This window comes from Aeromonas simiae (assembly GCF_000820125.1).
Taxonomy (GTDB): Bacteria; Pseudomonadota; Gammaproteobacteria; order Enterobacterales; family Aeromonadaceae; genus Aeromonas; species Aeromonas simiae.
In genome coordinates, this window is sequence record NZ_CDBY01000069.1 from 1,075 (window position 1) to 57,801 (window position 56,727).

General features: G+C 64.2%; 54 protein-coding genes (1 of these 54 only partly in view). 24 read left to right on the top strand and 30 right to left on the bottom strand.

Annotated features, from left to right (window positions below; translation table 11 throughout):
• The 11 genes from BN1134_RS14745 to gloA form a co-directional block, all read left to right on the top strand.
• Positions 1–494, top strand: a 494-nt coding sequence (locus BN1134_RS14745; RefSeq protein ID WP_042048147.1) for a tetratricopeptide repeat protein, incomplete at its 5' end; no start/stop codon positions are given.
• Positions 488–1,930, top strand: a complete 1,443-nt coding sequence (locus BN1134_RS14750; protein ID WP_042048148.1) for a BatD family protein — start codon at positions 488–490, stop codon at positions 1,928–1,930. The genes BN1134_RS14745 and BN1134_RS14750, both read left to right, overlap by 7 nt.
• A 29-nt stretch (positions 1,931–1,959) precedes the next feature.
• Positions 1,960–2,580, top strand: a complete 621-nt coding sequence (locus BN1134_RS14755) for a LysE family translocator (protein WP_042048149.1) — start codon at positions 1,960–1,962, stop codon at positions 2,578–2,580.
• Positions 2,581–2,711: 131 nt separating this feature from the next.
• Positions 2,712–3,293: an electron transport complex subunit RsxA gene (rsxA, locus tag BN1134_RS14760; protein WP_042048150.1), complete on the top strand. Its 582-nt coding sequence runs from the start codon at positions 2,712–2,714 to the stop codon at positions 3,291–3,293.
• Between the two features lie 4 nt (positions 3,294–3,297).
• Positions 3,298–3,861: an electron transport complex subunit RsxB gene (gene rsxB / locus BN1134_RS14765; protein WP_042048151.1), complete on the top strand. Its 564-nt coding sequence runs from the start codon at positions 3,298–3,300 to the stop codon at positions 3,859–3,861.
• Positions 3,862–3,863: 2 nt separating this feature from the next.
• Positions 3,864–6,212, top strand: coding sequence for an electron transport complex subunit RsxC (gene rsxC, locus BN1134_RS14770; RefSeq protein ID WP_084214822.1), 2,349 nt, complete (start codon positions 3,864–3,866; stop codon positions 6,210–6,212).
• Complete coding sequence (gene rsxD, locus BN1134_RS14775) at positions 6,212–7,273, top strand: electron transport complex subunit RsxD (RefSeq protein ID WP_042048152.1); 1,062 nt, start codon at positions 6,212–6,214, stop codon at positions 7,271–7,273. Before rsxC ends, rsxD begins: the two co-directional genes overlap by 1 nt.
• The gene (gene rsxG, locus BN1134_RS14780; RefSeq protein ID WP_042048153.1) at positions 7,270–7,902 is read left to right on the top strand and encodes an electron transport complex subunit RsxG; all 633 of its coding nucleotides are present in this window, start codon (positions 7,270–7,272) and stop codon (positions 7,900–7,902) included. Before rsxD ends, rsxG begins: the two co-directional genes overlap by 4 nt.
• A gap of 2 nt (positions 7,903–7,904) precedes the next feature.
• On the top strand, positions 7,905–8,609 hold the full coding sequence (locus tag BN1134_RS14785) for an electron transport complex subunit E (RefSeq protein ID WP_042048154.1): 705 nt from the start codon (positions 7,905–7,907) through the stop codon (positions 8,607–8,609).
• A 10-nt stretch (positions 8,610–8,619) separates the two neighbouring features.
• Positions 8,620–9,261, top strand: a complete 642-nt coding sequence (nth, locus tag BN1134_RS14790) for an endonuclease III (protein ID WP_042048155.1) — start codon at positions 8,620–8,622, stop codon at positions 9,259–9,261.
• 2 nt (positions 9,262–9,263) lie between these two features.
• On the top strand, positions 9,264–9,677 hold the full coding sequence (gene gloA, locus BN1134_RS14795) for a lactoylglutathione lyase (protein WP_042048157.1): 414 nt from the start codon (positions 9,264–9,266) through the stop codon (positions 9,675–9,677).
• Between the two features lie 149 nt (positions 9,678–9,826).
• Here the strand turns inward: gloA and phoU are convergent, their stop codons facing one another.
• Genes phoU through BN1134_RS14815 form a run of 4 tightly spaced genes read right to left on the bottom strand, consistent with a single transcriptional unit; the run spans position 9,827 to position 15,327 of the window.
• A complete protein-coding gene (gene phoU, locus BN1134_RS14800; RefSeq protein ID WP_042048158.1) occupies positions 9,827–10,537 on the bottom strand; it encodes a phosphate signaling complex protein PhoU in 711 nt (236 codons plus the stop codon).
• Positions 10,538–10,569: 32 nt separating this feature from the next.
• Entirely contained in the window at positions 10,570–11,388 is an 819-nt protein-coding gene (gene pstB / locus BN1134_RS14805; RefSeq protein ID WP_042048159.1) for a phosphate ABC transporter ATP-binding protein PstB, read from the bottom strand.
• Between the two features lie 31 nt (positions 11,389–11,419).
• Positions 11,420–13,072, bottom strand: coding sequence for a phosphate ABC transporter permease PstA (pstA, locus tag BN1134_RS14810; protein ID WP_042048160.1), 1,653 nt, complete (start codon positions 13,070–13,072; stop codon positions 11,420–11,422).
• 17 nt (positions 13,073–13,089) lie between these two features.
• Positions 13,090–15,327, bottom strand: coding sequence for an ABC transporter permease subunit (locus BN1134_RS14815; RefSeq protein ID WP_042048162.1), 2,238 nt, complete (start codon positions 15,325–15,327; stop codon positions 13,090–13,092).
• A 297-nt stretch (positions 15,328–15,624) separates the two neighbouring features.
• On the opposite strand from BN1134_RS14815, the gene BN1134_RS14820 reads away from it, so the two are divergent.
• The gene (locus tag BN1134_RS14820) at positions 15,625–16,065 is read left to right on the top strand and encodes a GyrI-like domain-containing protein (RefSeq protein ID WP_042048163.1); all 441 of its coding nucleotides are present in this window, start codon (positions 15,625–15,627) and stop codon (positions 16,063–16,065) included.
• 7 nt (positions 16,066–16,072) lie between these two features.
• On the opposite strand, the gene BN1134_RS14825 is transcribed toward BN1134_RS14820, so the two are convergent.
• Entirely contained in the window at positions 16,073–16,561 is a 489-nt protein-coding gene (locus BN1134_RS14825) for a prolyl-tRNA synthetase associated domain-containing protein (RefSeq protein ID WP_232300657.1), read from the bottom strand.
• An 87-nt stretch (positions 16,562–16,648) separates the two neighbouring features.
• On the bottom strand, positions 16,649–18,175 hold the full coding sequence (locus BN1134_RS14830; RefSeq protein ID WP_042048165.1) for a fumarate hydratase: 1,527 nt from the start codon (positions 18,173–18,175) through the stop codon (positions 16,649–16,651).
• Positions 18,176–18,395: 220 nt separating this feature from the next.
• On the opposite strand from BN1134_RS14830, the gene pabB reads away from it, so the two are divergent.
• The 5 genes from pabB (at position 18,396) to BN1134_RS14855 (ending at position 24,973) form a co-directional block, all read left to right on the top strand.
• Entirely contained in the window at positions 18,396–19,760 is a 1,365-nt protein-coding gene (pabB, locus tag BN1134_RS14835) for an aminodeoxychorismate synthase component 1 (protein WP_042048166.1), read from the top strand.
• Positions 19,757–20,356, top strand: a complete 600-nt coding sequence (locus BN1134_RS14840; RefSeq protein WP_042048167.1) for a CoA pyrophosphatase — start codon at positions 19,757–19,759, stop codon at positions 20,354–20,356. The genes pabB and BN1134_RS14840 overlap by 4 nt, the downstream gene beginning before the upstream one ends.
• Positions 20,357–20,532: 176 nt before the next feature.
• Complete coding sequence (locus BN1134_RS14845; protein WP_042048168.1) at positions 20,533–21,831, top strand: serine/threonine transporter; 1,299 nt, start codon at positions 20,533–20,535, stop codon at positions 21,829–21,831.
• A 135-nt stretch (positions 21,832–21,966) separates the two neighbouring features.
• On the top strand, positions 21,967–23,349 hold the full coding sequence (locus tag BN1134_RS14850) for an L-serine ammonia-lyase (RefSeq protein WP_042048169.1): 1,383 nt from the start codon (positions 21,967–21,969) through the stop codon (positions 23,347–23,349).
• Between the two features lie 253 nt (positions 23,350–23,602).
• Positions 23,603–24,973, top strand: coding sequence for an L-serine ammonia-lyase (locus BN1134_RS14855; RefSeq protein ID WP_042048170.1), 1,371 nt, complete (start codon positions 23,603–23,605; stop codon positions 24,971–24,973).
• An 82-nt stretch (positions 24,974–25,055) separates the two neighbouring features.
• Here the strand turns inward: BN1134_RS14855 and BN1134_RS14860 are convergent, their stop codons facing one another.
• The 9 genes from BN1134_RS14860 to sdhC all read right to left on the bottom strand — a co-directional run bounded on the left by BN1134_RS14860 (position 25,056) and on the right by sdhC (position 35,183).
• Positions 25,056–25,274 carry a hypothetical protein gene (locus BN1134_RS14860; RefSeq protein ID WP_042048172.1) on the bottom strand — a complete coding sequence of 73 codons (219 nt, stop codon included), beginning with the start codon at positions 25,272–25,274 and terminating at the stop codon, positions 25,056–25,058.
• A 407-nt stretch (positions 25,275–25,681) separates the two neighbouring features.
• On the bottom strand, positions 25,682–26,554 hold the full coding sequence (gene sucD / locus BN1134_RS14865; protein WP_042048173.1) for a succinate--CoA ligase subunit alpha: 873 nt from the start codon (positions 26,552–26,554) through the stop codon (positions 25,682–25,684).
• Positions 26,555–27,721 carry an ADP-forming succinate--CoA ligase subunit beta gene (gene sucC / locus BN1134_RS14870; protein ID WP_042048174.1) on the bottom strand — a complete coding sequence of 389 codons (1,167 nt, stop codon included), beginning with the start codon at positions 27,719–27,721 and terminating at the stop codon, positions 26,555–26,557.
• A 93-nt stretch (positions 27,722–27,814) separates the two neighbouring features.
• On the bottom strand, positions 27,815–29,002 hold the full coding sequence (odhB, locus tag BN1134_RS14875) for a 2-oxoglutarate dehydrogenase complex dihydrolipoyllysine-residue succinyltransferase (RefSeq protein WP_042048175.1): 1,188 nt from the start codon (positions 29,000–29,002) through the stop codon (positions 27,815–27,817).
• Positions 29,003–29,039: 37 nt separating this feature from the next.
• Positions 29,040–31,850, bottom strand: a complete 2,811-nt coding sequence (gene sucA, locus BN1134_RS14880; protein ID WP_042048176.1) for a 2-oxoglutarate dehydrogenase E1 component — start codon at positions 31,848–31,850, stop codon at positions 29,040–29,042.
• 108 nt (positions 31,851–31,958) lie between these two features.
• Complete coding sequence (locus BN1134_RS14885; protein WP_042048177.1) at positions 31,959–32,675, bottom strand: succinate dehydrogenase iron-sulfur subunit; 717 nt, start codon at positions 32,673–32,675, stop codon at positions 31,959–31,961.
• Positions 32,676–32,692: 17 nt separating this feature from the next.
• Complete coding sequence (gene sdhA / locus BN1134_RS14890; RefSeq protein ID WP_042048178.1) at positions 32,693–34,459, bottom strand: succinate dehydrogenase flavoprotein subunit; 1,767 nt, start codon at positions 34,457–34,459, stop codon at positions 32,693–32,695.
• Positions 34,456–34,800 carry a succinate dehydrogenase, hydrophobic membrane anchor protein gene (gene sdhD, locus BN1134_RS14895; RefSeq protein ID WP_042048179.1) on the bottom strand — a complete coding sequence of 115 codons (345 nt, stop codon included), beginning with the start codon at positions 34,798–34,800 and terminating at the stop codon, positions 34,456–34,458. The genes sdhA and sdhD overlap by 4 nt, the downstream gene beginning before the upstream one ends.
• On the bottom strand, positions 34,794–35,183 hold the full coding sequence (gene sdhC, locus BN1134_RS14900) for a succinate dehydrogenase cytochrome b556 subunit (RefSeq protein WP_042048180.1): 390 nt from the start codon (positions 35,181–35,183) through the stop codon (positions 34,794–34,796). Before sdhC ends, sdhD begins: the two co-directional genes overlap by 7 nt.
• A gap of 435 nt (positions 35,184–35,618) precedes the next feature.
• Between sdhC and BN1134_RS14905 the strand changes: the two genes are divergently transcribed.
• Both BN1134_RS14905 and acuI read left to right on the top strand, forming a co-directional pair.
• Positions 35,619–36,905, top strand: a complete 1,287-nt coding sequence (locus tag BN1134_RS14905; RefSeq protein ID WP_042048181.1) for a citrate synthase — start codon at positions 35,619–35,621, stop codon at positions 36,903–36,905.
• A gap of 114 nt (positions 36,906–37,019) precedes the next feature.
• Positions 37,020–37,997: an acrylyl-CoA reductase (NADPH) gene (gene acuI / locus BN1134_RS14910; RefSeq protein WP_042048182.1), complete on the top strand. Its 978-nt coding sequence runs from the start codon at positions 37,020–37,022 to the stop codon at positions 37,995–37,997.
• 60 nt (positions 37,998–38,057) lie between these two features.
• Here the strand turns inward: acuI and BN1134_RS14915 are convergent, their stop codons facing one another.
• The 4 genes from BN1134_RS14915 to BN1134_RS14930 form a co-directional block, all read right to left on the bottom strand.
• Complete coding sequence (locus tag BN1134_RS14915) at positions 38,058–38,375, bottom strand: heavy metal-binding domain-containing protein (RefSeq protein WP_042048183.1); 318 nt, start codon at positions 38,373–38,375, stop codon at positions 38,058–38,060.
• Between the two features lie 95 nt (positions 38,376–38,470).
• Complete coding sequence (locus BN1134_RS14920; protein WP_042048185.1) at positions 38,471–39,763, bottom strand: NAD(P)/FAD-dependent oxidoreductase; 1,293 nt, start codon at positions 39,761–39,763, stop codon at positions 38,471–38,473.
• A gap of 79 nt (positions 39,764–39,842) precedes the next feature.
• Positions 39,843–40,382: an alpha/beta hydrolase YcfP gene (gene ycfP, locus BN1134_RS14925; protein WP_042048186.1), complete on the bottom strand. Its 540-nt coding sequence runs from the start codon at positions 40,380–40,382 to the stop codon at positions 39,843–39,845.
• A 185-nt stretch (positions 40,383–40,567) separates the two neighbouring features.
• Complete coding sequence (locus BN1134_RS14930; RefSeq protein ID WP_042048187.1) at positions 40,568–41,503, bottom strand: DUF808 domain-containing protein; 936 nt, start codon at positions 41,501–41,503, stop codon at positions 40,568–40,570.
• 129 nt (positions 41,504–41,632) lie between these two features.
• On the opposite strand from BN1134_RS14930, the gene BN1134_RS14935 reads away from it, so the two are divergent.
• Entirely contained in the window at positions 41,633–42,223 is a 591-nt protein-coding gene (locus BN1134_RS14935) for a DUF924 family protein (RefSeq protein WP_042048188.1), read from the top strand.
• Positions 42,224–42,280: 57 nt separating this feature from the next.
• Here the strand turns inward: BN1134_RS14935 and BN1134_RS14940 are convergent, their stop codons facing one another.
• On the bottom strand, positions 42,281–42,835 hold the full coding sequence (locus tag BN1134_RS14940) for a flavodoxin family protein (protein ID WP_042048189.1): 555 nt from the start codon (positions 42,833–42,835) through the stop codon (positions 42,281–42,283).
• A 130-nt stretch (positions 42,836–42,965) separates the two neighbouring features.
• Between BN1134_RS14940 and BN1134_RS14945 the strand changes: the two genes are divergently transcribed.
• A complete protein-coding gene (locus tag BN1134_RS14945; RefSeq protein ID WP_042048190.1) occupies positions 42,966–43,400 on the top strand; it encodes a winged helix-turn-helix transcriptional regulator in 435 nt (144 codons plus the stop codon).
• A 37-nt stretch (positions 43,401–43,437) separates the two neighbouring features.
• Here BN1134_RS14945 and secF read toward each other — a convergent pair whose 3' ends face one another.
• From secF to hinT, 9 genes are all read right to left on the bottom strand, one after another.
• Complete coding sequence (gene secF, locus BN1134_RS14950; protein WP_042048191.1) at positions 43,438–44,346, bottom strand: protein translocase subunit SecF; 909 nt, start codon at positions 44,344–44,346, stop codon at positions 43,438–43,440.
• Between the two features lie 3 nt (positions 44,347–44,349).
• Positions 44,350–46,164 carry a protein translocase subunit SecD gene (gene secD, locus BN1134_RS14955; protein WP_408862731.1) on the bottom strand — a complete coding sequence of 605 codons (1,815 nt, stop codon included), beginning with the start codon at positions 46,162–46,164 and terminating at the stop codon, positions 44,350–44,352.
• A 75-nt stretch (positions 46,165–46,239) separates the two neighbouring features.
• Positions 46,240–46,662: a hypothetical protein gene (locus BN1134_RS18955; RefSeq protein ID WP_156991810.1), complete on the bottom strand. Its 423-nt coding sequence runs from the start codon at positions 46,660–46,662 to the stop codon at positions 46,240–46,242.
• 91 nt (positions 46,663–46,753) lie between these two features.
• Entirely contained in the window at positions 46,754–47,596 is an 843-nt protein-coding gene (locus BN1134_RS14965; RefSeq protein ID WP_042048194.1) for a DUF6279 family lipoprotein, read from the bottom strand.
• A 4-nt stretch (positions 47,597–47,600) separates the two neighbouring features.
• Entirely contained in the window at positions 47,601–48,368 is a 768-nt protein-coding gene (locus tag BN1134_RS14970; protein WP_042048195.1) for a choline/ethanolamine kinase family protein, read from the bottom strand.
• A gap of 31 nt (positions 48,369–48,399) precedes the next feature.
• Positions 48,400–48,996, bottom strand: coding sequence for a penicillin-binding protein activator LpoB (gene lpoB / locus BN1134_RS14975; RefSeq protein WP_042048196.1), 597 nt, complete (start codon positions 48,994–48,996; stop codon positions 48,400–48,402).
• Entirely contained in the window at positions 48,996–49,409 is a 414-nt protein-coding gene (locus tag BN1134_RS14980) for a YcfL family putative periplasmic lipoprotein (RefSeq protein WP_232300658.1), read from the bottom strand. The genes lpoB and BN1134_RS14980 overlap by 1 nt, the downstream gene beginning before the upstream one ends.
• Positions 49,406–50,800 (bottom strand): COG3014 family protein, encoded by a 1,395-nt coding sequence (locus BN1134_RS14985; RefSeq protein WP_042048210.1) that lies wholly within the window; start codon positions 50,798–50,800, stop codon positions 49,406–49,408. The genes BN1134_RS14980 and BN1134_RS14985 overlap by 4 nt, the downstream gene beginning before the upstream one ends.
• Positions 50,794–51,144, bottom strand: coding sequence for a purine nucleoside phosphoramidase (gene hinT, locus BN1134_RS14990; RefSeq protein WP_042048198.1), 351 nt, complete (start codon positions 51,142–51,144; stop codon positions 50,794–50,796). Before hinT ends, BN1134_RS14985 begins: the two co-directional genes overlap by 7 nt.
• Positions 51,145–51,342: 198 nt before the next feature.
• On the opposite strand from hinT, the gene BN1134_RS14995 reads away from it, so the two are divergent.
• Both BN1134_RS14995 and BN1134_RS20315 read left to right on the top strand, forming a co-directional pair.
• A complete protein-coding gene (locus tag BN1134_RS14995; protein WP_042048200.1) occupies positions 51,343–53,355 on the top strand; it encodes a methyl-accepting chemotaxis protein in 2,013 nt (670 codons plus the stop codon).
• Positions 53,356–53,521: 166 nt separating this feature from the next.
• Positions 53,522–54,820: a methyl-accepting chemotaxis protein gene (locus tag BN1134_RS20315; RefSeq protein ID WP_042048201.1), complete on the top strand. Its 1,299-nt coding sequence runs from the start codon at positions 53,522–53,524 to the stop codon at positions 54,818–54,820.
• Between the two features lie 52 nt (positions 54,821–54,872).
• Here BN1134_RS20315 and BN1134_RS15005 read toward each other — a convergent pair whose 3' ends face one another.
• Positions 54,873–56,306 (bottom strand): glycoside hydrolase family 1 protein, encoded by a 1,434-nt coding sequence (locus BN1134_RS15005; RefSeq protein WP_042048202.1) that lies wholly within the window; start codon positions 56,304–56,306, stop codon positions 54,873–54,875.
• Positions 56,307–56,432: 126 nt separating this feature from the next.
• Here BN1134_RS15005 and BN1134_RS15010 point away from each other — a divergent pair, with 126 nt between their 5' ends.
• Positions 56,433–56,727 carry the 5' end (the start) of a LysR family transcriptional regulator gene (locus BN1134_RS15010; RefSeq protein WP_042048203.1) on the top strand. It continues 572 nt past the right edge of the window, so only the first 295 of its 867 coding nucleotides appear in the window; the start codon lies at positions 56,433–56,435; its stop codon lies beyond the right edge, outside the window.

Consider the following 56,727-nt stretch of genomic DNA (forward strand, 5'->3'; position numbering starts at 1 on the left):
TGCTGGCGGTGCTGCTGCCGCTGGGAGTGCCCCACGCCGATGATGCCCATGGCCTGCTTTTTTATCAGGAGGGGCACTACCGGGCCGCCGCCGAGGCCTTCGATGACCCCCTCTGGCGCGGCAACGCCTGGTACCGCGCCGGGGAGTATCAGCGCGCCGTCACCGCTTACGCCATGAGCCAGAGCGTCACCGCCCACTACAACCGGGGCAACGCGCTGGCCCGCCTCGGTCGGCTCGACGAGGCGATCGCCGCCTATCTGGTGGTGCTGGCCCTCGACCCCGCCCACGCCGATGCCCGCTTCAACCTCGCCCTGCTGCAACGCCGTCAGCAGCAACAGGCGCGCAGCGCCGCCACGGCGCCATCCGATCAGCCCGAGCCCGCCACGGCCAAGGGGGCGCCCCCCCTGTCTGCGCCGCCGGTCATCCTGCTCAAGGAGCGGCTGCGCAAGCTGGCCGAGCGGGCCGCGCCGCCCCCCAGGGGGGAGCCATGGTGAAGCGCCTCCTGCTGCTGTGCCTCCTGATGATCCTGACGCCCGCCGAGGCGCGCCTGCTCAGCCAGGTGATCCCAAGCCAACAAGGCTGGCTGCTGGTGCTGGAGCAAGAGGGCCGCGCCGCCCCCGATGCCCTTCAAGTGACGCCGCTGCTGCGCCACTTCGTGGTCGGGCGCGTTAGCCGCAGCGACATCATCACGGCGCAGCGCCGCTTCACCCGCTGGCAGATCCCGCTCAGCCTGCCGCCGGGCCGGGCAGAGCCCTGGCCGCTCATTCCCCCCCTGCGGGTCGGTAACGAGCAAAGCCCCTCCCTGTCGCTGCCCCCCCTGCAAGGGGTGACGAGCGCGCCAGCGCCGGCCCCCCGCATTAGCCAGCAGGCCGTGCTGGAGGAAGGGGAGCGCTTCTGGGTCGGGCAGCCCTTTGTCTACCGGCTCACCATCACCCTGCCCGAGACGGTGGAGCGCCCCGGCCTCGACGAACTGCATGCCGCCGGCTTTCGGGTGCGCCGCCTCGGCGAGGATCGCTGGACCCCGCCCCCCACGCCGGGCCAAGCGGGCCAGATTGAGCGGCGCTGGCTGGTGCAGGCCCTGCAAAGCGGCCGCTTCTGGCTCGAGGCGCCGCGCCTGAGCGCCACCCTGCCCGCCGGAGAAGGCCAGCCGGCGCAGCAGTTGAGCGGGCGCGCCGCGCCGCTGCCGGTCACCATCATGGCCACCCCGCCGCTGCCGGTGGCGGCCCGGCTCACCCTGAGCCAGCAGATAGCGCCCCCGGCCGCGCTGCACCCCGGCGAGCCGCTCATTCGCACCCTGCGCATCGACTGGCAACAGGGGGACATGAGTGCACTGCGCCTCCCCGCGCCGCAGTTGCCCGATCTTCTGGTGCTGCCCGATGGCGAGCAGACCCACGAGCGCTACCTGGCCAGCGGTCAGCTGGTCGGCCAGCGCACCCTGCGCCAGGCCATCACCGCCCGCGAGCCGGGCGAGTACCGACTGCCGGCCATCGCCCTGCGCTGGTTCAATACCGCCACCGGGCAAATCGAGACGGCGAGGCTGCCTGCCATGCCCTTCACCGTGCTCGCCGTCCCCGCTCAGCCCGCCTCCCGCCACTACGGCCTGCTCGAGCTGGTCTCCCTGCTGCTGCTCATCAAGGGATTGCGCCCCTGGCTCATCCCCTGCTGGGATGCCGCCCGCCTCTATCGCGCGCTGAGCGACTCCCCCGAGCAGAGCCGCGCCGCCTGGCGCACTTGGCTCAGGCGCCGCGCCCAGCCTCCCTATCCGTCGCTGCCGGAGGCACTGGCCGGCGCCGTCGATGAACTTGAGCGCGCCTGCTTCGGCCCGCCCGTCCCCTGGCAGCCCGCTCGGCTGCGCCGGGCGCTGCGCCGCCACTGGCGTTGGCTGCTCACCCCCACCAAGGCAGCTGACACGGCGCGGGAGCCGGGATAGAGTGGGCCATCCCCCCAGGAGTCTTCCCCATGTTCGGCATCCATGATCTGGCCCTTTTCATCGCCTCGTCCCTGCTGCTCAACCTGATGCCGGGGCCCGACTCCTTACTGGTGATGCTGCGCACCGCAGGTCAGGGCTGGCGGGCCGGGGTGGCCGCCACCTGGGGGATCGGCAGCGGCATCATGGTGCACGTGCTGTGCGCCGCCCTCGGGCTCTCGGCCCTGCTCGCCGCCTCAGCCCAGCTGTTTGCGCTGGTCAAGCTGGCCGGCGCCCTCTATCTGGTCTATCTCGGCCTCACCCTATTGCGCCGCCACGCCGCCGTTCGCGATAGCGCCCCCCTGCCCGCCATGCCCCTGTGGGCCATCTATCGCCAGGGCATGCTGACCAATGTGCTCAACCCCAAGGTGGCGCTCTTTTTTCTCGCCTTCATGCCTCAGTTCATCGATCCGGCCGGTCAGCAGCAGGGGCTGGCCTTCATCCTGCTTGGCGGCATTTTTAATCTGGGGGGCATGATCTGGTGCCACCTGCTGGTGCTGATCACCGCGACCGCCCGCCACCGGCTGCACCTGCCGGCCCGCGTCAAGCGCGCGCTCGAGCGGCTGATCGGCGCCCTGTTTCTCGCCTTCGGCATCCGGCTGGCCATCGGTTAGCCGCCGCCAGCGGGCAATTCTTTCGCCAATCGGGCCCGACTGCTTAATAACCCTGCACCCGCAGAGTTGTTTAGCTCTGCCTAACATCAGATAATACCGGCCGCATTCACTCCGGATCTCCCATTACTCTGATGACTGAATATCTGCTCCTGTTGATCAGCACAGTGCTGGTCAACAACTACGTTCTGGTGAAATTCCTGGGGCTGTGTCCCTTCATGGGGGTGTCGAGCAAGCTCGAGACCGCCATCGGCATGGGGCTGGCCACCACCTTCGTCATTACCCTGGCCAGCGCCTGCGCCTATCTGGTCGAGCACTACATTCTGCTGCCCCTCGGCATCGGCTACCTGCGCATTCTCGCCTTCATCCTGGTCATCGCCGTGGTGGTGCAGTTCACCGAGATGGTGGTGCACAAGACCAGCCCGAGCCTCTATCGCCTGCTCGGCATCTTCCTGCCACTCATCACCACCAACTGCGCCGTGCTCGCGGTGCCGCTGCTCAACGTCAACAGCAACCACGACTTCATCCAGAGCGTGCTCTATGGCTTTGGCGCCGCACTGGGCTTCTCCCTGGTGCTGGTGCTGTTTGCCGCCATGCGCGAGCGGCTGGTTGCCGCCGACGTGCCTGCGCCGTTTCGCGGCGTCTCGATTGCCATGATCACCGCCGGTCTGATGTCGCTCGCCTTCATGGGCTTCACCGGCCTCATCAAGATGTAACCTCATGATCCATATTTTGTTTGTCATACTGGTGCTGACCCTGCTGGCGCTCGCCTTCGGGATCATACTGGGCTTTGCCGCGGTCAAGTTCCGCGTCGAGGCCGACCCCATCGTCGACCAGCTCGACGCCCTGCTGCCCCAGACCCAGTGCGGTCAGTGCGGCTACCCCGGCTGCAAGCCCTACGCCGAGGCGGTCGCCGGCGGCGACGCCATCAACAAGTGCGTGCCCGGCGGCGAGCCGACCATGCGCAAGATCGCCGAGCTGATGGGGGTCGAGCCCCAGCCCCTCGGTGGCGATGAGAGCGCCGTGCCCGTCAAGAAGGTGGCCTTCATCCATGAGGATCAGTGCATCGGCTGCACCAAGTGCATCCAGGCCTGCCCGGTCGACGCCATCATCGGCGCCACCAAGGCGATGCACACCGTCCTCAAGGAGGAGTGCACCGGCTGCGATCTCTGTGTCGCCCCCTGCCCGACCGACTGCATCGAGATGATCCCGCTGCCGACCACGGTCGATAACTGGAAGTGGAACCTCGCAGCCGTACAGATCCCGGTTAAGGTGGTGGAGTAGTCATGCAAGCTATCATCGAACGCATCAAGGCCGGGGCCATGTGGGATTTTCATGGCGGCATCCATCCCCCAGAGAACAAAACGCAGTCCAGCCATCAGCCGATCCGCGAAGCGGGTCTGCCCCCTGAGCTGATCATCCCAGTGCGCCAGCACGCCGGCCCCGCCGGTGAGCTGCTGGTTCAGGTGGGGGATCGGGTCAAGAAGGGGCAACCCCTGACCAGCTGGCAGGGCGGACGAACGGTGCCGGTGCATGCCAGCACCTCGGGCACCATCACCGCCATCGGCGAGCAGACCGTGGCCCACCCCTCCGGCCTCTCGGATCTCTGCATCACCTTGGTTCCGGATGGGGAAGAGAGCTGGTGCCCGCGCGATCCGCGCCCGGATTACTGGCACCTCGAGCGCAGCGAGCTGCTGGCGCGCGTGCAGCAGGCGGGGATCGCCGGCCTTGGCGGCGCCGTTTTCCCGACCCACAGCAAGCTGGACGGACGCGGTCAGCGCACCGAGATCCTCATCATCAACGGCCTCGAGTGCGAGCCCTACATCACCACCGACGATCGCCTGATGCGCGACTACGCCGCCGAGGTGATCGAGGGGATCCGGGTGCTGCGCCACCTGCTCGGGCCCAAGCTCTGCCTCATCGGGATCGAGGACAACAAGCCCGAGGCGATCGCCGCCCTCACTGCCGCCATCGGCGAGCATGACCAAGACATCATGGTGCGGGTCACCCCCACCAAATACCCCTCGGGGGGCGCCAAGCAGACCATCGAGATCCTGACCGGGCGCCAAGTGCCCAAGGGGGGCCGGGCGGTCGACATCGGCATCATGGTGCTCAACGTGGCCACCGTGTTCGCCATCAAGCGCGCCATCGTCGAGGGGGAGCCCCTCATCGAGCGGTTGGTTACCCTGACTGGCGAGACCTTCCGCCAGCCCGGTAACGTCTGGGTTCGCCTCGGCACCCCGGTGCGCTGGCTGTTGCAGCGCTTCGAGTTGCAACCCGAAGCCGAGCAGCGGGTCATCATGGGTGGCCCCATGATGGGCTTTACCCTGCCCCATGCCCGGGTTCCCGTGGTCAAGGCGACCAACTGCCTGCTCTCCCCGAGCCGGGCCGAGCTGCCGCCCCCCGGCCCCGAGCAGGCCTGTATCCGTTGCAGCGCTTGCGCCGATGCCTGCCCGGCCACCCTGCTGCCCCAGGAGCTTTACTGGTACAGCCGGGCCCGCGAGTATGACAAGGTCGAGGCGCTTAACCTGTTTGACTGCATCGAATGCGGCGCCTGTGCCTGGGTCTGCCCAAGCGAGATCCCGCTGGTGCAGTACTACAAGATTGCCAAAGATGACATCCGCGAGAGCCGCGCCGAGGCCGAGAAGGCCGAACGGGCCAAGGCCCGCTTCGAGGCCAAGCAGGCCCGTTTCGAGCGCGAGAAGGTAGCCCGTGAGGCGCGCCACGCATCCGCTGCCGCCAACCGCCGCCAGGTGCTGACCGAGGCGGCGGGCGGCGACGATCCGGTGGCCGCCGCACTGGCCAGGGTCAAGGCCAAGCAAAGCGGGCTCACCACCCAGGGGGCCCTGCCCGACGGCGCGCCGGATAACGAGGCGGTGATCGCCGCCCGCGCGGCCCGCAAGCGCGAGGCCGAGGCCCGCCGCGCCGCCAAGCTGGCCGAGCAAGGCGCCAGCGCGCAGAGCGAGGTGCCGAGTGTGAACCACGACGCGGCATCGGCGCAGCCGACCCCGGCCCCCGCGTCAACCGAAAGCGAGAGCGGCGACGATCCCGAGGCACGCAAGAAAGCCGCCGTGGCCGCTGCCCTGGCTCGGGCCAAGGCCAAGAAAGCCGCCAGCGCGCAGAGCGAGGCGCCGAGCGCAAGCCGCGACGCGGCATCGGCGCAGCCGACCCCGGCCCCCGCTTCAACCGAGAGCGAGAGCGGCGACGATCCCGAAGCGCGCAAGAAAGCCGCCGTGGCCGCCGCCATCGCCCGGGCCAAGGCCAAGAAGGCCGCCAGCGCGCAGAGCGAGGCACCGAGCGCAAACCGCGACGCGGCACCGGTGCAGCCGACGCCGGCTTCAACCGAGAGCGAGAGCCACGACGATCCCGAGGCGCGCAAAAAAGCGGCCGTGGCCGCCGCCATCGCCCGGGCCAAGGCCAAGAAGGCCGCCAGCGCGCAGAGCGAGGCACCGAGCGCAAGCCGCGACGCGGCACCGGTGCAGCCGACGCCGGCTTCAACCGAGAGCGAGAGCCACGACGATCCCGAGGCGCACAAAAAAGCGGCCGTGGCCGCCGCCATCGCCCGTGCCAAGGCCAAGAAGGCCGCCATGACCCAATCCAATCCAACGACAGCTGACAACGAGGTGGGTGACTGATGTTCAAAATTGCGAGTGCCCCCTTTGCCCATAACCGCAAGCAGACCAGCACCATGATGGGGCTGGTGCTGCTGGCCTGCCTGCCGGGGCTGCTGGCCCAGAGCTGGTTCTTCGGCTGGGGTACCCTCATCCAGCTGCTGCTGGCCACCCTCACCGCCTGCGTGAGCGAGGCGCTGATCTTGCGCCTGCGTCGCCGCCCTGTGCTGCCGGCACTGTGGGATGGCAGCGCCGTGGTGACCGCCGTGCTCATCGGCCTTTCCCTGCCCCCTTTTGGCCCCTGGTGGCTGGTGGTGCTCGGTACCGCCTTTGCCATCATCGTCGCCAAACAGCTCTATGGCGGGCTCGGTCAGAACCTGTTCAACCCAGCCATGGTCGCCTACGTGCTGCTGCTGGTCTCGTTCCCGGTGCAGATGACCAGCTGGCTACCCCCTGAAGGGGTGCGCGCCATGGAGCTGGGCATGGGCGATGCGCTTGCCACCATCTTCAGCGGCCACAGCCTCGACGGCTACAGCATGGCGCAGCTGCGCATGGGGGTGGACGGCACCACCATGGCCACCCCGCTCGATACCCTCAAGACCGGCCTCACCCAGGGGCTGACCGTGCCCGAGATCATGCGCGCCCCCCTCTATGAGGGGTGGGGCGGCATCGGCTGGAACTGGGTCAACCTCGGCTATCTGCTGGGCGGCCTGTTCCTGTTGCAGCAGAAGGTGATCAGCTGGCGCATCCCGGCGGCCGTGCTCGCCGGCCTGCTCGGCGCTGCCGTGCTGGGCTGGCTGGTGACCCCGGACACCACCGCCTCCCCCATGCTGCACCTGTTTAGCGGCGCCACCATGCTGGGGGCCTTCTTCATCGCCACCGATCCGGTCAGCGCCAGCACCACGCCGCGCGGGCGCCTCATCTATGGCCTCCTCATCGGCGTTACCGTCTACCTCATCCGCCGCTTCGGCGGCTATCCGGATGCGTTTGCCTTCGCCGTGCTGCTCGCCAACCTGTGCGTGCCGCTCATCGACAGCCTGACCCGTCCCGCCGTCTATGGCCAACGCAAGGGGGCGCGCAAATGATCGGCAGCATGAGCAAAAACGGCGTCATCCTCGGCGCCTTTGCCCTGGTCTGTACCGCCGTGGTGGCACTGACCAATGAGCTCACGGTCGAGCGCATCGAGCAGCAGCACCAGCAAGAGAAGCTGGCGACCCTGTCGGCCCTGCTGCCGGCCGGCAGCTATGACAACGATCTGGTGGGCAGCTGCCGCCTGGTGACCAGCGCCGAATACCTCGGCAGCCCCAAGCCGATGCCCCTCTATGTGGCCCGGCAAGGGGACACCATCACCGGCTACGCGCTGGAAACCGTCGCCCCCGACGGCTACAGTGGCGCCATCCGTCTGGTGGTCGGCTTCACCCAGGAGGGCACCATCACTGCGGTGCGCACCCTGGAGCACAAGGAGACACCGGGCCTTGGCGACAAGATTGAGCTGAAAAAGTCCAACTGGATCGAGAGCTTCAAGGGGCGCTTCCTGCGCCCCGACAACGAGACCAGCTGGGCGGTGAAAAAAGATGGCGGCGAGTTTGATGCCTTCACCGGCGCCACCATCACCCCGCGTGCCGTGGTCAAGGCGGTCAAACGGGTACTGATGCTGCAAGCCAGCCACCCCGAGCTGCTCGAGAGCGCGCCAGCCTGCGCCAAGGGAGAGTAACGATGAACCAAGAGATCAAGAATCTGTGGCAGCAGGGACTGTGGAAAAACAACCCCTCCCTGGTGCAGGTGCTGGGCCTGTGCCCCACCCTGGCCGTCACCTCGACCCTGACCAATGCGCTGGGGCTGGGGCTGGCCACGCTGGCGGTGTTGACCTGCTCTAACCTCGCCATCTCCCTGGTGCGCCACCTGGTGCCCAAGGAGATCCGCATCCCGGTCTATGTGCTGATCATCGCCGCACTGGTGACCTGCGTGCAGCTGCTGATGAACGCCTACACCTACAGCCTCTATCAGGCGCTGGGCATCTTCATCGCCCTCATCGTCACCAACTGCGTCATCATCGGTCGCGCCGAGGCCTATGCGGTGAAAAACGCCCCCCTCTATGCGGCCATTGATGGCTTCATGATGGGGCTGGGCTTTACCCTGGTGCTCTGCACCCTGGGCGCCATGCGCGAGATCATCGGTATGGGCACCCTGTTTGACGGCGCCGATCAGCTGCTCGGCAGCTGGGCCAGCGTGCTGCGCATGCAGATCCTGCCGGCCGACTCGGCCCTGATGATCGCCATCCTGCCCCCCGGCGGCTTCATCGGGCTGGGGCTGCTCATCGCCGCCAAGAACGCCATCAACGACTGGCGCGGCAAGCAGGCCGTCACCGAGCGAGCCCACTGCGCCGTCCCAGCTCCTGGGGCGCGCGCCACCGAGCTGTAACGGAGAAGACGTGAACAACCAAAAACGCAGACAGATCCTGGAGCGGCTGCGGGAGGCCGATCCCCACCCGACCACCGAGCTGCACTTTAGCTCGCCGTTCGAGCTGCTCATCGCCGTGCTGCTGTCGGCCCAGGCCACCGACGTGAGCGTCAACAAGGCCACCGCCAAGCTCTACCCCGTCGCCAACACCCCGGCCGCCATGCTGGCGCTCGGCGTAGAGGGGGTGAAGGAGTACATCAAGACCATTGGCCTGTTCAACACCAAGGCCGAGAACGTCATCAAGACCTGCGCCATGTTGCTCGAGCGCCACGGTGGCGAGGTGCCGGAGAACCGCGAGGCGCTGGAAGCCCTGCCCGGCGTCGGCCGCAAGACCGCCAACGTGGTGCTCAACACCGCCTTCGGCTGGCCCACCATCGCCGTCGACACCCACATCTTCCGCGTCTCGAATCGAACCGGTTTCGCGGTGGGCAAGAACGTCGATCAGGTGGAAGAGAAACTGCTCAAGGTGGTGCCGGCCGAGTTCAAGCTCGACGTGCACCACTGGCTGATCCTGCACGGGCGCTACACCTGTCTGGCTCGCAAACCCCGCTGCGGCTCCTGTATCATCGAGGATCTGTGCGAATTTAAAGAAAAAATCTACCCGGAGGGATAACCATGAGAATCCTGCACACCATGCTGCGCGTCGGCGATCTGCAACGCTCCATCGACTTCTACACCCGCGTGCTGGGCATGAAGCTGCTGCGCCAGAGTGAGAACAGCGAGTACAAGTACACCCTGGCCTTCGTCGGCTACGGCGACGAGAAGGACGAGGCGGTCATCGAGCTGACCTACAACTGGGGGGTGAGCGAGTACGATCTGGGCTCTGCCTATGGTCACATCGCCCTGGAGGCGGACGACATCTACGCCACCTGCGAGGCCCTGCGGGCCGCCGGCGCCAAGATCACCCGCGAGCCGGGCCCGGTCATGGGCGGCACCACCGTCATCGCCTTCGTCGAAGATCCGGACGGCTACAAGATTGAGCTGATCGCCAAGAAAGATGCCGGCATGGGACTGGGCCAGAGCGCCTAATCTTCACACCACAAGGGCGCCATCATGGCGCCCTTGCTGTAACTGGCCGAGCCCCATTCGATGATCGGCCCTCTTTTTCTCTCCCCCACCCGCCTCCTGCGTCACGCCATAAAAAAACGGGGCCCTGAGGCCCCGTCTGCATCTATCGGTTACGGCTTGTTCACCAGGTTAGTGAACTCGTCGCCCTTGGTGTGGCGCACATCCTTGCCCTTAACGAAGTAGATGATGTACTCGCAGATGTGCTGGCAGCGATCGCCGACCCGCTCGATGGCGCGCGCCGCCCACAGGACGTTGAGCACCTGAGGGATGGTGCGCGGATCTTCCATCATGTAGGTCATCAGCTCGCGAATGACCGACTCGTAGTCGCGATCCACCTTGTCATCTTCTTGATAGACGGCGACGGCGGCGTCGAGATCCATGCGGGCGAAGGCGTCGAGCACGTCGTGCAGCATCTTGATGGTGCGCCGGCCCATGTTCTCCAGCGACACCAGCGGCGGCTGCGGCTTGTTGGCGTTGTCGGTGAGCATGCGGGCGATCCGCTCGGCCACGTCACCGATGCGCTCGAGCTCGGCGATGGTCTTGATGATGGCCATCACCAGACGCAAGTCAGACGCGGTCGGCTGGCGCTTGGCGATGATGCGGGTGCACTCCTCGTCGATGGCCACCTCCATGGCATTGACCTTGTGGTCGCTGCCGACGATGCGGCGCGCCGCATCGAGATCCTGATCGTGAATGGCCGCCAGCGCGTCGGTCAGCTGCTGCTCGACCAGCCCCCCCATCACCAGCACCTGGTTGCGCACGTTTTCCAGCTCGGTATTGAACTGCCCCGAGATATGTTTGCCGAGATTCATATTGTCCATGTCGAAATCCTTAAACCGGGTGCGGTTATGCCTTAGCCGTAACGGCCGGTGATATAGTCCTCGGTCTTCTTCTTGGCCGGGGTGGTGAAGATGGTGTTGGTGTCGGTGTATTCGATCAGTTCGCCCATGTACATGAAGGCGGTCTGATCCGACACCCGGGCCGCCTGCTGCATGTTGTGGGTGACGATCACCACGGTGAACTGCTTCTTGAGCTCGTTGATCAGCTCCTCGATGGTCAGGGTCGAGATGGGATCGAGCGCCGAGGTCGGCTCATCGAGCAGCAGCACTTCCGGCTCGATGGCGATGGCGCGGGCGATCACCAGACGCTGCTGCTGACCGCCAGAGAGGCCGAAGGCGTTCTCGTGCAGGCGATCCTTGGCCTCCTCCCACAGGGCGGCGCCGCGCAAGGAGCGCTCCACCGCCTCGTCCAGGGTGCGGCGATCGTTGATCCCTTGCAGGCGCAGGCCATAGACCACGTTCTCGTAGATCGACTTCGGGAACGGGTTGGGGCGCTGGAACACCATACCGACCCGGCGGCGCAGGGCGGCGACATCCACGCTCTTGTCATAGATGTTGTTGCCGTGCAGCAGGATCTCCCCCTCAATGCGGCAGCTCTCCACCAGATCGTTCATCCGGTTGATGCAGCGCAGCAGGGTCGACTTACCGCAGCCGGAGGGGCCGATGAAGGCGGTCACCTGCCCCTTGGGGATCTTCATCTCGATGTTGTAGAGCGCCTGCTTGTTGCCGTAGTAGAGATCCAGCCCCTTCACTTCCAGCGCGGTCTGCTCGGCCGGCAGGTTGGCCAGATCCAGCGCCTTGGGCTGCTGCATGGTGGTGTTGACGTTGATCATGGTTACCTCGAATCGGTGCTAGGGGGCCGGATCAGTTATCCAGCGCCTTGAATTTTTCACGCAGGTGGTTACGGATGGCGATGGCGGAGAGGTTGAGCCCCACGATCACGGTCACCAGCAGGAAGGAGGTGGCATAGACCAGCGGGCGCGCCGCCTCCACATTGGGGCTCTGGAAACCCACGTCATAAATATGGAAGCCCAGGTGCATGAACTTGCGCTCCACGTGCAGGTACGGGAAGTTGCCATCCATCGGCAGGGTCGGTGCCAACTTCACCACCCCCACCAGCATCAGGGGGGCCACCTCGCCGGCGGCCCGGGCGATGGCCAGGATGAGGCCGGTCATGATGGCCGGGCTCGCCATGGGCAGCACGATGCGCCACAGGGTCTCGGCCTGGGTGGCGCCGAGGGCCAGTGAGCCGTGACGGATGGCGCTCGGGATGCGGGCCAGCCCCTCCTCGGTCGAGACGATCACCACCGGCAGGGTGAGGATCGCCAAGGTCAGCGCCGACCAGATGACGCCGGGAGCGCCGAAGGTGGGGCTCGGCAGCGCCTCGGGGTAGAACAGCCGATCGATGCTGCCGCCCAGGGTGTAGACGAAAAAGCCGAGGCCAAACACGCCGTAGACGATGGAGGGCACGCCGGCGAGGTTGATCACCGCGATGCGGATGAACTTGGTCATCACGTTCTTACCGGCGTACTCATGCAGGTAGACCGCCGCCACCACCCCGAGCGGGGTGACGATGATGGCCATCAGGATCACCATGAAGACGGTGCCGAAGATGGCCGGGAACACCCCGCCCTCGGTGTTGGCCTCGCGCGGCTCGCCACCGATGAACTTGCCAATCTGGTGGAACCAGTGGCCGATCTTGGCCGGCAGGCTCATCTGGTTCGGCCAGGTGACGTCGAGCACCTTGGAAAGCGGCATGGTGACCGCCTCGCCGCGCATGTCGGTGACGGTCACGCTGTCGCGTCCGGCATCGGCGCGCAGGGCAAACAGCTCTTTTTCCAGCACCTGATAGTCCGCCTGCAACTGAGCCCGCTCGGCGCTCAGCTCACCCTTGAGCTCGTCGCTTAACCGCCCTTCCAGCTCGGCCTTGCGCTCCTTGAGGCGCAGCTTCTCGAGCCGGTAGTTGATGGCCCCTATCTTGCCCTTTTGCAGGCTGTCCGCCTGGGCGTTGAGGCCGACGGCGCGGTTGATGGCCGCCACGAACGGCTGATGCAGATCGCCGCTGACCGCCTGACCGTCGACGGTCAGCGCCGTGACGGTGCCGTAGAAGTTACCGTTGGTGGTGCGCTCGATCACCGCCAGCTCGGCCGGCTGACGGCGCGCCGCGATGTCGCTCTCCAATATCCAGCGAAAGTCGAGGTCGACAAACTCGCGGTTACCGGTCTTGATGAGGTAGCGAGTGAGCCACTCGCGGCTCTCCCCTTCGGGCAGCAGCCGGCCGGCGTCACGCAGCCGCTCGATCGGCACCTGCTCTTGATCGTAGAGTTCACCAATCACCAGATGGGGCTGCCCGTTCTGATCCTTGACCTGCCACTCATAGATGGGGTGCGGCCAGAAGTAGACCAGACCACGCCAGCCGATGAGCAGCAGCAGGCCCAACACCGCCACCAGACTCATGCTCACGGCGCCGCCGGTCATCCAGATCCAGGGAGCCCCCGTTTTAAACCACTTTCCCATTGCTTGATTCCTCGCCCTTACAGGGAGCTGTATTTTTCACGCAGACGCTGGCGGATGAACTCGGCAAGCGTGTTGAAGACAAAGGTGAAGACGAACAGCACGAAGGCCGCGAGGAACAGCACCCGGTAGTGGGAGCTGCCGACCTCGGACTCGGGCATCTCGACCGCGATGTTGGCGGCTAGGGTGCGCAGCCCCTGGAACATGGAAAAATCCATGATGGGGGTGTTGCCGGTGGCCATCAGCACGATCATGGTCTCGCCCACGGCGCGGCCAAGGCCGATCATCACCGCCGAAAAGATGCCGGGGCTGGCGGTGAGGATCACCACCCGGCTCAAGGTCTGCCACGGGGTGGCGCCGAGCGCGAGCGACCCCAGCGTCAGGTGCTTGGGCACCGAGAAGACGGCGTCTTCGGCGATGGAGAAGATGGTCGGGATGACCGCAAAGCCCATGGCGATCCCCACCACCAGCGAGTTGCGCTGGTCAAACTTGACGCCCGCCTCGTTGGTCAGCCAGATACGGGTATCACCGTGGAAAAAGAGGGTCTCGAGCAGCGGGCTCAAGCCAAACGCGCCCCACCCGATCAGGATCAGCACCGGCACCAGCAGGATTGCTTGCCACCCCTCCGGCACCCGCTGGCGCATGCGCTCGGGCAGAGTCTGCCAGGCCATGGCGGTCAGCAGCATGCCAAGGGGCAGCACGACGAGCAGCAGCACCACGCCGGGCAGGTTGTCTTCCACCAAGGGCGCCAGCCAGAGTCCGGCCAGGAAACCCAGGATCACGGTCGGCAGGGCCGCCATGATCTCGACCGTGGGTTTGACCACCTTGCGCAGGCCCGGCGACATGAAATAGGCGGTGTAGACGGCGCCCGCCACCCCGAGCGGCACCGCAAACAGCATGGCGTAGAAGGAGGCCTTGAGGGTCCCGAACGCCAGCGGAACCAGGCTCAGCTTGGGCTCAAAATCGTTGCTGGCGGAGGTGGACTGCCACACGAACTGGGGCTCGGGGTAGCCTTCGTACCACACCTCGTGCCACAGGGCCGACCAGGTCACCTCGGGGTGGGCATTGTCCACCGTAAAGGCCCTGATGCCGCTGCCCTGCTCCACCAGCAGCAGGTTGTTGCGCGGCGAGAGGGCCACCCCGTTGAGATCGCGGGTGTCGAGCTGCTCGCTCAGCAGGCGGGTCTCACCCGTGGTGTGGAAGAAATCGACCGTCCCCTTGCTGGTGGTGGCCACAAACCCCTTGCGGTGGGTCTCGACCGCCAGCTCGCTGACCGGGCCGGAGGCCGCAAAGTCGCGGATATGGGTAAACTCGCGCTTGCCCCCCTTGGCCACCTCGAACCACTGGGAGATTACGCCGTTGTCATTGCCCACCAGCAGCGAAGAGGCGCCAGAGAGCAGCGCCACCTTGGTGACGTTGCCGCCCTGGGCGTTGATCTCCAGCACGTTGCGCAATGTGATATCGTCGGGCTTGCTGATGTCATAGACCGACAGACGGTTGCCCTCGCGCAAAAACAGGGTGCGCAGGTTCGGGGTCATCAACATCTGATCGACGTGGCGCGGCAAGGTCGGGATGGTGTAGTTGCTGCTGCTCCACTCCACCTCACCAGAGAGGAAGTTCTGCTCGCCGCTGAGCACCGTCATCACGCCGCGCCCATCTTCCGTCAGCGCCGCCGCCACCATCTTGTCGCTGCCGGCCTCAAGGGCCAGTAGGCGCAGCGGCTTGCCTTGGGGATCGATCTGCATCGGCTCGTCGCCAAACGGGTGCTTGAGCTCGGGGACGATCACCCGGGTGTCATTGGGGTAGCTGACGGCAAAGCCGGGACGCAGGATCTCGACCCTTCCGTCCGCTCGGCCATAGGCGATCACCTCTTCATCACCGTGGCTGCGCGCCACGCTGCTGATGCTGCCAGCCAGTTGCTGACGGGCGATGAGCTGACCGGCGCTAAAGCCGTTGCCCGCCTTGAGGGCGAAGAAGCTCACCTGCCCCTGGTCACCGAAGCGAAAGCCGATCTCGTTCTGCTCCTCACTGCCGAGCCAGGCGGTGCGATCGCTCGCCGGTACCTGTACCGTGCTCAGCGGCGCAATTGAAGCCCCGTGAAAGAGGGGTTTGACCACATAGAGGAGGTAGAAAAAGATGAGCAGCAGCGCCACCAGCACCAGAGAGCCCCCGGTGGTGACGCCGTACTTCATCAATAAGTCCTTGATCCGACGCTTCTTACTGCCGGTCATGACCAAGGCGGTGGATTCCGATGACATGCAAGACCTCAAGATGGTTTGGGCATGGGCGCGATTATATGGCGGTAAAATGACAGTAATGTTACATGACGTGCGAACACTCGGGGCGTCTCCCCCCGATTGGGTCAGTAACAGGGGGCCCCTTGGGTGTTACGCTCCTCCTCACGGCCCCCCTCCCCACGAGCAGGCGTCAACCTCAGCGGACGGTGGCTCACGTTCCGATCCCCCCGCCCCGTCTGGAGCAAGGGATTGCAGCGCAATCGCAGGCAGCGCTTGTGCCCCTCCCCCTGCCGGCGCCCCTATGTTGTGAGGAGTAAGATGGAGATCATCACCCTACCCGAGCGCACCGTGCTGGCCCAGACCCACACCCTGACCCTGGCCGAGGTGGGCCTGCGCAGTGCAGCAACCTGCCCAACCCTCGAGCTGCGCGCCCGGCAGCTTGGGCTGACCATCGACGGCCCGTGGCAGTTTGTGGCCGAGGGGCTGCCCGAGCGCGCCGATCACCCCTTCACCCTGCGCATCTGCCTGCCGGTGCAAGGGGAGCACCCGGCGCTAACCCGACTCCCGGCCTGCCGCTGTGCCCGCCGCCTCTATCAGGGGCCGCTCAACGCCCTGTTTGAGCAGGGTTACCAACCGCTGCTGGCGGCCATCCGGGCCCAGGGCCTGCCCCTGAGCGGCGAGAGCCGCGAGGTGTATCACCACTGGGCGGGGCCCGATAGCCCCGACAACCGCATCGAGATCCAGTTCGTGCTGGCCTGACGCCAGCTCAGGGCAGAGTGAGCAGGGTCGGCACCCGTCCCCATGCACCGAGCAGGGTGCGCAGATCGGCCTGCTCCAGCACCCAGGTTTCGGTGTTGATGAGCGGATGGCACTGCACCAGGGGGGCCTCCCACACCCGGCGCTCCAGCACCAGTTCCACCTGATGGGCCCCATCGTTGACCAGCGCGAGCAGGGTCACGGCGCCGGGCTCGACCCCAAGATGGCGGCGCAGCCGCTCGGGCGAGGCGAACGAGAGGCGGCGGGTGCCCAGCCGCTCGGCCAGCGCCGCCAGATTAACCGGCGTCTGTTCGTCTGCCACCACCAGCAGCAGGCGTTGACCACGGCTCTCTTTTAAAAACAGATTCTTGACCCTCAGCCCAGGCAGATCCCCCACCAGGGCGCTGGCCTGCTCACAGGTCATGGCCGGTGCGTGCAGCCGCCCCTCGACCCGGATGCCAAGGTGCGCCAATTGCGCCGCCAGTTGTTCCCTGTCCACCCTCACTCCTTTTTGCTCATGCCCATAAACAAGAGGGCGCCCCGTTCGGGAGCGCCCTCATTAACGCGGTACCATCAGGGATGGCGCTCAGCGTGACAGCTCACCGTCGAGTTCGGCTATCTTGGCCGACCAGTAGGCGGGGCCGGTCTCGTGGATGTTGTTGCCTTGCGAGTCGACCGCCACGGTCACCGGCATGTCTTCCACCTCGAACTCGTAGATGGCCTCCATGCCGAGATCGGCAAAGGCCACCACGCGGGCCTTCTTGATGGCTTTCGCCACCAGGTAGGCGGCGCCACCGACGGCCATCAGGTAGACGGCGCTGTGCTCCTTGATGCTCTGCACCGTCTTGGGGCCACGCTCGGACTTGCCAATCATGCCGATGAGGCCGGTTTCACCCAGCATCATGTCGGTGAACTTGTCCATCCGGGTGGAGGTGGTGGGGCCGGCCGGGCCGACCACTTCGTCACGCACCGCATCGACCGGGCCGACGTAGTAGATGAAGCGGTTGGTAAAATCGACCCCTTCCGGCAGCCCTTCACCGCGCGCCAGCATGTCGGCAATGCGTTTGTGGGCGGCGTCGCGGCCGGTGAGGATTTTGCCTGAGAGCAGCACGGTGTCACCGCTCTTCCAACTGGCCAGCTCCGCCTTGGTGATGCCATCGACGTTGACCCGGCGCACGTTGCCGCCCGCCTCGCGGGTGATCTCGGGCCAATCTTCCAGCTTGGGCGGGGTCAGCTCGGCCGGGCCGGAGCCGTCGAGCTCAAAATGCACGTGGCGGGTGGCGGCGCAGTTGGGGATCATCACCACCGGCTTGGAGGCGGCGTGGGTCGGGGCGGATTTGACCTTCACGTCGAGCACTGTGGTGAGGCCGCCGAGCCCCTGGGCGCCGATGCCGAGCTTGTTGACCTTGTCATAGAGCTCGACGCGCAGCTTCTCTTCGGTGGTTTCGGGGCCGCGGGCGATCAGCTCTTGGATGTCGATGTGCTCCATCAGGGCCTCTTTAGCCAGCACGGCCGCCTTCTCGGCGGTGCCACCGATGCCGATCCCGAGCATGCCGGGCGGGCACCAGCCGGCCCCCATGGTCGGCACGGTCTTGAGCACCCACTCGACGATGTCGTCGGAGGGGTTGAGCATCACCATCTTGGACTTGTTCTCAGAGCCACCGCCCTTGGCGGCGATGCTCACCTCGACCTTGTCGCCGGGGATCATGTCGATGTGCACCACGGCCGGGGCGTTGTCACGGGTGTTCTTGCGACTGCCGGCCGGATCGGCCAGCACCGAGGCGCGCAGGGGGTTGTCCGGATTGGTGTAGGCACGGCGGGTACCCTCGTCCACCATATCCTGCACCGTCATGTCGCTGTCCCACTGCACCTGCATGCCGATCTTCACGAAGCAGGTGACGATGCCGGTATCCTGGCACAGGGGGCGATGCCCCTCGGCAGACATACGGGAGTTGATCAGGATCTGAGCCAGGGCATCCTTGGCGGCCGGGTTGGCTTCCCGGTCGTACGCTGCCTTGGCGGCCTGGACGAAATCGAGGGGATGGTAATAGGAGATGTACTGTAGGGCATCCGCGATGGAGTCGATGAAATCCTGTTTTCTTATAATGCTCATAATGGCCTCACTGGTCCTTGCGAGAGCGATGTACCGGCCAAAAAGGGCTGGCACGGGCAAGGGCGTCCATGATGAACCGCAGGGGCGAAGGGGGATCCTGATCCGCATCCTGCGGCGACTTTGCTCGTTTTTGCCGGCCTATGATACGCTTCCCACCCCGAAGCCGACTAGGGATCAGCTCTCAATTCTGCCGATTGCCCTATTTAAAGCCTTAAACCGCATGAAAACACCGCTTTACATCGCGCCATTGACCGGCTGTGAGCTACTGACCCTCTTCGCCGCACTGGCCCGGCAACCCTGGGCCATGCTGCTCGACTCCGCCGGAGCCGAAGGCGCGGACAACCGCGTTGACATTCTGGTGGCCGACCCGCTCGCCACCCTGGAGACCCGGGGCGCGACGACCCTCATTCGTCACCCCGGCGGTGAGCTGCGCTCGGAGGATGACCCCCTCACCTTGCTGCGCCAGTGGCAACAACGCCTGCTGGGTGACCCCGACGAGCCCTCTGCCCTCCCCTTCACCGGCGGGGCGCTGGGACTGTTTGGCTACGATCTCGGGCGCCGCTTCGAGCGCTTGCCCCAGCGCGCGCAGGCCGATGTCACCGTCCCCGACATGGCGGTGGGGATCTACGACTGGGCGCTGCTGCGCGACCATCAGCAGGCGCAGACGCGGCTGCTGGTGCGTGGCGACCAGGCGGCATGGCAGGCGCGCCGCGACTGGCTGCTGTCACAAACCGCCGCCCCGCTCGCCCCGTTTGCCCTCACCAGCCCCTGGCAGTGCGACCTTGACCAGGCCCAGTACGCCGAGAAGTTTGCCGCCATTCAGGATTACCTGCGTGCCGGCGACTGCTATCAAATCAACCTCACCCAGCGTTTTCACGCCGGTTACCGGGGCGATGAGTGGCAAGCCTATCTGCGCCTGCGCGAGGGCAACCGCGCCCCCTTCTCGGCGTTTTTACGCCTGCCGCAGGCGGCCATCTTGAGCCTCTCCCCCGAGCGCTTCTTGCTGCTCGATGGCCGCAGCGTCGAGACCAAGCCCATCAAGGGCACCCGTCCGCGCAGCCCGGACCCTGCCCTGGATGCGGCGGCCGCCCGCGAGCTGGCCCAGGCGCCGAAAGACAGGGCCGAGAACCTGATGATCGTGGATCTGCTGCGTAACGACATCGGCCGGGTCTGTACCCCCGGCTCGGTGCAGGTGCCCCACCTGTTTGCCATCGAAAGCTTCCCGGCGGTGCACCACCTGGTCTCCACCATCCACGGCACCCTGGCCGAGGGGCTGCATGCCAGCGATCTGCTGCGCGCCTGCTTCCCAGGGGGCTCCATTACCGGCGCCCCGAAGATCCGCGCCATGGAGATCATCGAGGAGCTCGAGCCGGTGCGGCGCAACGCCTACTGCGGCAGCATCGGCTACCTGAGCCAGCACGGCCGGATGGACACCAGCATCACCATCCGCACCCTGATCGCCGAAGGGGGCCGCCTCTACTGCTGGGCCGGCGGCGGGATCGTGGCCGACTCAGACGTGGCCAGCGAATACCAAGAGACCTTCGACAAACTCTCGCGCATCCTACCCCTGCTGGAGACACCATGACCCGCGACGAACTGCTGACCCGTTTTCTGCTCACCCTGCCGCCTGAGGCGGCGGCCCTCCCGCGCACCGGCCTGGATCAGGCGGCGGTACTGCTGCCCCTGGTGGAGCGCGACAGCGGCCTGCACCTGCTGCTCACCCGCCGCTCCAGCCAGCTGCGCCACCACGGCGGCCAGGTGAGCTTGCCCGGCGGGCGGCGCGATCCGGGTGATGAGAGCCTCATCGCCACCGCCCTGCGCGAGACTCGCGAGGAGCTCGGCATCGCCGCGAGGCAGTTGCAGATCCTCGGCTGCCTGCCGCCACGCCCGACCGTGTCGCGCTTCTGGGTGCAGCCGGTGATCGGCCTGCTCGACCCCAACTACGTGGCCACCCCCAATCCTGACGAAGTCGCGCGGGTATTCGAGGTGCCGCTTGGTTGCCTGCTCGATCCCCGCCACTACCATGCCTGGACTTTCCCCCGTGAAGGGCGGGCCCACACGGTCTGGTTCCTCCCCTGGCAAGATGAGCTCATCTGGGGGGCGACGGCGGCCATCATTCGCCAGCTGGCCGAGCAGACCACGGGGTGGCGGCAGCACTGGCCGGCCAACGAGCCGGGCTAGGGCTCAACTAAGTTTTAAAAAATTTAAAACGCGTTTAAAAAATATAGAATCGATCACAATTTCACACATTATTTGATATTTCATCCGGCAAAGTTCGGCATTGGTCAACATTTCACGCTACCCACTATGGGTATGCTTGCCCCCATTACAACTATCACGCTAGATGGGGTGTTCACATGACCAACAACATAACCGGCGCGCAGCCTCTTACCACACCACAGGAGCCGCTGGCCCCGACCCGCGTGGCGCGGGGATGGACCCGACAGGATACCACCTGGGTCATCAGCCTGTTTGGTACCGCCGTCGGCGCCGGCATCCTCTTTTTACCGATCAACGCCGGCATGGGGGGCTTCTGGCCCCTGGTGGTGATGGCGCTGCTGGTCGGCCCCATGACCTACTTCGCCCACCGTGGTCTCTCGCGTTTCGTGCTCTCCTCCCAGCAGCCCAACGCCGACATCACGCAAGTGGTGGAGGAGCACTTCGGTGCCGGTGCCGGCAAGCTCATCACCCTGCTCTACTTCTTCGCCATCTATCCCATCGTGCTCATCTATGGCGTGGGGATCACCAACACGGTCGAGAGCTTCATGGTGAACCAGTTGCAGCTAGCAGCCCCGGCGCGCTGGCTGCTCTCTATCGTGCTGATCATGGGCATGATGTCGGTGATGCTGGCCGGTGAGCGGCTGATGCTCAAGGTCACCGAATGCCTGGTCTACCCGCTGATCGCCATCCTGGCCGGTCTCTCCCTCTACCTCATCCCGGACTGGACCGGCGCCGCCCTGAGTGAGGTGCCAAGCGCCAAGGATTTCGCCACCACCTTGTGGCTGACCATCCCGGTGCTGGTGTTTGCCTTCAACCACAGCCCGGCTATCTCCAGCTTCGCCCTGGCCCAGCGCCGCGACCACGGGGATAATGCGGTGGCCAAGTCCGACGCCATCTTAAAGCGCACCGCCATGGTGCTGCTCGGTTTCGTGATGTTCTTCGTCTTCTCCTGCGTAATGAGCCTCACCCCGGCCCAGCTGGCCGAGGCCAAGGCCCAGAACATCCCCGTGCTCTCCTATCTGGCCAACCAGCACGAGAGCCCGCTCATCTCCTACTTCGGCCCGCTGGTGGCGTTCGTGGCCATCGTCTCCTCCTTCTTCGGCCACTACCTGGGGGCGCGCGAAGGCCTCAAGGGGCTGGTGGTGCAGCAGATGCGCAGCGCCGGCAAGGAGCCGAACATGAAGAAGCTCGAAGTGTTCATCATCGCCTTCTTCATCCTGACCCTGTGGGGCACCGCCGTGGCCAACCCCTCGATCCTCGGCATGATTGAGTCCCTTGGCGGCCCCATCATCGCCACCATCCTGTTCATCATGCCGATGTACGCCATCAAGCGAGTACCGGCCATGGCCAAATATCAGGGTGCCATCAGCAACCTGTTTGTCGCCGTGATGGGAACCGTGGCCATCTCGGCCATCCTGTTCCAGCTTTTCGGCTGATCTTTCCCTGTCATTTCAAGGGGCTGCTTTGGCCGCCCCGCTTCGTTTTTGAGCCCTGGCTCACACCCGCCTCTATTCCTTTCACCTCAAAAAAATTACAATATTTATACAAATCCTATAGTGGAGCTCTGCCCCATGATCAGCGTGTTCGATCTCTTCTCCATCGGTATCGGCCCCTCCTCCTCCCACACGGTCGGCCCGATGCGCGCCGCTCACGCTTTCGTCTCACAGCTCAGAGCCCAAGGGGCGCTGACGCGCACCGATCGGGTCGAGACCGAGTGCTACGGCTCGCTCGGCCAGACCGGCAAGGGGCACGGCACCGGTAAAGCCATCATACTGGGGCTGGCCGGCTTTGAGCCCGACACGGTCGACATCGAGGCGATCCCCGCCTTCCTGGCCGAGGTGGAGCGCCGCGAGCAGCTCGTCCTCGGCGGCGAGCAGCCCAGCGCCTTCCCGCGCCAGGGGGCGATTATCTTCAACCGCAGAAAGAGCCTGCCGCTGCATGCCAACGGCATGACCCTGCGCGCCTTTGCCGGCTCAACCCTGCTGTGCGAGCAGACCTACTACTCCATCGGCGGCGGCTTCATCATCGAGGAGAGCCGTTTCATCAACGCCCGAGACGAGGCGCAGGCCTTCGATCTGGCCCATCCCATCCCCTACCCGTTTGACTCGGGTGCCGATCTGCTCGGTCACTGCCATGAGACGGGGCTGTCGGTGGCCGGCGTCATGCTCGCCAACGAACGGGTCTTTCGTACCGACGCCCAGATCAAGGCGGGGCTGCGCCGGATCTGGGAGGTGATGCAAGCTTGCGTGGTGCGTGGCTGCCAGAGCGAAGGCGTGCTGCCGGGGGGGCTCAAGGTGAAGCGCCGCGCCCCGGCGCTCTATCGCCAGCTCACCAGCGAGACCGGCTTTAACAAAGATCCCCTGATGGTGATGGAGTGGGTCGATCTGTTTGCGCTGGCCGTCAACGAGGAGAACGCCGCCGGTGGGCGGGTGGTGACCGCGCCGACCAACGGGGCGTCGGGCATCATCCCGGCCGTGCTGCACTACTATGACCGCTTCGTGCACCAGGTCGATGACGATGCCTTGGTGCGCTACTTCCTCACCGCCGCCGCCATCGGCATCCTCTATAAGAAGAACGCCTCGCTCTCCGGGGCCGAGGTGGGCTGTCAGGGTGAGGTGGGGGTGGCCTGCTCGATGGCCGCCGGCGCCCTGACCGCCCTGCTCGGCGGCAGCCCGGAGAACGTGGAGAACGCCGCCGAGATCGGCATGGAGCACAATCTGGGACTCACCTGCGATCCGGTGGGGGGGCAGGTACAGGTGCCCTGCATCGAGCGCAACGCCATGGGAGCGGTCAAGGCGATCAACGCCGCCAAGCTGGCCCTGCGTGGCACCGGTGAACACAAGGTGTCGCTCGACAAGGTGATCAAGACCATGTGGGAGACCGGCAACGACATGAAGACCAAGTACAAGGAGACGGCCCGGGGTGGGCTGGCGGTTAACATCACAGAGTGTTAACAACATTGCGGATTCGAACCGGCCTCTGGCCGGTTTTTTTATGTAAATCGTTTAACAAAATGGCTTCGGCTCAAAATTACTTTTATACTCCGCGCCGAATTTCAACAAAAATAGATCTAATTCAACTTTTTTTAAGTGCGGAGTAGATAGACTTGCAGCATGTGGTTCACATTGCGTGCCGGTCCTCTTCCCGAGTCGCACGTCAACAAGAACGGTCAGTGGCACGCCACTCTATCCCTGAGGTAATTCATTCATGATCAGCGTTTTTGACATCTTCAAAATCGGTGTTGGCCCCTCCTCCTCCCACACTGTGGGCCCCATGAAGGCCGCCAAGCAATTTGTGGATGATCTGCGTGCCAGCGGCAAGATCCGTGACATCACCCGGGTACAGGTGGATGTCTACGGCTCCCTCTCCTGGACCGGCAAGGGCCACCACACCGACACCGCCATCATCATGGGTCTGGCCGGCAACCTGCCGGAGAACGTCGACATCGACGCCATCCCGGAATTTATCTCTCGTGTCGAGCAGACCGGGCGCCTGCCGATCGGCCTGCACTGCCACACCGTTAGCTTCCCGCGCGAAGCCATGGTGTTCCACGACGAGGCGCTGCCGCTGCACGAAAACGGCATGAAGCTGACCGCCTTCATCGAAGATGAGATTGCCTACAGCAAGACCTACTACTCCATCGGTGGCGGTTTCATCGTGGATGAGGAGAATTTCGGCAAGGCCGACAGCGGCGACATGCCGGTGACCTATCCGTTCAAGAGCGCGGCCGAGCTGGTGGCCCACAGCAGCCAGACTGGCCTCTCCATCTCTGCCCTGATGATGGAAAACGAGAAGTGCTTCAACACGCCGGAAGAGATCTACAAGAAGTTCGGCAAGATCTGGAACACCATGCGCGAAGGCATTGAGCGCGGCTGCCGCACCGAAGGGGTGCTCTCCGGCCCGCTGCGCGTCCCGCGCCGCGCCGCCCCCCTGTTCCGCCAGCTCACCACCAACGAGAGCCTGTCGAGCGATCCGATGAACATCGTCGACTGGGTCAACATGTTTGCGCTGGCGGTGAGCGAGGAGAACGCCGCCGGTGGCCGCGTGGTAACCGCCCCGACCAACGGCGCCGCCGGCATCATCCCGGCCGTGCTGGCGTACTACGACAAATTCATCCAGCCGGTGGGGCGCGACGAGTACACCCGTTTCTACCTGGCAGCCGGCGCCATCGGCATCCTCTACAAGACCAACGCCTCCATCTCCGGCGCCGAAGTGGGCTGCCAGGGTGAGGTGGGCGTCTCCTGCTCGATGGCCGCCGCCGGCCTGACCGAGCTGATGGGCGGCAGTCCCGAGCATGTCTGCGAGGCAGCCGAGATCGCCATGGAGCACAACCTCGGTCTGACCTGCGACCCGGTCGCCGGCCAGGTGCAGGTGCCCTGCATCGAGCGTAACGCCATCGCCTCCATGAAAGCGGTCAACGCCTCGCGCATGGCGCTGCGCCGCACCTCCAAGCCGCGGGTGTCGCTCGACAAGGTGATCGAGACCATGTACATCACCGGCAAGGACATGGACTCCAAGTACCGGGAAACCTCCCGTGGCGGCCTCGCCATCAAGGTAATGCAGGTCGCCTGCGAATAAGCCGAGTCAGCACCAGAAACGAGAAAAGGCGGGGAACATCCCCGCCTTTTTCATGACTGAACCTGCCGCCTATTCGTCCCGCCTATTCGTCGCGGCTACGCCCGCGCTGGCGCCACAACTGACCGATCAGCAACAAGCCGAGCAGCGGCGGCAACAGCAGCAAAGACGTCCACAGCCAAGGTAGCTCGACCAGACGGGCGCACACCAAAATAGCCACCATCACCAGCACGATGGCCACCAGCATCAGGATCAGACCATCCCGCGACGGCTGGGCGTGGGGGTCGGACGTTCTGACGGTCATAGGGGCTTCCTCATAGACTCTCGAGTAGACGTAAGCAAACCCTGCGCCATCTTGGCACGGCGCCGCTCCCGTGCCCCTCGCCCCCTCTGCTGACCCCATGACAGCGCGCAAGGTGCAAGAAAATGCATTTTGCCACGCAAAATGAAAATCGCCCCCTCTCCCTCCCCCACGCGCAGTGGCGCCGCAAGCAGATGCCCGCCCCCTTCCCTCGCCATGCAACAACGAGCAAAAAAAATGCCGGCTCACGCCGGCCGGCGACAGGCACCAGCGCCTGACCTCCCAAGATGCTGAGGCAAGGGCCCTGTGCCCCCTCGGCACGGCGTCTCTCCTTTTAACCCCCAGCGCGCATTCACCATAAAAAATGCCGCCCGAGGGCGGCATTTTTATAGCGGCAATAACAGGCGGAATTACCAGCCGGTGACCTCACGCAGCGCCTTGCCGATCTCAGCCAGCGAGCGCACGGTTTTCACACCGGCGTCTTCCAGGGCGGCAAACTTCTCGGCGGCAGTACCCTTGCCACCGGAGATGATGGCGCCGGCGTGGCCCATGCGCTTGCCCGGAGGGGCGGTGACGCCCGCGATGTAAGAGACCACCGGCTTGGTGACGTGGGCCTTGATGTAGGCCGCCGCGTCCTCTTCGGCGTTGCCGCCGATCTCGCCGATCATCACGATGGCTTCGGTCTGCGGATCGTTTTGGAACATCTCCAGGATGTCGATGAAGTTGGAGCCCGGGATCGGGTCACCACCGATGCCGACACAGGTGGACTGGCCGAACCCTTCGTCGGTGGTCTGCTTGACCGCCTCGTAGGTCAGGGTGCCGGAGCGCGACACGATCCCCACCTTGCCCGGCTGGTGAATGTGGCCCGGCATGATGCCGATCTTGCACTCGCCCGGGGTGATGACACCGGGGCAGTTGGGGCCGATCATGCGCACGCCGGTCTCTTGCAGCTTCACCTTCACATCGAGCATATCCAGGGTCGGGATCCCTTCGGTGATGGTGACGATGAGCTGGATGCCGGCGTCGATGGCTTCGAGGATGGCGTCCTTGCAGAAAGGAGCCGGTACATAGATGACGGAGGCGGTGGCGCCGGTGGCGGCCACGGCGTCACGCACCGTGTTGAACACCGGCAGGCCCAGATGGGTGGTGCCCCCCTTGCCCGGAGAGACGCCGCCCACCAGCTGGGTGCCGTACGCCAGCGCCTGCTCGGAGTGGAAGGTGCCCTGGCCACCGGTGAACCCCTGGCAGATCACCTTGGTATCCTTGTTGATCAGTACGCTCATTTACTTCGCCTCCGCTGCGTTAACCACTTGCTGCGCGGCGTCGGTCAGACTGGTGGCCGCGATGATGTTGAGGCCGCTCTCGGCCAGCTTCTTCGCACCCAGATCGGCGTTGTTGCCCTCCAGGCGCACCACGACAGGCACCTTGACGCCCACTTCCTTCACCGCGCCGATGATCCCTTCGGCGATCATGTCACAGCGCACGATACCGCCGAAGATGTTAACCAGTACCGCCTTCACGTTATCGTCGGAGAGGATGATCTTGAACGCCTCGGTCACGCGCTCCTTGGTAGCGCCACCACCCACGTCAAGGAAGTTGGCTGGCTTGCCGCCGTGCAGGTTGACGATGTCCATGGTGCCCATGGCCAGGCCCGCACCGTTGACCATGCAGCCGATGTTGCCGTCGAGCGCCACATAGTTCAGCTCCCACTGGGCGGCATGCGCCTCGCGCGGATCGTCCTGGGAGGGGTCGTGCATGTCACGCAGCTTGGGCTGACGGTACATGGCGTTGGAGTCGATGTTGATCTTGCCATCCAGGCAGTGCAGGTTGCCTTGGGCGGTGATGACCAAGGGGTTGATCTCGAGCAGGGCCAGATCGTAGTCGAGGAACATCTGGCCGAGGCCCATGAAGATCTTGGTGAACTGCTTGATCTGATCGCCAGTGAGGCCCAGCTTGAAGGCCAGCTCACGCGCCTGATAGGGCTGCGGGCCGACCAGCGGATCCAGGGCCGCCTTGTGGATGAGGTGCGGGGTCTCGTGGGCCACCTTCTCGATCTCCACGCCACCTTCGGTGGAAGCCATGAAGACCACGCGGCGGCTGCCACGGTCAACCACGGCGCCCAGATAGAGCTCCTTGGCGATGTCGGTGCAGGATTCAACCAGGATCTTGGAGACCGGCTGGCCGTTGGCGTCGGTCTGGTAGGTCACCAGGTTCTTGCCGAGCCAGTTCTGGGCAAAGGCACGGATCTCATCCTTGCTATTGGCCAGCTTGACGCCGCCCGCCTTGCCACGGCCACCGGCGTGGACTTGGCATTTCACGACCCATTTGGTGCCGCCAATCTTGTCGGCCGCTTCGGCGGCTTCTTGTGGGGTAGAGCAGGCATAGCCTTCGGAGACCGGCAGGCCGTATTCGGCAAACAGCTGTTTTGCCTGGTATTCGTGCAGATTCATAGAGGTTCTATCCGTGTTGTATGTATTTCCATCCGGGGATGTTGTTTCTCAATCCCCAGTGAGAGGGGGCCGGGGCCCCCTATTCGGTGTCGATCAGACGTCCAGCAGCAGACGGGTCGGATCTTCGAGCAGCTCTTTGATGGTCACCAGGAAACCGACCGACTCGCGACCGTCGATGAGACGATGGTCATAGGAGAGGGCCAGGTACATCATCGGCTGGATCTCCACCTTGCCGTTCACCGCCATGGGCCTGTCCTGGATCTTGTGCATACCGAGGATGGCGCTCTGGGGCGGGTTGATGATGGGGGTCGACATCAGGGAGCCAAACACGCCACCGTTGGTGATGGTGAAGTTGCCACCGCTGAGCTCCTCGACGGTTAGCTTACCATCGCGGCCCTTGCCGGCCAGCTCCTTGATCCCCTTCTCGATGTCGGCCAGCCCCAGCACGTCGGCGTCGCGCAGCACCGGGGTCACCAGACCGCGCGGGGTGGAGACGGCGATGCTCACGTCGAAGTAGTTGTGATAGACGATGTCGTCACCGTCGAGGGAGGCATTCACCTCGGGGTAGCGCTTGAGCGCCTCGACCACCGCCTTGACGTAGAAGGACATGAAGCCGAGCTTGATGCCGTGCTTTTTCTCGAAGATCTCGCCGTACTGCTTGCGCAGGGCCATGATGGGGCCCATGTTCACCTCGTTGAAGGTGGTCAGCATGGCGGTGGTGTTCTTGGCTTCCAGCAGACGCTCGGCGATGCGCTTGCGCAGACGGGTCATCGGCACCCGCTTCTCGCTGCGACCGGCCAGCGGGGCGATCGAGGCGGTGGCTGCCGCCACCGGCGCCGCAGCGGCGGCCGGCTTGTCGCCCCCCTTCATGAAGGCTTCCACGTCTTCCTTGGTGACGCGCCCCCCCTTGCCAGTACCGGCGACCTTACTCACGTCGATGCCGTGCTCGGCCACCAGACGGCGCACCGAGGGGCTCAAGTCGCTGGCCTCATCGGCCACCTGGGTCTCGACCGGCTTGTCGCGGGTCTCTTCACCGGCCACAGCGGCGGGCTTGAGCTTGGCGATCAGCTGGCGGGCCAGGACGGTCGACCCCTCCCCTTCGAGGATTTCGGCCAGGATGCCGGCATCCGGCGCCGGGACTTCCAGCACCACTTTATCGGTTTCGATGTCCACCAGGACTTCGTCACGGGCCACCACATCGCCCGGTTGCTTGTGCCAGGTGGCGATGGTGGCGTCAGCCACGGATTCCGGCAGGTCAGGGACCTTGATCTCGATAGTCATGTTATTGAGTTCCTTTTACTTCTTTCCTGTGGCTGCATTAAGCAAGGGTCAGGGCGTCTTCCACCAGCGCCTTCTGCTGCTTGATGTGGACAGACATATAACCGACCGCCGGTGAGGCGGAAGCCGGACGACCGGCGTAGCGCAGGGTGGCCCCGGCCGGCAGCACGTCGTCGTAGTGGTGACGGGTGCAGTACCAGGCGCCCTGGTTCTTCGGCTCTTCCTGACACCAGACAAAGTCGGTGACGTGGCTGTAATCGGCCAAGATGGCGCGCACTTCCGCCTCCGGGAAGGGGTAGAGCTGTTCGATACGCACCAGCGCGACATCCTTCTGCTCGGCCTTGCGACGGGCCTCAAGCAGGTCGTAGTAGACCTTGCCGGAGCAGAACACCACGCGCTTGACCCCCTTCGGATCGAGCGTATCCACCTCGCCGATGGCGTTGTAGAAGCGCCCTTCGGCCAGCTCGTCGAGCTTGCTCACCGCCTGCGGGTGACGCAGCAGGGATTTGGGCGACATCACCACCAGCGGACGGCGCATCGGGCGCACCACCTGACGGCGCAGCATGTGGAACACCTGGGCCGGGGTGGAGGGGACACACACCTGCATGTTGTGCTCGGCGCACAGTTGCAGATAGCGCTCGAGGCGAGCGGAGGAGTGCTCGGGGCCCTGCCCCTCATAACCGTGCGGCAGCAGCATGGTCAGCCCACACATGCGGCCCCACTTCTGCTCGCCGGAGGAGAGGAACTGGTCGATCACCACCTGGGCGCCGTTGGCAAAATCACCAAACTGGGCTTCCCAGATGGTCAGACCGGCCGGCTCGGCGGTGGCGTAGCCATATTCAAAGGCCAGCACCGCCTCTTCCGAAAGCACCGAGTCATACACCTCGAACGGCCCCTGCCCTGCACCGATGTTACACAGCGGGGTGTAGGTGCTGGCATCGTTCTGGTTGTGCAGCACCGCATGGCGGTGGAAGAAGGTGCCACGGCCGGAGTCTTGACCGGTGATCCGCACCCGCTCGCCGCGCTCCACCAAGGTGGCGTAAGCCAGGGTCTCGGCAAAGCCCCAGTCCACCAGCTTCTCGCCGGCGGTCATGGCGCGGCGATCTTCGTAGATCTTCTCGACCTGGCGCTGCAACACATGGGAGGCCGGGTACTGGGTCACCTTCTCACCGAGCGCACGCAGCGTCTCAATGGGCAGGGTGGCGTCGTAGTTCATGTCCCAGCTGTGGCCGAGATAGGGGGTCCAGTTGACGGTGTGCTGCTCCATCGGGCGCCACTCTTTCACCACCCGCTCACCGCGATCGAGGGCATCCCGGTACTCGTTGACCAGGGCGGTCGCCGCCTCTTGGGACAAGGTGCCCTCGGCCACCAGCTGATCGGCGTAGATCTTGCGCGGGGTCGGGTGCTGCTTGATCTTCTGGTACATCAAGGGCTGGGTGGCGTTCGGCTCGTCGGCCTCGTTGTGGCCGTGGCGGCGGTAGCACACCAGCTCGATCACCACGTCGCGCTTGAAGGTGTTGCGGTAATCCAGCGCAATCTGGGTCACCAGCACCACGGCCTCCGGATCGTCACCGTTGACGTGCAGCACCGGCGCCTGCACCGCCTTGGCGATGTCGGTGCAATATTCGGTGGAGCGTACGTCGCGGTGGTTGGAGGTGGTAAAACCGACCTGGTTGTTGATGACGATGCGCACCGTGCCGCCGACGCCGTAGGCGCGGGTCTGCGACATGTTGAAGGTCTCGGCCACCACCCCTTGGCCGGCGATGGCGGAGTCACCGTGGATGGTGATGGGGAGCACGGAGCTGCCGTCGAGATCGCCGCGCCGGTCCATGCGGGCCCGTACCGAGCCGATCACCACAGGGTTGACTATCTCGAGGTGGGACGGGTTGAAGGCCAGCGCCAGGTGGACGTTGCCACCCGGGGTGGCGAAGTCCGACGAGAAGCCCATGTGGTACTTCACGTCCCCGGTGCCCCAGGATTCGCCGTGCTTGCCGGCAAATTCGTCGAACAGATCCTGGGCGCGCTTGCCCAGCACGTTGATCAGCACGTTGAGACGGCCGCGGTGGGCCATGCCGATCACGGCCTCCTTGCAGCCCTGCTCACCGGCGCGGCGAATGAGCTCCTTGAGCATGGGGATCATGGCGTCGCCCCCTTCCAGGGAGAAGCGCTTGGCCCCCGGGAACTTGGCCCCCAGGTAACGCTCCAGCCCTTCGGCGGCGGTCAGGCTGTCGAGGAAGCGGGTCTTCTCCTCGCTGCTGTAGCTCCCCGTCCCTTCGATGGATTCGAGGCGCTGTTGCAGCCAGCGCTTCTCCTCGGTGGAGGTCAGGTGCATGTAATCGGCGCCGATGGAGCCGCAGTAGGTCTTTTTCAGCGAAGCGTAGAGATCCGACAACACCATGGTCTCGCGGCCGATGGCGTAGGAGCCCACATTGAAGGTGGCGTCGAGATCGGCCCCCTGCAGGTTGTGGAACGCCGGGTCCAGCTCAGCAATGACGTCACGTTGCCACAGGCCAAGCGGATCAAGATTGGCATTTTGGTGGCCGCGGAAGCGGAAGGCGTTGATGAGTTGCAGGACTCGCACCTGCTTGGCGTCGACGTCCGGATCCGACACCGGCGCACTGAAGCGGGAGGTGTCCTTGGCGAGGCGACGGAAGTAATCCTTGACGCGGGAGTGGGGTTGTTCGACCGCATGGCCATTGACCTGGGGCAGCCCGTCGAACAGGGTGCGCCATTCATCGGCAACGGAGTCGGGATTGTCGAGATAGGATTCGTACAAATCCTCTATGTAGCTTGCATTCGCACCAGCCAGGTGAGATGACTCCAACCAGGCCTTCATCACGCCGTTATGCATTTCGATCCCTTTTGTACTTCTTCTCTGTCTAGCAGCTTGTAGGGTTTGGAAGATAGCCATCCTACACGGTCGGATGGCTATCCAGAGGTCGGGCCAGTGGCCCTGGGCTTACACGGCCCGATTCAGGAGCATCGACTTGATATGGCCGATCGCCTTGGTCGGGTTGAGGCCCTTGGGACAGACGTTCACACAGTTCATGATGCCGTGGCAGCGGAAGACGCTGAAGGCGTCGTCCAGATTGCCAAGGCGCTCATCGGCCGCACTGTCGCGGCTGTCGGCCAGCCAGCGATAGGCGGCGAGCAGACCGGCCGGACCGATGAACTTGTCCGGGTTCCACCAGAAGGAGGGGCAGGAGGTGGAGCAGCAGGCACAGAGAATGCACTCGTACAGGCCGTCCAACTTGGCGCGCTCCTCGGGGGATTGCAGGTGCTCACGCACCGGCGGTTGCTTATCGTTATTGATGAGGAAGGGTTTGACCTTCTCCCACTGGGTGTAGAACTGGGTCATGTCGATGACCAGATCCCGGATGACCGGCAGACCCGGCAGCGGCCGGATCACCACCTTGTTGCCCTTCTTGAGCAGGTCGGAGAGCGGCGTGATACAGGCCAGGCCGTTCTTGCCATTCATGTTGATACCGTCCGAGCCACACACCCCTTCGCGGCAGGAGCGGCGGAAGGCGATGGTGGGATCCAGCTCCTTGAGCTGGATCAGGGCGTCGAGCACCATCATGTCGGAACCTTCAGGAATATCAAGGTGATAATCCTTCATGTGCGGTGCGTTATCAATATCCGGGTTGTAGCGATAGACCGAGAATGTGACTTTCATGTGAACCTGCTCCGCAATCAGTAAGTCCGAACCTTGGGCGGGAACGCCTCACGGGTCTTGGGTGCCATGTTGACGCTGCGCCGGGTCATGGACTCGGTATCCGGATGGTAGAGGCTGTGGCACAACCAGTTCGCGTCATCGCGATCCGGATAGTCGAAGCGACAGTGAGCGCCGCGGCTCTCGGTGCGGAAGTTGGCCGCGACCGCCGTGGCAAACGCCGTCTCCATCAGGTTGTCCAGCTCCAGGCACTCGATGCGCTGGGTGTTGAACTCCTTCGAGGTGTCGTCCAGACGGGCGTGCTTGAGACGCTCGCGGATGGTCTTGAGCTCCTCGAGCCCTTCGGCCATCGCCTTGCCTTCACGGAACACGGAGAAGTTGTTCTGCATGCAGCGCTGCAGGTCTTTGCGGATCTGCACCGGATCTTCGCCGCTGCGGGTGTTCTCCCAGCGGTTGAAGCGAGCCAGTGCCGCGTCGAGGTCGGATTCGGAGGCCTCACGACCGTGCTCCATCTGCCCCAAGGTATTGACCAAGTGCATGCCGGCCGCCCGGCCGAACACCACCAGATCCAGCAGCGAGTTGCCACCGAGGCGGTTGGCGCCGTGCACCGAGACGCAGGCGATCTCCCCCACCGCAAACAGGCCGACCACCGGCACGTCGTTGCCGTCCTTGTCCTGGGTCAGGCACTGGCCGTTCACGTTGGTCGGCACGCCGCCCATCATGTAGTGGCAGGTCGGGATGATGGGGATCGGCTCTTTGACCGGGTCCACGTGGGCAAAGGTGCGCGACAGCTCGCAGATCCCCGGCAGGCGGGATTCGAGCACCTCCTTGCCCAGGTGATCGAGCTTGAGCTTGATGTGCGGGCCCCAGGGGCCGTCACAGCCGCGCCCTTCGCGAATTTCGATCATGATGGAGCGGGCCACCACGTCGCGACCGGCCAGATCCTTGGCATTCGGCGCATAACGCTCCATGAAGCGCTCGCCATCTTTATTGAGCAGGTAACCGCCTTCACCGCGGCACCCTTCGGTCACCAGGACCCCCGCCCCGGCGATGCCGGTCGGGTGGAACTGCCACATCTCCATGTCCTGCACGCCGACCCCGGCGCGCAGCGCCATGCCTACCCCGTCACCGGTGTTGATGTGGGCGTTGGTGGTGGACTGGTAGATGCGACCGGCGCCGCCGGTGGCGAGCACCGTGGCCTTGGCCTTGAAATAGACCACCTCGCCGCTCTCCATGTCGATGGCGGTACAGCCCACCACATGGCCGTCCTGGTTCTTCACCAGATCCAGGGCGTACCACTCGGAGAAGACGGTGGTCTCGTTCTTGACGTTCTGCTGATACAGGGTGTGCAGCAGGGCGTGGCCGGTACGGTCGGCCGCGGCCGCGGTACGCGCCGCCTGCTCACCGCCGAAGTTCTTGGACTGGCCACCGAACGGACGCTGATAGACGCGGCCATTGTCGAACCGGGAGAAGGGCAGACCCATGTTCTCTAGCTCGAGAATGGCAGCAGGGCCGGTCTTGCACATGTACTCGATGGCGTCCTGATCTCCGATGTAATCGGAGCCCTTGACGGTGTCGTACATGTGCCACTCCCAGTTGTCCTCATGGGCATTGCCCAGGGCCACCGTGATGCCACCTTGGGCAGAGACGGTGTGGGAGCGGGTTGGAAATACTTTGGAAAGCAGGGCGCAGCTCTTACCGGACTGGGCAATCTGCAATGCGGCACGCATGCCGGCGCCACCGGCACCGATCACGACCGCGTCAAACTCACGAACAGGAATCATCATACCCCCCACAACACGACGAAGCCGGTCATCAGATAGGCCAGCAGTACGACCACCACCACAAATTGCAGGGCACCGCGCAGACCGACCGGTTTGATGTAGTCAGTCAGCACCTGCCACAGACCGATCCAGGCGTGGATCAGCACACTGAGCAGGGCCAGCAGGGTGAACACCCGGGTAAAGGTCGAGGCAAAGAACTCGCCCCACACCTCATAGGTGATGTCGTTGCAGGCGATGAAGCCCACCAGATAGAGGGTATAGAAGGTCATAATGAGCGCACTGGCGCGGAGCAAGATGAAATCATGCACTCCGCTGCGCCCGAAGGTTGCAGAATTGGTTACCATACCAGCACTCCCGCCAATACCGCCAGAACCCCGGTAATGACAAAGGCCACACGGGCACTCTGCTTGCCGGATTCCAGCTCTTCACCGTAGCCAAGATCCATAATAAGGTGCCGTATGCCACCCACAATGTGGTAGGCCAGCGCCGTCAGGATCCCCCACACCACCAGCTTGACCAGGAGGTTGTCCAAAATGGACACCACCAGTTCAAAACCATCCGGCGAGGAGAGTGAAGTACCCAGCATCCAAAGCAGGATCGCCAGCGACACGAACATAATGACGCCGGAAACACGATGCAGGATGGATGCAATGGCAGTAACAGGAAAGCTGATCGTCTGTAGGTCGAGGTTGACCGGTCTCTGTTTGTTTTTCACGGCTTTGCCCACTCAGCTCCATTGAGCACGTTAGTTATTGTTTTCACAATCGCTGATGGGCGTTGGGCGGGGTTTGTGAGGCTTTTGTTATCAATGGATACAGGGAAGCCTTAATCCTGCAGCTGGGGTGTCTTCCAGCGTTTCCGAAAGCGTTTCAAACACCGACGTCCATCACCCACGAGCGGCAGTATATCGATGGGGTTAACCGATGACAATCAAACATCTACACAGTATTTCAAAAACTACCACCCAGATCTCATAACTGATTTCACAATGCATTAACCGCAAGTCAGCAAAATTGACAATAGTCCCTGCTTCTGGTTCAAATATGGCGTCCAGCCGCCCGGTCGCCTTGGTATTGGGAATAGAGCCTTTGCCAGCGCTCCCCAACTCGCATAGAGTGGACAACTGGAAACAAATTAAAATAAAGAGCAAAGGAGACGTGCTATGGCTGATAAGATAGCCACCCTGCATCTACCCGGTCAGGATCCGGTTGAACTGCCGATCCTGTCTGGTTCCATAGGTCCTGACGTGATCGATGTGCGCAAACTTGGCGCCCACGGTTACTTCACCTATGACCCCGGCTTTATGGCGACCGGATCCTGTAAATCCGCCATTACCTATATAGATGGCGATCAAGGGGTGCTGCTGCACCGCGGTTTCCCGATCGCCAACCTGGCCAAACAGGCCACCTATCTGGAAGTGTGTTACATCCTGCTCTACGGCGAAGCGCCCTCCAAGGCCCAGTTCGCCGAGTTCCAGCGCACCGTGACCCGTCACACCATGGTGCACGAGCAGATCGCCTTCTTCTTCCGTGGATTCCGTCGCGACTCCCACCCCATGGCCATCATGTGTGGTGTGATCGGGGCGCTCTCCGCCTTCTATCACGACGCGCTCGACATCAACAACGAGCAGCACCGCGAGATCTGCGCCTTCCGCCTGCTCTCCAAGATGCCGACCCTGGCCGCCATGTGCTACAAGTACTCCATCGGCCAGCCCTTCATGCATCCGCGCAACTCCCTCTCCTACGCCGCTAACTTCCTTTATATGATGTTTGCGGTGCCGAGCGAGGAGTACAAGGTCAACCCCGTGGTCGAGCGCGCCATGGATCGCATCTTCACCCTGCACGCCGATCACGAGCAAAACGCCTCCACCTCGACCGTGCGTCTGGCCGGCTCCTCGGGTGCCAACCCGTTCGCCTGTATCGCTGCCGGGATCGCCTCCCTGTGGGGCCCGGCGCACGGCGGTGCCAACGAAGCGTGCCTGCGCATGCTCGAAGAGATCGGCTCGGTTGAGCGCATTCCTGAGTACATCGCCCGCGCCAAGGACAAGAACGACTCGTTCCGCCTGATGGGCTTTGGTCACCGTGTCTACAAGAACTATGACCCGCGTGCCCAGGTGATGCGTGAGACCTGCCACGAAGTGCTCAAAGAGCTGCAGATCAAGGATCCACTGCTCGACGTGGCCATGGAGCTCGAGCGTATCGCCCTCTCCGATCCCTACTTTGTCGAGAAGAAGCTCTACCCGAACGTCGACTTCTACTCCGGCATCATCATGAAGGCGATCGGTATTCCGATGAGCATGTTCACCGTGATCTTCGCCATCTCCCGTACCATCGGCTGGATTGCCCACTGGAACGAGATGCACTCCGATCCGGACAACAAGATCGGCCGTCCGCGCCAGCTCTACATCGGCGAGGCGCAGCGCGAGTTCGTTCCCATCGATCAACGTTGATCCTGATGGCGGATTGATTGAGGGCGGTCATTGACCGCCCTTATTTTTGCGCGCTCTAATGACGTCCTCATGCCAGCCGGGTCTGCCCGGCGGCGCCATGCCAGGAGACCCCAGATGAAATGCATTCTTATCGACAAGCCCGAAGGCCACTATCAAAGTCACCTGACCGAGGTGGATGAGGCCTCCCTGCCGTCCGGCAACGTCACGGTGCAGGTGCACTACTCCACCCTCAACTACAAAGACGCCCTCGCCATCACAGGCCAGGGGCCGGTGGTGCGCAGCTTCCCCATGGTGCCGGGCATCGATCTGGCCGGCCGCGTCATCGAGAGCAGCCATCCGGCCTATCGCCCCGACGATCTGGTGCTGCTCAACGGCTGGGGGGTCGGCGAGAAGCATTGGGGGGCGCTGGCGGAGACCTGCCGCCTCGATGGTGACTGGCTCATTCCCCTCCCCTCGCGCCTGACCGCCCGCGACGCCATGGCCATCGGTACCGCCGGCTACACCGCCATGCTCTGTGTCATGGCGCTGGAGAAGGCCGGTGCCCGTCCCGAGCAGGGGCCGGTGCTGGTGACCGGTGCCAGTGGCGGCGTCGGCAGCTTTGCCGTGGCCCTGCTGGCGCGCAAGGGGTTCGAGGTGGTGGCCTCCACCGGCAAGCTCGATGAGAGCGACTACCTCAAGGCGCTGGGGGCGCGCGAGGTGATCGACCGCACCGAGCTCAGTCAGCCCGGCAAGCCCCTCGCCCGCGAGCGCTGGGCTGCCGCCGTCGATACGGTGGGCAGCCACACCCTGGTCAATGTCTGCGCCGCCATGCGCTACGGCGGCCTGGTGGCAGCCTGCGGCATGGCCCAGGGTCTCGACTTCCCGGCCTCGGTCGCCCCCTTCATCCTGCGGGGGGTGCACCTCATCGGGGTCGACAGCGTCATGTGCCCACGCGACACCCGGGTACGCGCCTGGGAGCGGCTGGCCGCCGAGGTGGACGGGCCGCTGCTGGAGACCATAGCCAGGGAGATCACTCTGGCCGAGGTCATCGAGACGGCCGGCGACATCATGGCAGGGCGCCTGCGCGGCCGGGTGCGCGTCAAGATAGCCTGACGCGCCGCATAAAAAAGACCCGCCGAGTGGCGGGTCTTTTGCATCATCAGGATGAAAGGCTTACACCCGTACGGCGGTGCCGCTGATGCTCACCATCAACATGGAGCCGTGCTGCCCCACCACCTCGTAGTCGATGTCGATGCCGACCACCGCATTGGCCCCCAGCGCCATGGCGCGCTCCTTGAGCTCGCCAAAGGCGATGTCGCGGGCACGGGCCAGCTCCTTTTCATAGGCGCCGGAGCGCCCGCCGATGATGTCGCGGATCCCGGCGAAGATATCCTTGAAGATGTTGGCACCGAGGATCGCCTCGCCGACCACGATACCGCGGTACTCGAGGATGGTCTTGCCTTCCAGGGTGGGAGTGGTTGAGAGGATCATACGTGCTCCTGCATGCGAGGGGATGAGCCCAGTCTAAGGGGGAATAACAAAAAAGGAGAGGGTCTCCCCTCTCCTTTTGCTTGGTGGCCGCCGGCTTAGTGCAGCTTCAACGTCGGGCGCAGCACCCGGTTGATGCGGCCCACCAGCATGATGAGGCCGGTCTTGATGTAGCCGTGCAGGGCGATCTGGTGCATCCGGTATAGGGAGATGTAGACCAGACGGGCGATGTAGCCTTCGACCATCATGGAGCCGCGCATCAGGTTGCCCATCAGGCTGCCCACGGTGGAGAAGCGGCTGAGCGACACCAAGGAGCCGTGATCGTGGTAGCGATAGGGCTTCATCTCACCACCGTTGATCTTCGCCAGGATGTTCTTGAAGCACTGGGTCGCCATCTGGTGGGCGGACTGGGCGCGCGGCGGCACGAACTTGCCGTCCGGCTGCGGGCAGGCGGCGCAGTCGCCGATGACGAAGATACTCTCGTCACGGGTGGTTTGCAGGGTGTCATGCACCACCAGCTGGTTGATGCGGTTGGTCTCCAGCCCGGCCAGATCCTTCATGAAATCCGGCGCCTTGATACCAGCAGCCCACACCATCAAGTCCGCTTCAATCAGCTCGCCATCCTTGGTGTGCAGCCCCTCGCTGGTCGCCTGGGTGATCATGGTGCCGGTACGCACGTCCACACCGAGCTTGACCAGCTCCTGATGGGCGGCGCCGCTGATGCGCTCGGGCAGGGCCGGCAGAATGCGCGGGCCCGCTTCCACCAGGGTCACCTTGAGGCTGTCGGTAGTGAGATTTTTAAAGCCATAGGCATAGAGCTGCTCGACGGCGTTATAGAGCTCAGCCGAGAGCTCCACCCCGGTGGCGCCGCCGCCGACGATGGCGATCTTGACGGTGTCACCCGGCTTGTATTCGGTGGCGAACTGCAAGAAGCGGTTCATCATCCGGTTATGGAAGCGGTGAGCCTGGGAGGGGCTGTCGAGGAAGATGCAGTGATCCTTGATGCCCGGCGTGTTGAAGTCGTTGGAAACCGACCCGATGGCCATCACCAGATAGTCGTAAGGCAGCTCACGCTGGTTGACCACCACGTCGCCCTTGTCGTCGACGATGGGGGCCAGCACGATGCGTTTCTCATCGCGCTGGATGTCGGTCAGGGTGCCGAGCTGGAAGTCAAAGCCGTGGTTCTTGGCGTGGGACTGGTAGCTCAGGGCGTCGATGCCCGCGTCCATGGAGCCGGTGGCCACCTCGTGCAGCAGAGGTTTCCACAGGTGGGTCCGGTTGCGGTCCACCAGGGTGATCTTGGCCTTGTTCTTGCGACCAAGCTTGCGCCCCAGACTGGTGGCCAGCTCCAGACCACCCGCGCCGCCACCTACAACGACAATATTCATCATGGATCTAATTTCCTTGGTTTCTCAAAACGAAAGGGAGCCAGGAGGCTCCCTAAAGACAAATCGATCGACGTGATAAACGTCAGGCGTCCTTGAATGCCTTCATCCGCTGTAGGTGCCGAGACAGGTTTTTAAACTTGTGCGTCTCGCGCTCATCCCACACGATGTCGTAATAGTTCTTCAGTTCACGCTCAGTGTCCCGATTATCTCGCACTTCGTCCTGAACGGAAAGGATGCACAGACAGTTTCCTGAATTTTTCTTACGAAATTCGGTTACACACTTGGTGGCAATGTCGTTGTACTCCTCGGGCCGCTCTATCTTCCCCTGCATGTTCTCCTCCGGGTGGAGGTTGGGATTGAACAGCACCTGACGAATACCGCACAGAAAACCGATCCGCTCGCTCCAGTAGGCGCCGAGCCCCACCCCGCAGATGAGGGGCTTAGGATCCGCGCTCATGTCGAGCTGTTTTTTCACCTCTTTGAGCAGATGACTCATGTCGTGACGGGGGTGCACCGTGCTGTAGTGCACGAAGCGCACATCGTCATCGATATACTGCAGCTGCAGCACCTTTTCGTGATTGCCGGAGCTGGTGGCATCAAACCCGTGCAGATAAATGATCATCGCTTGTTTCCTTACTTCCGAAGCTTGCTTCAATCGACCCTACCGCAGGGATGGCGCGCCTCGCCACCCCAGATTGGTACTTTCTTGCTTTGGATCACCAAACCGCGACGGTTATGCCGCTTGATGGTCATGCCCTGATGACGCCTGGCAGGAGCATTCACTCTACGCCCGCCAGCGCGGCGCCATCAACTGGCCTGTGGCGCATCGCCGCGCAAGCGCCCAATCAGGGTCATGACCCCCACCAGGATGAGACCGGCCAGCACGCCGGCCAGGCCACCGATGAGGCTCGGCATCAGGGCCGCAGACAAAGAGCCGACCAGCGGCAGCGCACCGACGGCGGCGCTCGCCCCTTCCAGCAGAGGGTGAGCCGCCGGCACACCGTGCAGCAAGATGCCGCCCCCCACCATGAACATGGCCAGAGTGCCGACAAAGGCCAGCAGGTGCATCAGCCGCGGCGCCAGCAGCAGCAGGCTGCGCCCCAGCGCCCGCCGGGCCCCGGCCAAGGGGCCACGCTCCCCCTTGTTGACCAGGTGCAGGCCGATGTCGTCCAGCTTGACGATCAGCCCCACCAGCCCGTAAACCCCGACGGTCATCAAGAGGGCGATCCCCGCCACCACGCTCACCTGCACCGCAAAGGCGCTGCCCTGCACCGTGCCAAGGGCGATGACGATGATCTCGGCTGAGAGGATGAAGTCGGTGCGCACCGCCCCCTTGATCTTCTCTTTTTCATACGCCACCAGATCGTCCGGGATCGCCTCCTCACGCCCGTGCGCATCCTCCTCATGAGGCCGCCACTTGTGCACCAGCTTCTCGGCCCCTTCAAAGCAGAGATAGGCGCCCCCCATCATCAAGAGCGGCGCAATAAGCCAGGGCACCAGGGCGCTGATGAGCAGGGCCGCCGGCACTAAGATGAGCTTGTTGCGCAGCGACCCCTTGGCCACCGCCCACACCACCGGCAGCTCGCGCTCGGCCCGCACCCCGCTCACCTGCTCGGCGTTGAGGGCCAGATCGTCCCCCAGCACGCCGGCGGTCTTCTTCGCTGCCACCTTGGTCATCAGGGCCACATCATCGAGCACGGCCGCAATATCATCGAGCAGGGCCAACAGGCTGGTTCCGGCCATCCGGTTTACTCCATCTAACAACAGAAAAGGGCCCCCAGTGTAACCCATGGTTGCCCGGCGGCAACGGGTTGCCATGGCCCCCCCTCTTGCGGTTACATTCGTCTCTCCTTCCCCTGCTGGAGAATGCACATGTCCCCATGGACCCCACTGCTCGCCGCCTGGTTTGGCGAGCCGGCCGATGATCTCACCCGCGCCCGTCGTCAGGCCCCCCTCTGGTGGGGCAAATCGGAGGAGACCGACGCCTGGCTGCGCCGCGAATTTGGCGCCCTGGCCGCCGACGCCGCAGCCGGACGGCTCGATGAGTGGGCCCACAGCCCGCCGGGGCGGCTGGCGCTGATCCTGCTGCTCGACCAGTTGCCGCGCAACCTGCACCGGGGCTCAGGCGCCGCGTTCGCCCAGGATGCCCGCGCCCGCGAGCTCTGCCTTGAGGGGCTGGCAAGCGGCGCGGATCAGTCGCTGAGCGCGCTGGAGCGGGTCTTTTTCTACCTGCCGCTCGAGCATGCCGAATCCCTGCCGCTGCAAGATCGCTGTGTCGCCCTGTTCGAGGCGCTCGCCCGCGAGCAGGGGCCGGGACTGTTCGATGAGTACCTCGACTTCGCCCGCCGCCACCAGGCCATCATCGCCCGCTTTGGCCGCTTCCCCCACCGCAATGCCGTGCTGGGGCGAGAGAGCAGCGAGGCCGAGCTCAGCTTCTTAACCCAACCCGGCTCCTCATTTTGAGTGACGTAGATAAAAAAACGCCCGGCATAGCCGGGCGTGACGGTATTGAGACGGGCCTTAGCCACGCAATCTGGCGGCGACCCCCGCCACTCGCGCCCCATAGCGGCGAGCACTCTCCAGATCCCCTTGCGGGATCGCCTCAGACCCGGCATCGGAAGGGCCCTGGGTCAGCAGGCCGACCGAGCCGCCCAAGCTGTTGGCCTCGGCACGGGTCGAGGCCTGGGTGTTGGCCGGCAGTTGGCCGAGGCTGACCCAGATCCCGCCGTGCTGGGAGGCCAGGGTCTGCAAATAGATGAGGGTCACCTGCTTGTCACCGTTGAGGCTGGCACTGATGGTAAAGCCGCCAAACACCTTGTCCTGCCAGCCACGGTTGAACCACACCTTGGAGCTTTCATCGGCAAACTTCTTGAACTGCCAGGGCACCCCACCCATGTAGGTCGGTGCGCCGAAGATGATGGCATCGGCCTCATTGAGCGCCGTGAAGCCGGCTTCGCCGATCTCGCCCTGCTCATTGACGACGACGAGCTCAGCCTCGGCCCCCTTCGCCACCTCCTCGGCCACCTTGCGGGTATGACCGTAACCGGAAAAGTAGACCACGACTGTCTTGACCATATTAACCTCTCTGTAGATTGACTGATGAAGCGACGCCTGCTGGTGCCGCGATCCGAGCTGATGGTATCTTTCAGAAACCGCCCGCCACAATGAGTGTCCGGCAAGAACCTTGGTTACCTGGAGGAAACCTATGGACACTGTCCCCTACGACGTTTATTCACGCCACTGCCCGGCCCGCCTCTTCTTCGATCGGCTGGCCGAGAGCTGGGTGCTGCTCATCATCGGGCTGCTGCGCAAAGAGGGGGCGCCGCTGCGCTTTAACGATCTCAAGCGCCGCATCGACGGCATCTCCCAGAAGGTGCTCTCACAAAAGCTCAAGCAGCTCGAGCGCGACGGCCTAGTGAGCCGCGAGCTGTTCCCCTGCGTGCCGGTGCGGGTCGAATATGGCCTGACCGAGCTTGGGCTCTCGTTTGCCGCCACCATGGAGCAGCTCACCGGCTGGGCACAGCAGAACGTCGAGGCCATGGCGCAGGCCCAACACCGCTATGACGCGGCTCAAGCGGCGCGCGAGGCCGAGCGTGCACGCCCGGCGCTGCGTTTCGTCAATACCCTGCCAGAGCGCTGAGGCACCCCCCAACCAGCGGGCCCATGGCCCGCTTGCTTCATGCCCCTTCCGGCAGCACCTCCTCTTTTTGATAAGCGTTCGGCGAGAGACCGAGCAGCTCCTGCACCGGGGTGGCGATGGTGATGGACGACAGCGTCCCCACCAGGATGCCGGTGAACAGGGTGAACGAGAAGCCATAGAGCGCCTCACCGCCGAACAGCAAGAGCGCCCCCACGGTAAACAGGGTGGTGCCCGAGGTGATCAGGGTACGGCTGAAGGTGGCGATCACCGCCCGGTTGGTGCACTCGTGGATCGCCGGCGGCTGGCGCGAGCTCAGGATGTCGCGCAACCGATCCGAGATGACGATGCTGTCGTTGAGCGAATAGCCGATCACCGCCATCAGGCCGGCGATGACGTTGAGATCGAACTCAATCCCAAACAGGGCGATGAGGCCAAGGGCCACCAGCGCATCGTGCAGCACCGAGACCAGCACCCCGATGGCCTGACGCCACTCGAAGCGAAACGCCAGGTAGGCGGCGATGGCCACCGAGGCCGCCAAGAGCGCCAGCATCCCCTGCTCGAGCAGCTCGGCCCCCACTTGCGGGCCAACCTGGGTGGTGCGCAGCAGCTCGACCGGCAGATCAAACTGCTGCCCGAGCAGGCTCGCCAGCTCCTGGGGTGTCCAGGCCAGGGCGTGCTCCGGCAACTTGATGAGCCACTCCCCCGGCACCCCGGCCGGGTGCAGCTCGACCGCCCCCTTGAGCGGCGCCGTCAGCAGGGCGTTGAGCTCGTGGGTGCTGCGCAGGGTGTCGATGCGAAACTCAAGCAGCGAGCCGCCGGTAAAGTCGAGCCCCAGTTGCAGGCCATGGGCCCACAGCAGCCAGGCGCAGTAAAGGGTCAGGATGACCGAGAGGCCGAGGCCGATATAGCGCCAGCGGGTCAGATCGTGCAGAAAACGGTTCAACATGGCTCAGATCCTCAACAGTTTCAGGCTGCTTTGTCCCCAGATGGGGTTGATGATGGCGCGGGTGCCCCAGATACCGGTGATCATGCTGGAGATAAGCCCCAGGATCAGGGTAATGGAGAAGCCCTGCAGCGGGCCCGAGCCCACCGAGTAGAGGATCACCGCGCTGATGAGGGTGGTGATGTTGGCGTCAAAGATGGTGCGAAACGCCGAGCGATAGCCAAAGTCGATGGCGTTGGCCAGACTCCCCCCCTCGCGCAGCCGATCGCGAATGCGCTCGAAGATAAGCACGTGGGTATCCACCGCCATGCCGACCGTGAGCACCAGACCGGCGATGCCGGGCAGGGTCAACACTGCCCCCGGCAACAGGGCCAGCATGCCCACCTGCATCAGCAGGTTGGCCACCAGCGCCGTCACGGCCACCCAGCCGAACTTGCGATACCAGAGCACCATGAACAGCATCATGCCGGCCATGCCGAAGGCCAGCGCGGTGAAGCCAGCCTCAATGTTCTGCATCCCGAGACTCGGGCCTATGCTGCGCTCTTCCAGGATCTTGAGCGGTGCGGTGAGGGCGCCGGCGCGCAGCAGCATGGCCAGCTCCTGCGCCTCGCCCATGCTGGCCAGGCCGGTGATGCGGAACTGGTTGCCGAGCGCGGTCTGGATGGTGGCGACGTTGATCACCTCGTTGCTGGCCCGCAACTGCCCCTGGGCGTTGGTCTTGTACTCGGTGAAGACGGTGGCCATCGGCTTGCCGACGTTAACCCGGCTGAACCGGTTCATCTGGTTGCCACCGGCCCCGTCGAGCACGATCCCCACCTGAGGCTGGCCGGTCTCACCGAGGCTGGCGCGGGCGTCGACGATGTGATCGCCAGTCAGCACTGGCTTGCGGGTAAGCGGCACCGGCTGACCGGTGCGATCGTTGATGGTGAAGTGGCTCTCGCCGCGCACTTCATAGAAGGCGAGCGAAGCGGTCGCCCCCAGCACATCCTTGGCCTGCTTGGGGTTGTGCACCCCAGGCAGCTCGATGCGGATCGCGCTGGGGCCCTGACGCTGCACCGCCGCCTCGACGATGCCGAGTTCGTTGATGCGCTTTTGCAGGATCTTCTGGTTCTGGATCACCGCATTGGTGACCAGCTGCGCCCGCTCCTCCTGGCCCAGCGTCAGCAGCAAGGTGCCGTCACGGCGCTCCAGCTGCCACTGCTGGTTGCCCAGCAAGGGGCGGATGGCGGCCGCATAGGCCCCCTCATCGACCCCCTCGGGCAAATTGACGCGCACCCTGTCGATGGCCGCCTTCTGAACCGAGGCGCCGCGCAGGCGCGCCTCGCGCAGCGTCTGGCGCACCATGTCGACTAGGTTGCTGCTCTGCCGGTCGAGCACAAAGTCGGTGTCGACTGCGATCAACAGCTGGGAGCCGCCGCGCAGATCGAGCCCCAACTTGATCGGGGCCGCCCCCATGGCCTTGATCCAGGCCGGCGCATTGGCGTGGAACTCCAGGGTGGTGGTGGCGCCGAGGGCATCGAGCGCCTGCTTGGCGCTTTGTTGATCATCCTGGCTGGCGAAGACCAGGGTCAGGCGATCTCCCGCCTCCAGCGTCTGGCTGGGGGCAACCTGGCGCACCTCGAGCGCCCGCGTCTGCTCAAGGCTGAGCTCGTGCTGGCCATGCAGGCCGATGGCGGGCTGCTCGCCGAAGAAGGTCGGCAGCGAATAAAAAGCAAACGTCACCAACATGAGCGCGAGCAGGGCATAGTTCCAGCGGCTCATGCGGTTGAGCGGCGCATGCTGGGCACGCGCACGGGATAACATGGTCATGACAGACCCCATCAATGTGATTCAATGACTCCCCGCACTGCGGGATGAAGACAAGGAGGGTGAGGCCTGTGGGCGAAAGCGCCGGGATCAGGCCGTCACAGGGGAGGCGTGACGGCGTCGGTGACTGAAGCGGTAGAGCAGATGGGCGTAGGCGTGTTGCCGCCGATCATAGCGGCTGAAGCGATCGCGAAAGCTGTGCCTGTGGTAGGCAACGCCAGCCGGGGCCAGCAGGCCACACAGCAGCAGCAGGATATCGCCGAGCGACCACTCGGTGAGCAAGCGGTAGCGGGCTCCCGGGGTCTCGTCATCGGCGCGTAGCGCCTGCTCAAGGCGCAGCAGATGACTCTGGTGGGTAAACGCGGCTTCAAGGTGATCCTTGAGCGGCACGCTGCTCTGTAGCACCCCCTGCTGGGCAGGCACAGCGCGCTCCCCCGGGCCGGTGGCCAGGGCGGTGCTGAGGGCCATGGCCATCAGTAACATCAGCAGCAGGGAGCGCAAGCGAAGCAGCACGTTCATCACCATATAGAATAACGGGATGACCATAGCATGTTGATGGATATAAAAACAAGGCGACCCAGAGGCCGCCTTGGCAAGGTGTGACTTAGCCCGCGCGGGCCATGGCCAGGAAGTCGTTGGCATACCCCTTGAGCAGGCCATAGAGGTGGGCCCGCTGGGAGAGATCCAGGGTCTGACTGAGATCCGAGAGCCACTGCACGGTGCGCTGGCGCGACTGGGCGGTGTAGCCGGTGTAGCGCCCCCCCATCAGGCTGTCGCCGCTGGTGAGCAGGGTGCCAAGGCGCGCCTCAAACTGCGGCGTTCCCTTGAGCTTGATCACCTGCTCCAGCTCATCCCACCAGTGCTGTTGGTAGTCAAGCCAGGGGCCGTACAGCTCGTACTGCCACTCGACCCAGCGCGCCACCAGCGGCGCCTGAGCTGGCTTGACCGAGCCAATCCAGAACTCCAGACGCTTGTTCATCTTCTCGGTGAAGTCTTTGAGCTCCTCGTCGCGGCTGCTGCGCTTGAAGCTGGCCTGCTTGTCGGCCAGCTTCTTACGCCGATCGCCGAGAAACTTGGCAAACTGCTGATCGGTCAGCAAAGTGGCCAGACGCACGGTGCGCGGAATGGCGTCGGCGATCACCCGATCCAGATCCCCCTCCAGCGCGCTCAGGTGCTTGTCGACCTGGGTCGGCGACATGGGGCTGGCCACATCGCGGCTGAGGGCGGTCAGCTGGGCGCCGTACGTCGGGATCTCCGCGCGGCGGTGCCACTGCATCAGGCCGCGCACCTCGCTATCGAGGGCACTCTTTTGCTCCCGGCTCAGGGAGAAGTAATCATCCAGCTGCCAGACGATGGCCCAGTCGAGCCAGTAATAGATGAGGCGGGTGGAGCACCCCACCAGCAGCAGGCAGAGCACCCCTACGCCCCAGGCTTTCATTCGTGTCATCGGCTCACTCCAGTCGTTGACGATAGCGCGCAATCCACGCCTCGATAGCGGGATCCTCCCCCTCCCCCCGACGCACCAGCGCCCAGAGCAGGGCGATGTAGTCGACCCAGGGCAGGAAGGGACGAAAATTCAGTTCAAAACATGATCCGCCCGCGGCCCGATAGCAAGCCTCGAGCGCATCGCCCTCCTCCTCGCTCCAGCCGTGGGTGCGCAGGATAGAGGCCAGCTCGAAGCCGGGATGACCGGCCGCGCCATACTCCCAGTCCACCACCCAGGGGCGCGGGCCGAGCAGGTTGGCCGGGCTGAGATCGTGGTGACACGCAAGCCAGCACTCATCGGGCTCGCGACTCGCGAGCAGGGGCCGCTCCAGCGCACTCAGCCAGGAGGGCAAAACGGCCAGCTGGCGCCGGTAGCGCGCCGCATGGGCGCGTACCGCCATCTGCACCGGGGGCACCGCAAAGCGGTGCAGCACCGCCAGTACCCTGGCCAGCGCAGGGATGGCCTGCGCCTGGGGCGGCGGCGCCTCGGCCCAGCTCGGCTCGGCGCACCAGTCGATGAGCAGCAGGCCGCGCGGCGGATCGGCGTAATGGCAGGCGGGCGAGAGGCCCGCCGCAGCCGCCTGCCGATAGAGCTGCCACTCCACCGCGCGGTCGATACCCAGGCTGGCAGGCGCCGGGTGACCCTGACGCAGGAACGCCTCACGGCCATCGGGCAGGCGCAGCCGAGTATTGCGGTTGGTCAGCCCCCCCGACAGCGGCAACTCGGTGGCCATATGCCAGGGGGGCGGCAGCGCCGGACGCAACTTACCAGCCGAAGGTGGACTTGCGGGCCTGCTTGCGGATCTCCTTCTGATCGGCCCACACCAGCTCACCGCTTTGTAGATCCATCAGGTTCATGGTCATCTGGTAGAAGACATCCTTCACCTTGCCATTGTCTTTGACGATGCTCGAGAGGTTGCCGTACATCATGTAACGGGCACCAGTCTGCTTGCCAAGGCGCACCATGGAGGCCGGGTCGACCAGGCCGCTGCTCTGCTGGTACTCAAGCTGCTGCTTGACCGCCGCCACCTTGCTCATGTCGACAAAGCGGAACTGGCCGGAGGCGAGCAGCTTGGTGCGGATGGTGTCGGTGACCGCCTCGGTGTCGATGTGCTCCGAGGTCTTGTTGCGGATAGCGTCCATGAACATGACAGGGCGACCGGCCGCGGTGATGTCGCGGGTGGCCGGCGAGCTCAGCATGGAGTCGACCATCTTGGTGGCGATGCCTTGCAGATCGGTGGAGCCGTAATCGGCGGTGACGGTCTCGGTCGCGGTCGGATCGCCGTAAGAGACGGTGGTGCTCGAGCAACCGCCGAGCAGCAGGGCGCCCAAGGTCAGGGGCAGCAGGGAACGCATTTTCATCAGTAGGATTCCTTCAACACTTCACGAACATAGAGGCGATAGCTGACCACCTCAGCCTGGGGAGCGGTGGCAGTCAGGGTGCGGGTCTGATGGCCGTGCAGAGCCAGCGGCTGCCAGGGACGAGCATCGACGGCCACCTCCTGCCCCTGACCATCGAACCAGGTGAACTGGTACTGCAAGGTGCGATCGCTACGCTGGAGATTGCCAATCTCGACGCTGGCCTTGAGCACCCCGTTTTCGCGGGTTCTGGCGCGCTCGGTGAGGCGCACGTCGAGCCCCTCCTGCACTTGGGCGGCCTGACCGCTGTAGCCGGTCATCCAGACACCGCTGGTATTGGTGCTGCATCCTGCCATCAGCAGGGCGGTGAGCAGCATTCCCGCCATGCAGGCGCCGCGGGTTACACGTTGTTTCATAGGGGAACACTCCTGATTTGCAGATGGGGGGAGACCCGGGTCACCCACACCAGGGTGGTGCGACCGGGCCGCACCTCGACCGACTCGCCGCGCCCATTGAGCAGCAGCTCGATCCGACCGGCCGGCACCTCGGCCGACCAGGCGGCGGCCCGTGCTGGCAAGGTGCTCCAGCTGCGGGTGTCGGCATGCTCGGAGAGGGTGTTAAACAGCCCCACCACCAGATTGCCGACGTCGTTGCCCTTATCGGCCGCCACCCGGCGCAGCTGCTCCTTGGTCACCAGTCGCAGCAGCTGGCGCGTGGCCATGCCAGGCAGCTTCTCTTGCAGATCGTAGGCGGCGAGCGCCTCCAGATTGGCCAGAGGTTCGGCGCTGCCGTGAGCCTTACCCGCCGTGATGGCGAGCGGCACGCTCGGCTCGGCGCGGTTGTCGTAATAGGGCAGCGCCACGGTAAAGGTACGAAAATCGCCGGCCGAGGTCGACAGCGGGAGCGGCAGCCAGAGTTCGCGGCGCGCCGCGATGATCCCCTCCTCATAGAGCACCACCACGTTTCCAGCCTTGGGATCAATGGCCGGCGCTTTGCGCCCGACGCGCCGCTCGAGGGCTGCGATCTCCTCCGGCGCACCGCGCAGCCGGGCCAGCCGCAGCAGGGCATCTTGCACCGCCCGATTATCGGGGGCGAGCTCGATGGCCCGGTTGAGATCGACCCAGGCATCGTTGAGCGCGCCGTCCGCCTCATAGAGCAGGGCGGAGAAGTAAAAGGTGTAGGGGTTGAGAAAACCGTGCTTGACCCCCCCTTGCAGGCGATCGAGTGCGGGAGCGCGCTGCGCCAGCTGCTGGCCCACTTGCCGCTCGCGCTCATCGGCCACGGCGGCTCGCCGCCGGGCCAGCGCCGCCTCCTGGGCCTGGTTGGCCAGACGCAGCTCGACCAGGGCCCCTTCACGCTCCCCGGCCAGCAGGTAGTCGATGGCCAGATAGTGGTGCAGCAGGGTGCGCTCAAAATCGGCGATGGCGTAGGTCATGGTCTGGTCGTTAGAGAGCAGGCTGCCGGCCTGCTCCAGCCCATCACGCACCCGGATGCGGGCCCGCTCGTCATCGGCGCGCACCGCCATGTCGGCTGCCTGTAGCGCCCGGCGGCTGCCGGCAACGTCGCCGGCCAGCAGGGCGATGCGCCCCTCCTCCAGCCGGTCGAGCACATAGCTGCCATCACCCGGCGTCGATTCACGTACCGCCTTGCGCGCCTCGGCCGCCTGGCCGAGTCGCAGCTGGTTGCGCAGGCTCGCACTCTGATCCGAGTAGGTCACGAAATAGTCCTGCCAGCTGGCACAGCCGCCCAGCAGGAGCGTCAACAGAAGGGGGAGCAGGCCGGCAGGCCTGCAACGAACCGTTAGCAGCAAAGGAGCGGGCCGAGGGACTTACCGCCCACCAGGTGCATGTGGATGTGGTAGACCTCCTGCCCGCCGTGGCGATTGCAGTTCATGATGAGGCGATAACCGTCCTCGGCGATACCGGCGTCGGCGGCCAGCTTGCGCGCCACGGTGAACAGACGGCCCAGGGCCAGCTCGTGCTCCGGCTCCACGTCATTGACGGTCGGGATCAGGGTGTTAGGCACGATCAGAATGTGGGTCGGCGCCTTGGGGTTGATGTCACGAAAGGCGGTGACCAGCTCGTCCTGATAGAGGATCTGGGCGGGGATCTCTTTGCGGATGATCTTGCTGAAAATGGTTTCCTCAGCCATGCGTGAACTCCTTGCTAACAGTGGGTTGGCAGAGCTTGCAGGGTAAAGGAAAGTGCCTTGTGACGCCACCCCTGACCACAAGTGTGACGCGCTCCCGCTTTCTGCGACACGAATTGTCATATTGGCTTCATTTATGGTTAAAACAGCCGATACCCTGGACGACCACCAGTCAGGGACTAGCGATACAGCGGGACAATAATGAAACAGACGATAGCCAACCTCTCCATACTGCAGCGGGTCTACCTTGGATTTGCCATCCTGGTACTCGTGATGCTCGCCTCCTCGGCGCTCACCTTCAGCAGTCAAAACCAGCTCAAGCAGGCGCTCACCCAGGTAACGGATCAATCCATGCCTCTGGTATTGGCCAGCAGCCAGACGCAAGTCGCCCTGCTCTCGGCCAACAAGTGGCTGGCCGATGCCTTGACCGAGCAGGATGTCAAACAACTCGACGGCGAAATCACCCACCTGCGCCAAGGGCTGGACGCCGTCACGGCGGCCCTCACCACGTTGGATCAGGCCGCCGCCGCCCACACACAACTGGCCGCGCCACTGGCCCAGCTCAAGGAGCAGCTCGCCGCCTATCAGGCCCTCACCGCCAGCCTGCCCGACGCTCATCGCAGCGTGCTCGAGCGGCTGGGCAAGGTGAACCGTGCCAAGGGGCAGTTCCAGGTCACCCTGCCCCAGTTCAAGAAGAACCTAGCCGACATGATGTTGAGCATCGATGACAGCTTCATCAAGATGCTGGCCGAGAAGCTCACCACCCAGCTCGCCACCATCGAGCTCTCGACCATGGATGCCCTCAACCAGACCACCGCCGCCCCCATTGAGGCCGCCCTTCGACGCAATGCGATGCAGATCGACGGCTTCAACAGCACGGTCAAGGATCTGGAAGGGGAGCTGCCCAACTTCGACAACGACGTCGGCCACCATGTGCGCGCCTTTATCCGTGACACCACCGGCAAGGGCGGGGTATTGATGCAATACCTGGCCCTGATGAGCGAGCAGTCGGCGATGCAGCAAAAGCGCCGCGAAGCCGGGGAGCTGGTAGGCAACATCCAGGCCACCCTGGCCCAGGTCAACGAGCAAAGCGAGCAGATCATGGCCGGCAGCATCGCCGCCGCCGATGGGGTGCTGGTGCAAAGCCGCCTGCTGCAAGGGCTGGCCATCGCCGTCGCCATCGCCCTCTCACTGCTGGTGGCATGGGGCCTTGGCAAGGCGATCCGCCGTCCGTTGCAGGAGCTGCTGCGAGTCCTCGGCGCCGTCACCCAGGGCGACATGACCGAGCGGGTGGCGTTTCGCAACCAAAATGAGTTTGGCCAGCTGGCGCGCCAGGTGAATCTGCTGATCACTCAGATGGCCGAGGTGCTCGAGCAGCTCTCGCTTGCCTCAAACCAGTTGACCAAGGCAGCCCACGGCAACCGTCACACCGCCGAGAAGGTGCGTGGCGAGCTGGAGCGCCAGCGGGCAGAAACCGCCTCGGTGGCCGCCGCCATGACCGAGATGGAGGCCTCGGTGCGCGAGGTGGCCCAGGCCGCTCACCTGAGCCTGGAGCAGGTGCAAGAGGTCGAGCAGGCTGCCCGGGTGGGCCGCGAGGTGATGGCGGGCAACATCTCCACCACCCACCAACTGGCTGACAAGCTGCACCACACCGCCCAGGTGATCCAAGATGTCAGCGTCATGAGCAACAAGATTGGCAACATCCTCGAGGTCATCCGCGGCATCGCCGAGCAGACCAACCTGCTGGCCCTCAACGCCGCCATCGAGGCAGCCCGAGCCGGTGAGCAGGGGCGCGGTTTTGCGGTGGTGGCCGACGAGGTGCGCGGGCTGGCCTCACGCACCAGCGACTCCACTAGCGAGATCCACACCATGATCGCCGACCTGCAGCAGGCGGTCTCCCGGGCGGTCAAGGTGATGGACGAGTGCTCCAATGAGATGGAGGCCAGCGTACAGCAGAGCTCGGATGCCAATGGCGCCATGGAGGAGATCCAGGGTATCGTCACCCAGATCAACGACATGTCGAGCCAGATCGCCGCCGCCGCCGAGCAGCAGCAGGCCACCAGTGCCGACATCGCCACCAACTTGCATCGCATCTCCGATATCTCGGATCGCAACTACCAGGGCATCGAGCAGGTTGCCAACACCAGCCAGCAGCTCGACCACCTGGCCGAGCAGCAGCAGACGCTGGTGCAACGCTTCCGCCTCACCGCCTGACCCCTTCGAGCCCCGCCCCTGCGGGGCTCTGTTTTCATGGCATCGCCTTGACGGTGCTTTGACGCCATCTATAGTCTTGATTCTGTGCGTTTTATCAACACCAGCTCCGTCATGAAAAGAGCTCGCACTGAGTGCCTTCCGCCAACGTCTCACAGGGATGACCACTATGTTCGGAAAGAAGAAGCTGCTCGAAGAAAACGCCCGCCTGCGCGCCTCCCTCCAATCACTCTCCAGTTTCCAATCCGCCATCGAGCACAAGGTGCCCTATATCCAGTTCACCCCGGAGGGGACGGTCACCTTCGCCAACGAGCTGTTTCTCGGCGTCACCGGCTACAGCCGTGACGAGGTACTGGGCCAGCACCACCGCATGCTCTGCTTCCCTGAGGATGTTCAACTGCCGGAGTACGAGGCGCTCTGGCGCGATCTGCGCGGCGGGCTGTTTCGCAGCGGGCGTTACATCCGCCGCAGTAAGCAGGGCAAGGCCATCTGGCTCGAGGCCACCTACTTCCCCATCATCCAGGAGGGGCAGGTCAAGGCGATCGCCAAGATCGCCTCCGACGTCACCGCCGAGCAAACCAAAATCGAGCGCACCCAGGCCCTGCTCGATGCGCTGGATCGCTCCCTGGCGGTGATCGATTTTCTGCCCGACGGTGAAGTCACCCACGCCAACGATAACTTCCTGCACTGCTTTGGTTACTCCCTGGCCGAGATCCAGGGGCAGCACCACCGCCTCTTCTGCGATCCCGCCTTCTACCAGCAAAACCCCACCTTCTGGCAGGATCTGGGCTCGGGCAAGCTCAAGAGCGGCCTGTTCATGCGCATCGACAAGTTCGGCCGCAAGATCTGGCTGGAGGCCACCTACAACCCCATCTTCAACCACGAGGGCAAGGTGGTGAAGATCATCAAGTTAGCCAGCAACATCACGGAGCGGGTCGAAAAGAGCCTCACCATCCGCGAGGCGGCGCAGAAGGCGTGCCATATCGCCACCGAAACGGTCACCTCGGCCAACCGGGGCCGGACGCTGATCGATGCCTTCCTGACCACCTCGGGGGAGATCAACGACTCGGTACAGAGCGTCTCTCACCAGATAGATCAGCTCAACGCCCAGTCGAGCAACATAGAGGCGATCATCTCCACCATCAGCAGCATCGCCGATCAGACCAACCTGCTGGCCCTCAACGCCGCCATTGAGGCGGCCCGCGCCGGCGAGCAGGGGCGCGGCTTTGCCGTGGTGGCCGACGAGGTGCGCCAGCTGGCGGCCCGCACCTCCTCCTCCACCGAGGAGATCACCGGGGTCATCAAGCAAAACTCCGCCATCGCCAGCCAGATCACTCGCACCGTCGCCACCGTGTCGGATCGCACCGAATCGGGCAAACAGCAGATCAACACCATCTCGGCGGTAATCGAGGAGATCATGCAAGACGCAAACGATGTCTCGGAAACGGTGCAGCGCCTCTCTCTGTGACCCGCAATAACAAGAGGGGGGCTTTAAGCCCCCCTCTGCATCTCCCGCCCAGTCAGTCCAGCAGGTGCCCCGCCTTGATCACCTGTTGATACCAAAAGAAGCTCTCCTTGCGGATGCGGCGCAAAGAGCCCCCCTGCTCGTCCCTGTCCACATAGACAAAGCCGTAGCGCTTCTGGTAGCCGTTGAGCCAGCTCAGGATGTCGGTAAACGACCAGGCGCAGTAACCGAGCAGCTCGACCCCGTCCTGCATCGCCTGCTGGCAGGCGTGCAGATGACTCTTGAGATAGGCGATACGGTAGTCATCGTGCACCTGATCGCCCTCCCCCAGTTGATCAAACTCCCCCAGGCCGTTTTCGGTGATCATCAGCGGCAGGGCGTAGCGCGAGGCGAGCCGGCGCAGGGCAATGCGCATGCCGGTCGAGTCGATGGCCCAGTCCCAGTTGCTGGTCTCCAGATGCGGATTGGGGACGGTTTTATAGAGGCCAGGAATACCGCTGGAGGGGGTGGTGCCCTTCTTGCCGGTGGTGTTGATGCGCGCCAGCCCCTGCCCGCCCAGCGGGTTATCGGTGAAGGTGAGGGTGTAGTAGTAGTTGACGCCGATGTAATCGGGCTTGCCCTCGGCCAGCAGCGCCAGATCCCCTGGCAGGATCTCCGGCGCCTCGCCCTGCTCGCGCAGCCAGTTGAGCGCCGCTAGCGGGTAGCGGCCGAGGCAGTAAGCATCGAGCCACCAGTAGTTGGTCAGCTCCTCGGCATTTTCAAAGGCGAGCATGTCGCTCGGCGCACTCGAGGCCGGATAGGCGGGTGAGTAGGCAAAGCTCGGGCCAATCAGGCCATGTGGCACATGCTGGCGGAACGCCTTGATGGCCCTGGCGTTGGCCAGAAAAGCGATGTGGTTGGCGGCAAAGAAGCGCTTTCTGTCCTGCACGGCGGGCGGATGGGTGCCGAGCTGGTAGGCGTTGGTCAGGTTGTAGTTCTGCTCGTTGAGCGACACCCAGTATTTCACCTTGCCAGCAAAGCGCTGATAGAGCGTCACACAGTAGTGCTCAAAGTCGTCAATGATGCGCCGGCTTTCCCAGCCACCGTACTCATCTTGCAGCGCCTGGGGCATGTCCCAGTGATAGAGCGTCAGCACCGGCTCTATGCCGCGCGCCAGCAGGGCGTCGATGAGCCGCTCGTAGAAGGCGAGCCCCGCCTCGTTGGGCATGCCGCGCCCGCTTGGGAAGATGCGTGGCCAGCTTACCGAGAAGCGGTACGCCTTGAGCCCCATCTCGGCCATCAGGGCCACGTCCTCTTCCATGCGGTGGTAGTGATCCACCGCCACGTCGCCGTTGCTCCCCTCGAAGGTGGTGCCGGGGATCTTGGTGAAGGTGTCCCACACCGACGGCCCCTTGCCGTCGACGTTCCAGGCCCCCTCGACCTGATAAGCGGCGGAGGCGGCGCCCCACAAGAACGCCTGCGGGAAAGGCTTGAGTTGGGCATGGTGCATGGTCAGCTCCTCATGAAATGGCAACAGGGCGCCCGCGTGGGGCCCTCGGACTTGGCCCTAGCATCGCCTGCGCTTACAATTCCGTCTAATGACAAATATTGCATCTCAAAATTTCCAGGAGGAATAATGGAGCTGCGCGATCTCAAGGCGTTCACCACCCTGGCCGAGGTGCTGCACTTTGGCCAGGCGGCGGCGCGCCAACACGTCACCCAATCGGCCCTCAGCAAGCAGATAAGGCGCCTTGAAGCGACGCTCGGCGGCCCCCTGTTCGAGCGTAGCGCCAGCGCCACCCGTCTCACCGCCCTCGGTCACGCTCTGCTTGGCGAGGCGCAGGAGATAGTGCGCCGCTGTGAGCAGTTGCCGCATACCGCCCAAGGCGTTCTAGCCGGCGCCCAGGGCACGCTGCGAGTGGGGTTTGGCG

Bases quoted from the DNA above. Each gene is read 5' to 3' on its own strand.
- BN1134_RS14750 (WP_042048148.1), top strand. From the start codon at position 488: ATGGTGAAGCGCCTCCTGCTGCTGTGCCTCCTGATGATCCTGACGCCC.
- BN1134_RS14755 (WP_042048149.1), top strand. From the start codon at position 1,960: ATGTTCGGCATCCATGATCTGGCCCTTTTCATCGCCTCGTCCCTGCTG.
- rsxA (WP_042048150.1), top strand. From the start codon at position 2,712: ATGACTGAATATCTGCTCCTGTTGATCAGCACAGTGCTGGTCAACAAC.
- rsxB (WP_042048151.1), top strand. From the start codon at position 3,298: ATGATCCATATTTTGTTTGTCATACTGGTGCTGACCCTGCTGGCGCTC.
- rsxC (WP_084214822.1), top strand. From the start codon at position 3,864: ATGCAAGCTATCATCGAACGCATCAAGGCCGGGGCCATGTGGGATTTT.
- rsxD (WP_042048152.1), top strand. From the start codon at position 6,212: ATGTTCAAAATTGCGAGTGCCCCCTTTGCCCATAACCGCAAGCAGACC.
- rsxG (WP_042048153.1), top strand. From the start codon at position 7,270: ATGATCGGCAGCATGAGCAAAAACGGCGTCATCCTCGGCGCCTTTGCC.
- BN1134_RS14785 (WP_042048154.1), top strand. From the start codon at position 7,905: ATGAACCAAGAGATCAAGAATCTGTGGCAGCAGGGACTGTGGAAAAAC.
- gloA (WP_042048157.1), top strand. From the start codon at position 9,264: ATGAGAATCCTGCACACCATGCTGCGCGTCGGCGATCTGCAACGCTCC.
- phoU (WP_042048158.1), bottom strand. From the start codon at position 10,537: ATGGACAATATGAATCTCGGCAAACATATCTCGGGGCAGTTCAATACC.
- pstB (WP_042048159.1), bottom strand. From the start codon at position 11,388: ATGATCAACGTCAACACCACCATGCAGCAGCCCAAGGCGCTGGATCTG.
- pstA (WP_042048160.1), bottom strand. From the start codon at position 13,072: ATGGGAAAGTGGTTTAAAACGGGGGCTCCCTGGATCTGGATGACCGGC.
- BN1134_RS14815 (WP_042048162.1), bottom strand. From the start codon at position 15,327: ATGTCATCGGAATCCACCGCCTTGGTCATGACCGGCAGTAAGAAGCGT.
- BN1134_RS14820 (WP_042048163.1), top strand. From the start codon at position 15,625: ATGGAGATCATCACCCTACCCGAGCGCACCGTGCTGGCCCAGACCCAC.
- BN1134_RS14830 (WP_042048165.1), bottom strand. From the start codon at position 18,175: ATGAGCATTATAAGAAAACAGGATTTCATCGACTCCATCGCGGATGCC.
- pabB (WP_042048166.1), top strand. From the start codon at position 18,396: ATGAAAACACCGCTTTACATCGCGCCATTGACCGGCTGTGAGCTACTG.
- BN1134_RS14840 (WP_042048167.1), top strand. From the start codon at position 19,757: ATGACCCGCGACGAACTGCTGACCCGTTTTCTGCTCACCCTGCCGCCT.
- BN1134_RS14845 (WP_042048168.1), top strand. From the start codon at position 20,533: ATGACCAACAACATAACCGGCGCGCAGCCTCTTACCACACCACAGGAG.
- BN1134_RS14850 (WP_042048169.1), top strand. From the start codon at position 21,967: ATGATCAGCGTGTTCGATCTCTTCTCCATCGGTATCGGCCCCTCCTCC.
- BN1134_RS14855 (WP_042048170.1), top strand. From the start codon at position 23,603: ATGATCAGCGTTTTTGACATCTTCAAAATCGGTGTTGGCCCCTCCTCC.
- BN1134_RS14860 (WP_042048172.1), bottom strand. From the start codon at position 25,274: ATGACCGTCAGAACGTCCGACCCCCACGCCCAGCCGTCGCGGGATGGT.
- sucD (WP_042048173.1), bottom strand. From the start codon at position 26,554: ATGAGCGTACTGATCAACAAGGATACCAAGGTGATCTGCCAGGGGTTC.
- sucC (WP_042048174.1), bottom strand. From the start codon at position 27,721: ATGAATCTGCACGAATACCAGGCAAAACAGCTGTTTGCCGAATACGGC.
- odhB (WP_042048175.1), bottom strand. From the start codon at position 29,002: ATGACTATCGAGATCAAGGTCCCTGACCTGCCGGAATCCGTGGCTGAC.
- sucA (WP_042048176.1), bottom strand. From the start codon at position 31,850: ATGCATAACGGCGTGATGAAGGCCTGGTTGGAGTCATCTCACCTGGCT.
- BN1134_RS14885 (WP_042048177.1), bottom strand. From the start codon at position 32,675: ATGAAAGTCACATTCTCGGTCTATCGCTACAACCCGGATATTGATAAC.
- sdhA (WP_042048178.1), bottom strand. From the start codon at position 34,459: ATGATGATTCCTGTTCGTGAGTTTGACGCGGTCGTGATCGGTGCCGGT.
- sdhD (WP_042048179.1), bottom strand. From the start codon at position 34,800: ATGGTAACCAATTCTGCAACCTTCGGGCGCAGCGGAGTGCATGATTTC.
- BN1134_RS14905 (WP_042048181.1), top strand. From the start codon at position 35,619: ATGGCTGATAAGATAGCCACCCTGCATCTACCCGGTCAGGATCCGGTT.
- acuI (WP_042048182.1), top strand. From the start codon at position 37,020: ATGAAATGCATTCTTATCGACAAGCCCGAAGGCCACTATCAAAGTCAC.
- BN1134_RS14915 (WP_042048183.1), bottom strand. From the start codon at position 38,375: ATGATCCTCTCAACCACTCCCACCCTGGAAGGCAAGACCATCCTCGAG.
- BN1134_RS14920 (WP_042048185.1), bottom strand. From the start codon at position 39,763: ATGATGAATATTGTCGTTGTAGGTGGCGGCGCGGGTGGTCTGGAGCTG.
- ycfP (WP_042048186.1), bottom strand. From the start codon at position 40,382: ATGATCATTTATCTGCACGGGTTTGATGCCACCAGCTCCGGCAATCAC.
- BN1134_RS14930 (WP_042048187.1), bottom strand. From the start codon at position 41,503: ATGGCCGGAACCAGCCTGTTGGCCCTGCTCGATGATATTGCGGCCGTG.
- BN1134_RS14935 (WP_042048188.1), top strand. From the start codon at position 41,633: ATGTCCCCATGGACCCCACTGCTCGCCGCCTGGTTTGGCGAGCCGGCC.
- BN1134_RS14940 (WP_042048189.1), bottom strand. From the start codon at position 42,835: ATGGTCAAGACAGTCGTGGTCTACTTTTCCGGTTACGGTCATACCCGC.
- BN1134_RS14945 (WP_042048190.1), top strand. From the start codon at position 42,966: ATGGACACTGTCCCCTACGACGTTTATTCACGCCACTGCCCGGCCCGC.
- secF (WP_042048191.1), bottom strand. From the start codon at position 44,346: ATGTTGAACCGTTTTCTGCACGATCTGACCCGCTGGCGCTATATCGGC.
- secD (WP_408862731.1), bottom strand. From the start codon at position 46,164: ATGGGGTCTGTCATGACCATGTTATCCCGTGCGCGTGCCCAGCATGCG.
- BN1134_RS14965 (WP_042048194.1), bottom strand. From the start codon at position 47,596: ATGACACGAATGAAAGCCTGGGGCGTAGGGGTGCTCTGCCTGCTGCTG.
- BN1134_RS14970 (WP_042048195.1), bottom strand. From the start codon at position 48,368: ATGGCCACCGAGTTGCCGCTGTCGGGGGGGCTGACCAACCGCAATACT.
- lpoB (WP_042048196.1), bottom strand. From the start codon at position 48,996: ATGAAAATGCGTTCCCTGCTGCCCCTGACCTTGGGCGCCCTGCTGCTC.
- BN1134_RS14980 (WP_232300658.1), bottom strand. From the start codon at position 49,409: ATGAAACAACGTGTAACCCGCGGCGCCTGCATGGCGGGAATGCTGCTC.
- hinT (WP_042048198.1), bottom strand. From the start codon at position 51,144: ATGGCTGAGGAAACCATTTTCAGCAAGATCATCCGCAAAGAGATCCCC.
- BN1134_RS14995 (WP_042048200.1), top strand. From the start codon at position 51,343: ATGAAACAGACGATAGCCAACCTCTCCATACTGCAGCGGGTCTACCTT.
- BN1134_RS20315 (WP_042048201.1), top strand. From the start codon at position 53,522: ATGTTCGGAAAGAAGAAGCTGCTCGAAGAAAACGCCCGCCTGCGCGCC.
- BN1134_RS15005 (WP_042048202.1), bottom strand. From the start codon at position 56,306: ATGCACCATGCCCAACTCAAGCCTTTCCCGCAGGCGTTCTTGTGGGGC.